The following is a 57671-nucleotide window of genomic DNA, read 5'->3' as shown; positions in this document are numbered from 1 at the left end:
AATTGGTGCCGGTTCTGTTTTTACGGAGGAAGTGAAGGCATTTCAAGCGGTGCGGATTATGACCGGTGCAGCGATTCCATCTGGTTGTGATGCGGTTGTCATGCTTGAGCTGACAGAAGGATTTCAAAAAGACGAAAAGACATATATGAAATTGAAGCGTCCGTTTCAGTCAGGCGATAATATTTCACGTAAGGGTGAAGATGTAAGGAAGCATCATGTGCTTGTTGAAAAAGGAACGATGATTAATCCGGGAGTGGCAGCGCTTCTTGCAACGTTTGGCTATAGTGAAGTAGCTGTCATAAAGCGTCCGGTTGTTGGAATTGTGACGACAGGAAGTGAATTGTTAGAAGTTCATGAGCCGCTTGAACCAGGAAAAATTCGCAACAGTAACTCATATATGATCGCTGCGCAAATTATGCGAGCAGGCGGAACGGTTCGGTATTATGGACAATTCGCAGATGACTTTGATACTTGTTATGAGATGGTAAAGAAGACGATGGAAGAAGTTGATCTTCTCATTACGACAGGCGGTGTGTCAGTTGGTGATTATGACTACTTGCCAGCTATTTATGAAAAACTTGGAGCGAACGTACTGTTCAATAAAGTAGCGATGCGCCCGGGAAGTGTAACGACAGTAGCGGAAGTAAATGGAAAATTATTGTTTGGATTATCAGGGAATCCATCTGCTTGCTATGTTGGCTTTGAATTGTTTGTACGTCCGGTTGTTCGAACATTTCTACATATGAAAGAGCCGCATATGTACCGCGGCGATGCCATTTTAATGAAGGGGTTCTCGAAAGCCAATCCATTTACACGCTTTGTTAGAGGGAAAGTAGAAATTACAAACGGAAGGCTGCAAGCAGTGCCAGTCGGACTTGATAAATCAAGTGCTATTTCTTCACTCGCTGATGCGAATGCGTTTATCGTCCTGCCAGGTGGTACGCGCGGTTTTGAAGAAGGGATGACTGTTACGGTCCTTTTATTAGAAGCAGAGCAAGGAAGTGAGTGGCCATGGCAAGAGCCGTTCCAGTCTTACAAATTGTAGGATATCAAAATAGCGGGAAGACGACATTGGCAGAGAAACTGATTGGAGCTTTGACGAATGAAGGTGTGCGAGTAGGAACGATTAAGCATCATGGACATGGAGGATATCCAGAGCTGCCGCTGCAAAAAGATAGCGAACGTCATCGCCAAGCTGGAGCGATCGTCAGTGCAGTAGAAGGAGACGGGGTATTGTCTTTATCTGCTATGCGCCACTGGTCTTTAGAAGAAATCATTCGTTTGTATACATGCTTTGAAGCGGAAGTCATAATCGTTGAAGGATATAAAAAAGAACGATACCCGAAAGTCGTTTTACTTCGGTCAGAGGAAGATGCTTCTTTATTAGAGAGTGTAGAAAATGTGATTGCCGTTATTACATGGAATGAGGCTCTAAAAACAGGGCAAGAGAACTATCAAGTTTTTCATATAACGGAAGAGGAAACGTATATAAATTGGTTCGTACAAAGAATGAGGGATGCAAAATGACAAAGACGTATTTTGAAGTAGTGGATACACCAATTTCCATTGAAGAAGTAGCACAGAAAGTCATTCGCCGTGAATGCGGCGCTGTGACGACATTCATTGGTACAGTGCGCGAGTTTACGAAAGGACGCCGTACGCTTTACTTAGAATATGCTGCGTATCGTTCGATGGCTGAAAAGATGCTTGCTAAAATTGGTGAAGAAACGAAAGAAAAGTGGCCAGGAACATATGTAGCAATTTCGCATCGCATCGGTACATTGCAAATTTCTGATATTGCGGTAGTTGTTGCTGTATCAACGCCGCACCGAAAAGCTGCATACGAGGCAAATGAGTACATTATGGAACGCATTAAACAAATTGTTCCCATTTGGAAGAAAGAATTTTGGGAAGACGGTGAGAAATGGATTGGCGATCAATTAGAGCAAACGTCGTATCCAAACGGAGAACCAGGAAAGGGGAATGCGGAATGATTACAGTATTATTATTTGCCCATTTACAAGAAGAAGCTGGGGCACACCAATTACAAATTGATGTACAAAATCTTGCGGTAGCAGAATTGAAGGAGCTTGTAACGAAAGACTACAATGTTTCCCTTTCACAGCACACAATGGTAGCAATTAATGAAGAATATGCAAATGAAGATGATATCATCCAAGATGGTGATGTTGTCGCATTGATTCCACCAGTAAGCGGCGGGTGATTCTTTCCTGCCTAATCACGATAAAGTGAAACTTCCATCAGTGGGAGCTTTATCCCCCACTGATGGTTAGTTGAACCAATCGGGCTTTTACGGGCAGTTATCCTTCACCTATCTTCTTCGCTTCTCTCAATCTTGAGGTGGAGGATTATTGCCCGCGAATAGCGGGATAAAGCGTGATTAGGCAGGAGGGAAGCAATAGAAAATGTGAAATATTGAACAAAATAGGGGGAGAGACTGATGAAAAATCCGAATTTTCAGTTAGGATTACAAACTTCAAATCTTATACTTGGCTTTATGGTATGGGTAATTTTATCTTCTTTAATGCCATTTATTAAAGCAGACATTGCGTTAACAGCAGGACAGATTTCTCTTGTCACGGCAGTACCAGTGATTTTAGGCTCTATTCTTCGCATTCCAATTGGTTACTGGACCAATCGTTACGGAGCAAGAAAATTATTCTTTATTAGTTTTATTATTCTATTATTCCCGGTCTTTTATATTAGTATGGCAACATCGATGCTAGATTTAATTATTGGCGGTTTATTTGCTGGGGTTGGCGGAGCTGTATTCTCTGTAGGGGTAACATCTCTTCTGAAATACTATCCGAAAGAAAAGCATGGCTTTGTAAACGGAATATACGGAATAGGAAATATAGGAACAGCGGTAACATCCTTTCTCGCACCAGTACTTGCAACTTCATTTGGCTGGAGAACAACGGTACAAATGTACTTAATCTTACTCGCTGCATTTGCCTTAGCAAACTTCCTGTTAGGAGATCGTAACGAGAAAAAGGTAAATACATCATTAACGGAACAAATTAAAGGTGTATATAAAAATGAAAAACTTTGGTTCTTATGTATTTTCTATTTCTTAACGTTTGGTTCGTTCGTCGCATTTACAGTTTATTTACCAAACTTCCTTGTATCTCACTTTGGCTTAGCGAAAGTAGATGCTGGATTACGTACAGCTGGTTTTATCGCTTTAGCAACAATCATGCGTCCAATTGGGGGTTGGCTCGGCGACAAATTTAATCCATTTAAAATTTTAATCTTTGTCTTTACCGGTTTAACATTAGCAGGAATTATTTTATCATTCATGCCAAAGATGAATGTATACACATTCGGTTGTTTATTAGTTGCTTTTTGCGCTGGTACTGGAAATGGAACAATCTTTAAACTTGTACCAATGTATTTCTCCAAGCAAGCTGGTATTGTAAATGGTCTTGTATCAGCACTTGGCGGACTTGGCGGTTTCTTCCCGCCATTAATCTTAACACTATTATTCCAACTAACAGGCCATTATGCAATTGGGTTTATGGCGTTATCAGAAGTAGCACTTGCTTGTTTAGTTATTACTGTTTGGATGTATAGTCAAGATAAGTTAGTTGCGATGTTACAGCGTAGATAGTAGAAGAGGGTGTCTCCAAGTTACGATTTTGGAGATGCCTTTTTTAATTTTTTAGGAGAGATTGTTCATGGAAGGCTCTCACCAATCGGGCTCTCCTTTCCAAAAAGCAGCAGGATACATGTGAGAGGAATTATCTCGATAGTATAAGCATACTAGTTTATAGAGTTTATCTTTATGCATAAGGGGAATGAAGAGAATGGATAGAATGAACAGGGTGGGAAAAAATGACTTTGTTTCTGGTTTTGTGCCACATCATAACCATGGGTCAGTGGATTATACATCTGTTGTGGGAGGTCATGTCCATCAGTGTCTAGATGTAACATCCCCGCCAATTAAGACACAAGAAGGAGGGCACATACATTATACAGAAGGATATGTTTTGTTCGAAGATGGACATACGCACTATTACAAGGCGTACTCAGGACCAGCAATTCCAGTTGGAAATGGGATGCATGTTCATTATTACGATTTTTATACGACGGAAAATAATGGGCATAAACACCAGGTTAAGGGAGTGGATCAGCCCGCCCCAGGTGATAAATAAAGTTAATACGAAAACCCCTCTTGCTGTTAAATGGTAGCTTTTTTATCTTGTTTTTGTTTTTAATAATTAAAACGCAAGCGCCTAATAGCAGCTTCAGGACAGAAGAAATCACTTTGGAGTCGTCTGTTTGGTAAATAAATTAGAATTATTATTTATGTTGTGATGAATAGAAAAAAATAAGAATATTTTTATAGCCAGACTGAACTTTTATTGCTGGTACTTTTATATATATCTATTCGTAAGAATAGAACTAGCATAGTATTTACTGGAGGGATTGAAAATGGATAGGAATCAAGCCTCATTACATCCTGATACGGGTGTTACATCTGGAGTGTTTGTTGAACGATCATTAAATGAAATTCGTTTTTGGTCTAGAATCATGAAAGAGCATTCTTTATTTCTTCGATTGGGGTTTAGATGTGAGGATACTCAACTAATCCAAGAGGCTAATCAATTTTACCGATTGTTTGAACATATCGAACAAATTGCACATTCCTATACAAATCAAGCAGATCCTGAGCAAATAAAAAGATTTAATTCAGAAGTACAACAGGCTGCAACTAATATTTTCGGATTTAAACGAAAAATTCTAGGATTAATTCTCACATGTAAATTGCCAGGGCAAAATAATTTTCCACTGTTAGTTGATCATACAAGTAGGGAAGCTAATTATTTTAGAAATCGTTTAATTGAATTAAATGAAGGTAAATTGAATGCTCTTCCTGATGCTATTATTAAAGAAAATGTTTTCTTTTTAAGGATTATGGCAGACCATGCTAAATTTATTGGTCATCTTCTTGATCCATCAGAAAGAAAGCTTGTAGATATGGCCCGGAATTTCAGTAATGATTTTGATGAATTGATGTATCAAGCAATTGACTTAGAATCTATGAAACCACAATCTCAAACAGTTCCTCTTTTAGATCAATTTCTGGATCAAAATCGTGTGTCAGTCACATCTCTTCGGGACTTTAAGAAAACGGCACGTGATTTAATTGAACAATGTAAAATAAAGAGTATCATTCACCCACTATTAGCAGACCATGTTTTCCGTGAAGCTGATAGATTCCTTGAAATAATTGATATGTTTGATGCTCATCTTACAAGCGCTAAATCACAATCTAGAATGTAATTAATCCTTTACTAGCGGATCATGTTTTAAGAAAAGCGAATCAGTTCCTCTTTATGATTAACGTTTTAGAACAGCGATTAAAACAAAAACAAATGGAACAATCTAGACAGTAACAACATAGCTGGAATCTCTAGTTTTAATATGGATATTGAATCATACTCTACAAACCTTTATTATGAATATATTGGATGTTATGTATTATTTTAGGTCTTTTTGTTTTTTGACATATCAATCGCATGATCTGCGCTGGCTTTTATCCCGCATTAACGGGCAGTAATACTCCCGCCTCAAAATTCAGCGAAAACAAAGAAGTTAGGCGGGAGATAAACTGCCCGTAAAAGCCCGATTGGTTTAACTAATAATCAGTGGGGGATGAAGAAAACCCCCACTAATTAAAGTTTCACTTTATGTCAATTGTATATACATAGTAAAGGTGGATTTACATGTTCTTTCAGAAATATAAAGGTTCAATTCTTGCGATAGTTGGTGCTGTTATTTACATGATCACAACACTTTATTTTAAAGATTTAGAGTATGTATATAGAGTGTGTATCAAAATATTAGCAGGAATCATGATAATTATTGGAGGCATTATGATTGAGGAGTCAAATCGCTTCTATAAAAAGCAGAGAGATAACAATGTATGACGCATGATAGTTTGGAATGATACATGCAAGGGAGAGTGCCTGCCGAGTATAAACTTGGGGGCGCTTTGTTTTTATAAGATAAAAAGAAATCAAATGTATCCTTATAAAAGGATTTAATCTGATTTCTTTTTTATTTCTATTATTATTCTTCTCGCTGTGCCTTTCTTCGTAAGAACCAAGCTCCAAGGAGTGCAAGAGCTCCAGCGATTCCAGTTGTTTCAACAGCAGAACCTGTTTCTGGAAGTGATTGGGATTTCGTTGAGTTGTTAACTTGACCTGTTCCATTTGTGTTACTGTTATTAGAATTGTTATTGCCACTGTTAGAATTTCCATTGTTATTGTTATTAGAATTGTTATTGCCACTGTTGGAATTTCCGCTATTATTGTTATTTCCATTTCCATTGTTTGTATTATCTGTTTGTGAGAATACTAGTTTTGTTGCTTCACTTTCTAACCATTTATCAGTCTTTTTGTATCGAATGAGGGCCTTTTTGCCTTCTTCAGCTGAAAGGTATCCATTAATCACGAAGTCATTCCATGTTTTCCCTTCATCAAGAGAGTATTCCATATGTTGAGATACACCTAAAATCTTCTTGCTTTTCATATCAGCAAGGACAACTGGTGCATCTGGACGATCACTGTGAGTTGAGAATTGATAATCAAAATGATAGCCAAAAGCCTTTTGCTCATTATTAGGCTTAAAATCTTGCTGTAACAATTCAAGATGCTTTTTCGCAAATGGTCCATTTTTTAAATTGAATTTATTTTCTTCAATATTCAAATAAATAAGATTGGATGTGTTTAAGTTAGGTAAATCAGTCAGTGCATTGTTATTTAATTGGACATTGTGAAGCATTACGTTTGGATTGAACTGTATAGAAGAAAGTGCATTGTGTTCTGCAAGGAGATTTTGCAATGCAACTTGATTTTCTAAGTTCAAATTTGTTAGGTTGTTGTTAGATACATCGAGTGTTTCTAGTTTCGATTCTTTTGGTAAACGTAATTCTTTTATACCATTATGTACAGCTGACAAAGCAATTAGTTTCGTTTGGTTAGATACATCTAATACAGCAATTTGATTGTTTTCTAAACCCAATGATTGTAAATCTTTATTTTCAGGTAATGAAAGGGCATTGATTCCTAAGTTGCCTATAGCTAAGTGCTTCAGTTTCTTATTGTTTGATAGATCAATAGAAAGAGACGATTTAGGTAATGCCGTGTTTACTTTATTATTTGCATACAAATTGAGATCTTCTAAATTTGGTAATAAGTGAAATCCTTGTAAGGAAGTGAATGTCCCCTCATTCGCAATGGAAAGCTCTGTTACTTGCTGTAATTCTTCTTCTGTTACTTTATCATCAGGTTTTTTTCCAAGCTCACTAGCAATTGCACTGGCAATTGTTGCGTCAGGGAATATTTCTGAAATTGTTTGTTTTACTGGTGCTTGTTGGTTTGCGTCCTCTTTTAATTTTTCTTCTTTTGTAGGTGCCGTTTGCTGAGGTGTTGGTTTATTCTCTTGAGAAGGTGGAGCGGCTGTTTTGCTTTGTTCTTGTACAGGTTTCGTTTGTTCGGTTGGCTTTTGTTCCTGTACAGGTTTTGGTTGTTCGGACTTGGATTCTTGCTTTTGCGCAGTTTCAGAAGCATTCGTTTGTTTTGATTCAAGTTCCTTCTGATTTACATTTTCTTTTTTTCTTCTGAAGTGACAGTCTTCGTTTCGTTCGTTTGAGCAAACGTACTCATAGGTTGCAGTAATAAGGTTGTAGCTGCGACTGCTGGTAAAGCGTATTTTTTCTTCACTAGAAACCACCTCTAAATTTTGAATTTTTTAAAAACGCCATAAGAAATTTATACCAAAAATTACAAAAATAATCAATATATTTAAATTTTTTGTAGATTTTTCTGTATATGTAGCGAAATTTTACTCTATACCAACCCTAATTGTGGTTCCTAGTTTTAGATGTATATTACTAAGTGTGGATATCACTTTGAAAAGACAGGGTACTTATAGATTAGAAAAAGCAATGTGAGTGTATTCCACATTGCTTTTTCTAATCATCATTTGAAGTAGTTATTCATAGCGGTGATATTATTTTCTCCCAAAACAAACAAGCGTTTCAAATATTTCATCTGTAATGCGGCTGTTTGAAAGAATACCGCGGTCTGGGGCATTGTTAAACTTCAAGTAAGTCCAATGTTCCGCGGCACGTCTCTCTTTTTTTACAGCATATCCCCTTAATTTTCATTCATAAAATAAAAAATCCTTAATACAATAAACCAATCCGTTCTTTTTCGAAAGGAGGGGTGGAAGATGAGCCGTACAATTAAAATTGATATTACAGACAAGGTAGTGGCGAAGTTTAAGACAGATTATTTGGAATTATACTCTAATAAATTTATGATTGGTAAATTTTATGTCTATACTGAAGAGAAGCAGTATGTATTAGAAGATGGCTATTTATATGAAGATGGTAAGTTTTATCGCATCATTGATACGCGCCGAGATAACAGTCCAGCAGTAGAAGGTTGTGACTTAGGATGGTGTTAATGTGATTCGCGTGAAGATATTTGATGAAAGTCATGAAAAGGACTTAGAAGAGGCTATCAATGTCTTTTTGAAGAAAATGGATGAAGAACAAATTGTAGATATTAAGTACCAAGTATCGGTTTCGAACAATGATGAAGAGAGTCAGATTTATTGTTTTTCTGCGATGATTATATATCGGTCTTAAATACAAAAAAGACGACGCGAAGTCGTCTTTTTTGTATTTTTCCCGCATTAACGGGTGGGGAAACACGTGGAAGTTTCACTTTATCGGCGGAAATCCCTCATATATCGGCGCTTTTTCAAATATATCGACCATTTTAGGCGATATAAAGATTCCTCGACATGATATAAAGATTCTTCGACGAAACTCGATACGATGGACAAAAGGTACATTTATAACGGTGTTACAGTTTCAAGTTCATGAGGAATTGGCACTTCATTTTTTGTAGCTGAGTGGCACATTCCTAAATGAAGGTGTCTGCCCCCAAATGGATCGATATAAAAGCCATTTTCGAAAACTTTGTCTGTTACACTTCTTTCATAATGAATTTCAGAACAACTGATGCAGTAGTACATTTCACCCATCTCCTTTATTTTTTGTAAGTTTGAATTAAGTTTCTTATGTGAGCAGTGTATGATGAAATGTTGAGAGAAGTGCTTGTCACATGAAAAAAGTGTTGAGAATTTCTCAACACTTTTTCTATAGTGAGGTACGTTTTTGCTGCGATGTAACTGTTTCCTGTTGTTTGGCTTGTAAGAATACCCATGAAATAACTAAACTGATAACAGCTAATATAAATGTGCCGCTAAAGATAATATGAACACTAGAGGCAAGTACTTCTTGCGAACGCGCTGCAGTACTTCCATGTTCTGAAGTTACTAAGTTTACATTTCCGTCTCCTGCGCTGTGGATTACTGTATTGAAAATCGTTCCAAATACTGCTGCTCCTAGCGTTTGACTAAATGTATTAATAAATGTATTTAACCCGACTGCTGTTCCTCGTTTATTTGCAGGGACAGAAGCTTGAATTGTGACCATAAAGATTGGTGTCATCAGTCCCATTCCCATGCCGAACATCCCCATTGCAATGTAAATAAGAGATGGGTGCGAATGAGTAGATAGCATAAATAATAAGAACGATGAAGCGGATAAAATGCTGCCGCCAAGTAAAATAATTTGTTTTGTTTGTAAACGGCCAACTAAGTTACCAGACAGCATCGCACCAACTGTCCAAAATACAGGAATTGGCATCAGAATCATACCAGCTTCCGTTGCATTTTTTCCTAATACCCCCTGGGTCCAAATCGGAAGGTACATTGTAATACTAATAATCGCCGCACCAGCAATTAACGTTAATACGTTCACAATAGATACAGTTCGGTTAGAGAACAGATCTAACGGAATTAATGGTTCTGGTGATTTTTTTTCTACAAGTAAGAAAAGAATAAATGCGAAAACGGCAAATACCAGTAGGCCGATAATTGTGATATCGCCCCAGTTTTGATGCTGACTTCCTGTTAGTAGCGCATAAAGTAAGGCAATCGTACTAAGTGAGAAGATAACAGCACCTGGATAATCGATATGATGTTTTGCTGGTTTGATGGATTCTTTATAGGAAATCGCAATCATCACACAAGCAAAGATTCCAAATGGAATGTTTAAGAAAAAGATATAACGCCAAGAGAGTGAATCGACTAAAAACCCGCCAACCAACGGCCCAACAACACCAGATACACCCCAAACAGCGCTCAGCCAACCTTGCGCTTTTGCTCTATCTTTTGCTTCGCTATATAAATCGCCGATAATTGTCATTGTAATTGGCATAACAGCACCAGCTCCTACTCCTTGTAGGGCGCGGAACAGAATTAATTGCTCCATTGATGTTGCAATTCCGCATAATGTAGAGCCGATTAAAAAGATAATAGCTCCAATTAATAGTACTTTTTTTCGTCCAAATAAGTCTGCTAGCTTCCCGTAAATCGGTGTTGTTACTGCGGTTGCTAACATATAAATTGCATACACCCAGCTTACAAGTCCTACCCCTGAGAGCTCGCTTGTAATACGAGGCACTGCTGTGCTAACAATCGTTCCTTCAACAGCGGAGAGAAACGTCATTAACATTAAAGATATCATTACTTTTTTTCTCATCTGTTTTCCCCTTTTGCTTTTTTACACTTACAAATGAAAAGGAGACTAGTAAGTAGGCTCCTTTTTTTACTACTATATGGTAGCATTTTGACCGGCAGTCATTCCAGCAATTCGGCCTGTAACGAGTGCTGATGTAATATTATACCCGCCTGTATAGCCATGAATATCAAGAATCTCTCCGCAGAAATATAAGCCGTTCATGAGCTTTGATGACATTTCTTTCGGATTAATTTCTTTCACCGACACACCGCCGCCTGTTACGAATGCCTTTTCAAGAGGCTGCGTTCCATTTACGGTAAAGGTAAATCCTTTGAAGTCTGCAGCAAGAGCGCGAATTTTTTCGTGAGAAATTTGTCCGCATTGCTGGCTGCCGTCAATTTCATTTTTCTCTAATAGGAATAAGAAATAACGCTCAGGTACATAGCCCTTTAGTACATTTTTGATTGCTTTTTTCGGCTCTTCTTTTATTTGCTTCATCATGCGCTGGAAGAGTTGTTCGCTATGTTCCTCTGGCAATGCATCAATGCTCATTGTTACTTTGTTTATTTTGAATTTTTTCATCGTTTTCAGGGCGAACTGACTACAGCGCAGAGCAGCTGGTCCAGACACACCGAAGTGGGTAAAGAGCATATCCATTTTATGAGAGATAACCGCTTTTCCTTTTGGATTTAATACGCTTAGTTCTACATCACGAAGTGCTATGCCTTGTAATGTACGATCACGAATAAATGGTTCATTAGAAAGGAGTGGTACTTCCGTTGGGAATAGTTCTGTAATCGTATGCCCTGCTTTTTCGGCCCAAGCATAGCCATCCCCAGTAGAGCCTGTATGCGGCACTGATTTCCCGCCAACCGCAATCACAACATGGTTCGTTTCAAATACTTCACCATTTTGCAGGACAACCGCTTTCGTTTGTCCATTTTCATACTCTACAGTTTTAACAGGAAGATTTGTACGAATCGTAACGCGCAGTTCTTTTAAACGTGTTAGCAGTGCGTCTACAACGGACTGCGATTTGTTTGATACAGGAAACATGCGGCCATGGTCTTCTTCTTTTAATTTTACGCCAAGCTTTTCGAAGAACTGAATAATATCTTCATTATTAAAAATAGAAAAGGCGCTATATAAGAAACGACCATTTCCAGGAATATGTTTCACAATTTCATCGAGCGGAAGACGGTTTGTTACGTTGCAGCGTCCGCCGCCAGAAATAGCAAGCTTTCTTCCTAGTTTGTCACCTTTATCAAGAAGCAAGACGCGTGCACCTTCTTCAGCAGCACCGATCGCTGCCATTAATCCAGAAGGACCTCCTCCGATGACAATTACATCATAATGCATATAAATCGACCTCATTTTCTTAGTTTGCTGCATTCAAGAATATCACGTTTTCATAGAAAAGAAAAATGAAGGGATATACTGTTAAGAAGAGAAAGTATGGTACAATACAAAGGTTGAAGTTCAGCGTTTGGAATAGTAGAGGAGGATTTTTTATGTCCGATTCAAAATTTTTACGCGGAACGCTTATTGTGACGCTTGGGACGTTTCTAGTAAAGTTCCTCGGCATGATTTATGTTTTTCCGTTTCATGCGTTAGTTGGCACAGAAGGCGGGACGTTATATAACTATGGATATAATCCATATACAATCTTTTTAAGTATTGCAACGGCAGGGGTACCGCTTGCAGTTGCGAAGTTTGTTTCGAAATATAATGCGCTTGGAGATTATAAGACGAGCCGAAGAATGTTTCGCTCCGGTATGGTTATGATGATCATAAGCGGAATACTTTCCTTTTTAGTTTTGTATATGACAGCGCCGTTATTTGCTGAGGCAATGCTAGGGAAGAAGAATTTATATGACAGCTTAGAAGATGTAACAATGATTATTCGTCTCGTTAGTTTTGCGCTTCTTGTTGTACCAGCGGCGAGTTTAATTCGTGGTTATTTTCAAGGGTTCCAATCAATGGGGCCAACGACCGTTTCACAAATTATTGAACAAATTATTCGTATTGTATTTTTACTTGTAGGTAGTTTTATCGTTATAAAAGTAATAAAAGGTTCGGTCGCAACAGCAGTTGGCGTGGCGACATTTGCAGCGTTTGTTTCCGCTGTTGGAGCATTGGCTGTACTCATTTGGTATTGGATGAAACGAAAGCATTATTTAAATCAATACATAATCAACCAAACCGTACCCGAATCAACAGTTCGAACATTTGACCTATATAAAGAACTGTTTGCTTATGCGATTCCTTATGTTGTGATTGGGTTAACGATTCCGCTTTATCAGCAAATTGACATGTTAACGTTTAATGCAATTATGCAAGCAATTGGACAAGGAGATATTGCAGAACGTGCCCTCGGTATTTTTACAGTGTGGACACATAAGCTAATTATGATCCCAGTATCGCTTGCAACAGCGTACAGTTTAACGCTCGTACCAGCGATTACAAAATCGTTTACAGAGGGACAGTCCTGTTATTTGAAACAGCAAATTACACAAACGTTTCAAGTGAATATGTTTTTAACATTACCAGCTGTCATTGGAATTTCCACTTTAGCGTATCCAATTTATACAGCATTTTATGAAGTTGATCCGCTTGGCGGAAAAGTATTAATGTGGTATGCTCCAGTCGCGTTATTATTTGCATTATTCACAGTAACAGCAGCTATTTTGCAAGGAATTAACCAGCAAAAGCATGCAATCGTTGCACTTGTCATGGGAGTTATTTTAAAATTCTTATGTAACGTGGTGTTCATTCGTTATTTTGGAACAATTGGTGCAGTCGTAGCAACAGGTGTAGGATTCGCTGTATCCATTTGGTATACAAATAAACAAATTCGAAAATATACAAACTTTTCATTTGCACTTGTGTATAAACGAACGTTTCAAATTGCAGTATTAACGGCAGCGATGGTCATTGTTGTTAAAATATTGTTATGGATTCTTTCCTTTATGCTTCCATATGAGACAAGTCGATTTGCAGCATTAGTTGCAGTTTTCATTTGTGCAATGGGAGGAGCAGCTGTGTATGGATATTTAGCATTCCGTACCGGCGTAATAGAGCGAGTATTTGGCGGTGAATTTTTAAAGAAGATTCAGCGTAAACTTGGTGGTAGATTGAAGATAAAAACGAAAGGGGCGTAAATGGTGCGCCTCTCTTTTTCTAATTATATAAAGCAGGTGAAACGATGAGATTAGATAAGTTATTAGCAAACATGGGTTATGGTAGTCGTAAAGAAGTGAAAAAATTATTAAAAGACGGCGTTGTAAAAATAGATGGCGTATCAGTGAAAGATGCGAAATATCATGTGAATGTTGAGGAACAAGAGGTTACGATTCACGGTGAAGTAGTGGAGTATAAAGAGTTTGTATACTTAATGATGCATAAACCTCAAGGTGTCATTTCTGCAACAGAAGATGACAATCATGAAACGATTATTGACTTATTAGAAATGGAAGATGCAATTTTTGATCCGTTCCCAGTTGGAAGACTCGATATTGATACAGAAGGTTTTCTTTTATTAACGAATGACGGAAAGTTAGCGCATCAACTTCTTTCTCCGAAAAAGCACGTGCCCAAAAAATATTTTGCGAGAGTAGCTGGGAAAGTGACAGAAGAAGATGTTGCTGCGTTCAAAAAAGGCGTTATTTTAGATGATGGATATGAAACAAAGCCAGGTGAGCTGACAATTCTACAAAGCGATGACGTATCTGAAATTGAACTTGTTATTACAGAAGGTAAGTTTCATCAAGTAAAGCGCATGTTTGAAGCGGTTGGAAAAAAGGTTGTGTACTTAAAGCGCACAGAGATGGGGCCTTTAGTATTAGATGAGGAACTAGAGCTTGGACAATATCGTGAATTAACAGACGAAGAAGTAGAGATGCTAAAGTCTTATCATACTCAAGCAGAGGGCTTAAATAATTAATTTCATCTATGATGCTGTGAGCGATTCCAGTAATGAAAAAGAACCCCCATTCTTCTATTAAGGATGGGGGTATGTATATAATAAATCAAGTTATACTCATCACGAGGTCATTCTCACTTTCTTTCCTGTTGTTGTCCACTTACCACGGCAAGGGCTATACACGAGTTCATTAAATTGCAACACATTCAGATCGCGCTGTATCGTTCGCGGTGTGATCCCGAACTCATCTACAAGGTCTTGCGTCGTTACGGTGCCTTTCTCATTAATGTACATATAGATTGATTTAATGCGTGTTAGCATACGAGTAGTTGTAGGTTTTATCAAAAAACCACTCCTCTACAAGTTTTTTGACCCATTCAGGAAAGAAGGTCTTTATTTCCATTGTACTCCAGATGAAAAAAAACATGCTCTAACTTGCTCAATTTTTACGAAATTTTAACATATTCCCGAAAGAAGTCTCCATATTCAAGCGCGTGAAGCGATAAGGAGGAATTTCGGTTGGGTATAGCATAAAGTAATTCTTGGCAAATACACGCATGTTTTGCCCATCCATATGAGGATGTAGTTTCCCTTCGCCAATGTTTGTAGGTGTTAGCAACTTCTTAAATAAGAAGGCATGTGGTTGACCGTTCCTTCCCAATCAGAACTGTTACAGAGCCATCATAGAGCCAAGAACTAGGGAATCATTCTTGGGTATGCAACCTACGAACGGGGTCCACGAAAGACCGAGGCTAGACAACCAGGGCTTTTTTCAAGCCCCCACTTCAAAACGTGTTAGCGTTTAAGTGGTGGGTAGTTGACTATGTGATAGAGTTTGTAGAAAGAAAGTTGTTGATATTTTGTTTCTCTTTATCAACTATCTTATAAATTTCTACGTAAAACGTCAAATTCCTGCAAAAAAAATTATAAAAATAAGAAAAAACTAACTTTAATTATCTGAAATATTAAAATTGTTCGTTATTAAATTTGAGCTTGCTAGCATAAAAAGAGATCGTTTGCTATGATGAAAAAGAGAATAGAGAAGAGGGTGAAAGTATGGAAAATATAAATTGGATGCAAGAAGTAGAGAAACGAAAAGATAATCTGATTCACGATGTACAGCAATTTTTGCAAATTAAAAGTGTATGGGAAGAAGAGACGGCAAAAGAAGGTGCACCGTTTGGAGAAGGTGTAGCAAAAGCATTATCTTTTATGTTAGATAAGGGAGAGGCTGACGGATTTCTTTCGAAAAATTTAGAGGGATATGCAGGGCATTTAGAAATGGGACAAGGAGAAGAAATTGTTGGTATTTTATGTCACGTCGATGTGGTACCAGAAGGAGACGGCTGGACAACACCGGCATATAGCGCTGATATTCGTGATGGTAAAATCTTTGCACGTGGTGCAATTGATGATAAAGGTCCAACAATGGCAGCTTACTACGCAATGAAAATTGTAAAAGAACTAGAATTGCCGCTTTCTAAACGCGTTCGTATGATTTTAGGAACGGATGAAGAAAGTAATTGGAAATGCGTAGACCATTACTTTAAACACGAAGAAATGCCGACGATGGGCTTTGCTCCAGATGCAGATTTTCCAATTATTAATGCGGAAAAAGGAATTTGCGATTTATATGTAGTCCAAAATAAAAAAGAACATGCAACAGGAGAACATATATTAGTATCCTTCTCATCCGGACGCCGATTAAATATGGTTCCTGATTTTGCAGAGGCTACCCTAACGAGCGAAAAAGCAGCGGAACTTGCAAGTCAGTATGAACAATATATACAAGAAGCAAAGAAAAACGGGAAAGCAATTGTGGAAGGAAATACAGTTACACTGCAAGTAGAAGGTATTTCGGCACACGGTTCTACACCGGAACAAGGAGAAAATGCAGGTTTAACGCTTGTGAACTTCTTAACAACAATCTCTTTAGATGAGCAAGGCGGTGCATTTGCTAGCTTAGCTGCGGAAACATTTACAAATGATACGCTTGGAGAAAAAGCTGGCATTGCGTATGCAGATGAGATTACAGGCCCGTTAACAGTAAACGTTGGTCTTCTTTCCTATACAACAGAAGAAGGCGGCAAACTTGGATTAAACATTCGTTATCCAGTCACAACAAACTTAGAAGGAACATTGCAAACATTAACAAATTATGTGAGTGCAAAAGACTTTGCTATCACAAATGTATCAGACTCTCGTCCGCATCACGTCGATAAAGATCATGTGTTAATTCGTACACTTCAGCGTGTATACGAAGAACAAACAGGAGAAAAAGCAGAGTTATTAGCAATTGGCGGCGGTACATATGCACGTTCATTGAAAGCTGGTGTTGCGTTCGGTCCGCTATTCCCAGGAAAAGAAGAATTAGCGCATCAAAAAGATGAGTATATTGAAATTGAAGATTTACTTAAAGCAACAGCGATTTATGCGCATGCGATTTATGAATTAGCGAAATAGAAAGCATAAACCCTTTCTTTTAAGGTGGTCAAGAGATACGGTCAGGGCCTATTTCTGCCACGTGCTGTGCGAAAACAAAGAGAGAAAACGAGTATAGGTCACCTTTTGTTTTCCGTACCAGTGATTTATATGTTGAACAATCGAAACCAATGAATGAACCGCTCTCGATAAGGATAGCGGCTTCTTTCATATGTATGGAGAATCAGCTTCACACGAATAATAGATGTATCCTGGGAAAAGGAGAGAGAAACGATGGCGAAACATTATTTTATTGCGGTGAAATTACCAAATGAAATAAAGAATATATTGGCAGAGTGGAAAGAAATGATAGAAGAAACGACGCCGTTTCGTTCTTGGGTACATAAAGAAGACTACCATATTACACTTTCGTTTTTAGGAAGTGCTGAGGAAAGGCAACTTGAAAAGTTGAAACTAGACTTGCCGCAGCTGGCTAAAATGTCTCGTTTTTCACTTACATTGCAAGGGTGTCATACCTTTGGTGTACAAGAACAGCCGCGTGTCTTTTGGGTAGGAGTGGAAGAAGAACGTGCTTTGTTTGACTTACAAAAAGAAGTGTATACGATATGTGAGCAAAATGGTTTTCAATTAGAAACGCGTCCGTATCATCCTCATATTACCGTAGCTCGTAAATGGAAAGGAGAGGAAGCGTTTGATAAAAATCAGCTTCCTAGCCTGCCGCCGCGTATATTTGAAGTGGAAACAGTAACGGTATACGAAACGCATGTAGAACGGGTGCCGAAGTACGAGGCGATTTATGAAATATCTTTACAGAATACACAGGCTTGAAAACGTTTTCTGATTTTTTGAATATACTATAGAAAATGGAGTGTCTCTTGGGAGGGTGTGGATACATATGTTAAGCATACAGCGTACATTTGAAGCATATTTAGATGAAATGGATAAAATTACAGTTTTACTTCCGCATGCATACGGGACGAGTAGCATATTCCATTTAACACAAGGTGCAAATGAATGGGAGCTTTCAATCAATTGTATCACCTCTCTTCCACATGCAACGAAATATGAATGTAAAGTTAGTGAACCAATCACATTGAGTAACTGTTATATTGTACGTGATGAACAGGGGGCAGAAACTGATTTACAGATGGGCGCTGTCATTCGGACAGAGAAATTTGATGAGTTATATATGTACGACGGACGAGATTTAGGTGCTTCTTATTCCAGCAATCAAACTGTATTTAAAGTGTGGGCGCCAACAGCTACAAAAGCGAAGGTTCGTATTTATGAAAGCGAGGAAGTATATAAAGATTATGAGATGAAAGGACAAGAAAAAGGTGTTTGGAGCTACGAGTTAACAGGAGACTGGGACGGTGCGAAGTATACCTTTCTTGTCTGCATCAATTTAATTTGGCGAGAAGCAGTTGATCCATATGCAAAATCAGTGTCTGTAAACGGTACGTACGGAATTGTCATAAACCTTGCGAAAACATATGTGCAAGATGAGGAACCATTACCTCTCATGGATTCTATGACGGATGCTGTTATTTATGAGGCGCATATTCGTGATATGACGGTTCATCCTCATAGCGGCGCAATGTATAAAGGGAAATATCCCGGTTTAACAGAAGAAGGAACGACAGGAGAACGAGGGACGGTAACGGGCCTGTCTTATATAAAGGAATTAGGCGTTACACATCTTGAACTATTACCGATTCATCATTATGCCGGAGTAGATGAGGAGCAGCCATTTGCAACGTATAATTGGGGATATAATCCGTTATTTTACAATGTTCCAAATGGAAGCTATGCAACAAATCCGATTGATCCGTACAACCGAATTGTTGAATGTAAACAAATGATTCAAGCACTTCATCGAAATGGTCTGCGCGTTATTATCGATGTCGTTTATAATCATGTGTATGAAAGAGAAACATCTTCTTTTGAAAAGCTTGTACCTGGATATTATTTTCGGCACGACGAAAATGGAATGCCATCAAATGGGACGGGGGTTGGAAATGATATTGCCTCAGAGCGCAGTATGGTACGCAAGTTTATTGTCGATTCCGTTTTATATTGGTTAACAGAGTACAAGGTGGATGGCTTTCGGTTTGATTTAATGGGAATTTTAGATGTTGAGACAATGAACGAAATTCGGCAGAAAGTAAATGAAGTAAAAGAGCATGTAATATTGCTAGGTGAAGGATGGGATTTACAAACACCGCTTGCTGCGGATCAGAAGGCAACATTACAAAATGCAGCGAAACTACCATGTATCGCCCAGTTTAATGATCAATTTCGTGATGGAATTAAGGGAAGTACATTTGACGTGCAAAAATGCGGGTATGCGCTCGGGGAGATAACAAATAAAGAGCATGTTCAATACTTGCTTACAGGAAGTATCCCTTATCTCAAACAGAAGAGTTTATTTATAGAACCTGTGCAAAGCATTAATTATGTAGAATGTCACGATAATATGACGATGTGGGATAAGATTATAGGCAGCAGTAAAGAAGAGGAATATTTGCAAAAACGTCGCCATTGCCTTGCAACAACGATGACATTATTAGCGCAAGGCATTCCGTTTTTACATGCTGGTCAAGAGTTTTATCGTACAAAGCAAGGAAATGAAAATAGTTATAATGCTCCGGACTGTATTAATCAAATGGACTGGGATCAAAAAGAACGAGAAGAAGAAACGATTTCTTATATAAAAGGAATCATTTGCATTCGCAAATCACACGGGGCCTTTCGCTTTGCGTCTTCTGAATTGATTAAGCGGCATATGTCCTTTTTCAATACAGCTCCTTCTGTAATTGCATATTATTTACAAGATGTACAGCAGTTCGGACAGTGGAAAGAGATTGTTGTGTTATTTCATAATGGAATAGAGGAGCAAACGGTTTCATTGCCAAGTAGCGGTGTATGGCACGTACTTGCAAATGATATAAGGGCAGCAGAGAGTCCCATTTCTTCATTTGATGGAGATACATTAGTTATTGCTCCGATTAGTACCTATATATTGGCGAAAATGTGACAAATCGCCCCTTGACGATGCGAATATAATAAATGTAGAATTGAAAAAGGTGGCTATTCAGTTAAGTTGCCAGCCTATTATTGTTTTTGTAAAATAAAGTAAAGCGAATGGACGGAAACCATCAACATATGTTTAAATATGTTGCGGTTTTTCTTTTCATAACTATAAAAGATAAGGAATTGTTAACGGGTAATGAACATGGAATGGTTGGAACAATTGTTAGGAGAAGAATGGAAAGTAATACCAGCCGGGGGGGCGACTGGAGATGCCTACATTGCGCACAACGAACAACATAAACTATTTTTAAAGCGCAATTCATCGCCCTTTCTTGCGGTATTGTCAGCAGAAGGGATTGTTCCGAAGTTACTTTGGACAAGGCGATTAACAAATGGTGATGTGATTTCGGCACAAAGGTGGCTACCAGGACAAAAATTAGAGCCAGAAGATATGAAATCTAAGCGAGTGGCAGCATTGCTGAAAAAAATTCATTCTTCTGAAGCGTTAGTGCATATGATTCAAAAGCTTGGGAAACAGCCTTTGCATGCGCAAGATATACTAGAAGAAGCGCTCCTCACTTTGCAAGAGGATGTAAAGCAAAATGAAGTCATTCAAAAAGGACTTCAGTATTTACAAAAGTCCCTTCAGAATGTAGAATTTGATCATCTTGCTGTTTGTCATTGCGATGTCAATCATAATAATTGGTTAGTAACAGATGATAACGAATTGTTTTTAATTGATTGGGACGGAGCGGTCATTGCAGACCCAGCTCTTGATATTGGAATGCTACTCCATTGGTACGTTCCAAGAGATGAATGGCACGAGTGGCTTGAGCATTACGGATTAGAACTCACTGATTCTTTGCTAAGCCGTATGAAATGGTACGTTACACTGCAATGTATGATTTTCGTGCAATGGTATACAGCAAAAAATAAGCAAGTAGAAGCAGAATATTGGCTTCAATATTTAATGCAACTACTCGCTTCAGAATAATTTAAGAAAAACTATCCATTCCTGTAATCCATTGTGACAGTTGTTCTTGATGACCAGAAATATGGCCGTCTAAATCAGAGGAATATTTACCCGATTGACTATAGTAATATACATCGTTTAACATCGTTTTTACATTATTGCTCACACTATCATTTGCGAGTAATGATTGAATAAGACGTTCTAATTGTTCACACTCAGAAACCGTTCCACAGCAATCACTTTGATGATTGACTAAGATGTCTTTTAAGATTGCCATTTGATGTTCATGATTAAGTGGCATTTTGACACATCCTTTTCAGTTGTTATCGTAACAATGAAACGAGCGTAACGAACCGCTGATGGAAATTGTATTTTATACACTTTGTAGTTTCCATCAAAATAGTAAATTTTATACTTGAAAGAAACGGACCGAGTGCTCGTACGTACTTGGTTTTTTATATGATACACACATCTTGGAGTGCAGAGAGGGAGAGAACTATGCGTTTAAGACATAAACCATATGCAATGGACCGAACGAAAGAGTATTCACAGTTTGTAATTGGAAATCCAGAAGAGCATAACGGAAAATGGAAAGAGCTATTTGGCAATGACAATCCGATTCATATTGAGGTTGGAACAGGCCGCGGCCGTTTCATGTACGAAATGGCAAAAGCAAATCCAAACGTAAACTATATTGGAATTGAAAAATTCACAAGCGTAATTGTAGATGCACTTGATAAATTAATTGAAGAGCCACTGCCGAACTTAAAACTAATTAATAAAGATGCAGAAGATTTAACTGTATTCTTTGCGAAGAATGAAATTGATCGCGTATATTTAAACTTCTCTGATCCATGGCCAAAGAATCGCCATGAAAAGCGTCGTTTAACGTATAAAACATTTTTACGCAACTATGAAACAGTACTTGTAAAAGGCGGAGAAATTCATTTCAAAACAGATAACCAAACCTTGTTCGAATACTCTCTTACAAGTATGGCGGAATATGGCATGTTGCTGCCTTTTATTAGTTTAGATCTTCACAAAAGTGACTTTGAAGGTAACATTATGACGGAATACGAAGAAAAATTCTCAAGCAAGGGAAATCGTATTTACCGCGTTGAAGCAAAATATCGTACAGAACCTGCGCAATAATGCGCGGGTTTTTTTATTTTTGAGTGACAGTAGCACAAAAATAAAGAAGCCACCACAAAGTACTAGCTTTGTGACAACTTCTTGCAAGGATAAAGAAAGAGCGGGAGCAGCACAAGAATGTCAATGAAAGTTAAAAACTTAATTTTCAGAAAACTAAAAAGCTTAAGGGTTTTTTCGCTACTCTTTCTTTATGGTTATAAGTTTAGCATTAAAAATAAAATTAATCAACGGAAAATAGACAATTTTCTTTGAAATTCGACATTTTAAAAAATTGATCCCGCATTAACGGGCAGTAATACTCCCACCTCAAAATTCGGCGAAAGCATTGTCCAGTTCCAGTGGCTAGAATGTTCGGTGGCTTCGCTTCTTCCTGCGAGGTAAAAAACACCTCTACGTCAGAAGCTCCATCCCCCTCACATTCTGGACGAGCCACTTCCACATTTCTTTGTTGTCCAGCTCTAGCGGCTAGAATCTCCGGTCGTTTCGCCCCCTCGGACGAGGCAAAAAGCGCCTCTCTGTCGGGTGTTCCAACGTCCTGCGATTCTGAGCGAGCCGCTTTCGCTTTTCTTAAGAAGTTAGGTGGGAGATAAACTGCCCGTAAAAGCCCGATTGGTGAGGGCTGATAATCAGTAGGGGATGAAGAAAACCCCCACTGATTAAAGTTTCACTTTATATAAAAAGCCCTCTATCAATTTAAAATATCTAGGAAATTAGGTTATATTAAATAAATATCACATACATGTTTATATAGGAGTGAAAAGGAATGTTCCGGTTAAACAAAGGAGATAAAATAGGCGTTTTTTCACCATCATTGCCTGGTACATATACATCACCTACTAGATTCGAACGTTCGAAACAGTTTTTGGAAAGTAAAGGGTTTATTATAGTTGATGGGAGTCTTACTGGAAAGTATGATGGTTATCGATCTGGGAATATAAAAGATCGTGTTCAAGAGTTGAACCAATTCATCCGGAATCCAGAAATTAAGTGTATTATGTCGTCTGTTGGAGGAAGTAATTCGAATTCTTTACTTCCTTATTTGGATTATGAAGAGATAAAGAAACATCCGAAAATTTTCGTTGGGTATTCTGATGTCACAGCCATTTTGTTAGGGATTTATGCTAAAACGGGTATGACAACATTTTATGGCCCATCCCTAATTTCATCATTGGGAGAATTTCCTCCATATGTAAATGATACATTTTCATCATTTGAAGATGTGCTCATAAAAAATGGAGCACTTCCGTATGAGTATCCTATATATCCTTTTTGGACAGATGAGCAAGTAAATTGGCAAACACAAAATCGTCCCAAAGCAAGTTATTCGAATGAATGGGTTTGTGTAAAGGAAGGCGTAGCAACAGGTCGGTTAATAGCTGGAAACTTAATGACAATGTTAAGTATATGGGGTAGTCCTTATATGCCTGTTATTCAAAAGGGAGATATTTTAATGATCGAAGACTGTAAAAAAACAGCAGCGATTGTTGAAAAGCATTTTAGTTTCTTAAAAATAAACGGTATATTTGAAAAAGTTGGCGGTGTAATTCTAGGAAAGCATGAGCAATTTGACGATCAAGGAACAGGATTAACACCATATGATATTTTGCTTGAAGTAATCGGAGACACGAATATGCCAATCTTAGCAGATTTTGATTGCTGTCATACACATCCTATTGTCACAATGCCAATTGGCGCAACTATTGAATTACATGCAACGCGGAAGACGGTTCGGATTTTGGAGTTTTAATTAAATAAGGAGCTTGTAATGACAGCACAAAAAGCTAGCAATTTGCTAGCTTTTAACGGGTTATAAAGAATCTATATAATTTTTAGCTTCAAGTAATGATAACTCTAAAACTTCTCTAGCTTTTTTGATTGCTGTAACTTTTTTACCTTCTTTAACTAACTGGCGAAGCTCTTCGTTAATTTCATGCTCAGGGAGTTCCATGTGTTTAGCGATTCGATCTAATTTATCTTCTGTTCGTTTTAATCTTGTATGGATGTTGTTTAACTGACCGGAAATATAAAACATACCCAAAGCGATTACTGCTGTAAGAAGCAAAGAATCCACATTTATCTCTCCTTTTTCGCTTTTTCAATACTTTCTATGATAAACGGTGCTTTTGCATTTGTGTATGCAACTCTATCAAAACGATGTTTAGTCGCTAATTCTTTTTTTATTGTTCATATTATTGATTTTATTTAACAAAGTTTTTAGACTGTCCTCTCGGAATGCTTAATATTTTCCACTCTGAACCTTTAATTTGCTTACCGATATATAGAATTTGTCCTAAGTGATTGCTGCAATGGGCAATTTCAATTTGAATGGCCTCTAAAACCGTTAAGGGATTTTTTCTAATGGTCACAATCTTTAGTAGATCATCTGTTTTGAGTTCTTGAATAGTTGAAAATAAGAGGAACCATCCTTTTTCCCAAATATGGAGTAATTCTTCTTTTGATTGGATCGTATCAACGAATTCATCGTCGCGATCTCTTTCTTCTTTTTCTCCATCTGTTGTTAAAAAGCCAGTCCATCTTGAATGCATATTTCCACTTAAATGCTTCATAATGATTGCGACACTATTAGATTCTTCATTAGGTTGCCAATGGAGTTCTTGTTCGGTTAATTGCTCAATTGCTTGTCCAGCACGTTCCTTTATATGTATAAATTGAGAAAGTACAGTAGATAAAAACTTGTCTTCAACTCGATTCATTCCCAAGTCTCCCTTCTATCTCCTTAATTTTACCACAAAAAATATGTGTGACGAGAAAAGGAATACCTTACAGAAATGTAATCTTGCTGTCACGTAAATCGATAACAAATCATATATAAAACTTTTATGATACAAACAGACATAGTAAATGAACAGAAGAGGTGTGATTCACTTGAAGAAATATGTAATAGGTATTACGTTATTTATGCTATTATTTTCCGTATCTTCAATGGTAGTGCTAGCTGTTGCTGAAAAAAATGATTCAATAGATATTAAAAAATGGGTAGCAAAAGAATATTACGTTCAAATCACAGAGAATGGAAAAGAAGAATCAGTGCAAGATAATCATGGAGAAAAGCAGCCCGTGTACTGGTATACAATGAAAGCATATGATAAAAAGGGAAATGAAGAAACAGTTAAATTTTTTGCAACGAAAAACTTAAAATTACAGGCATTTCTTCGTGTGTATGTAAATGGTGAATATCCTGATAAAACAAATGGAATTCAAAGATACGAAGAAATAACAACTAAGGAAATACCTGTGAAAGCAAAAGAAAAGTTAGGTGTGAAATAGAAAGCAGCTTGTGGAAACTATATCCATAAGCTGCTTTTTTTAATTACAAAACCACTTACAAAACTTACAAAATCTATTATTACTATTGAAAGCGTTTTAATATTGTAAATAACAACATAAGGGGGTGCCTCTATGGGGATTCAAAATCAAGTGGAAACGATGTCACCTGTAGGTGAAGTAGAAACAAAGCAGGAAACATTCGTTTCAAAAATTATGAATATCAAAATTGGTGTTATACCGTTACCTTTATATCTTGTACTAGCAGCGGTTATTTACGGAGCATCTGTATATAATAAGTTGCCTGCGGATATGATTGGCGGTTTTGCAGTTATTATGATTATGGGTATTTTCTTAGGTGATATTGGAATGAGAATTCCAATTTTAAAGAACATTGGTGGACCAGCAATTCTTTCATTATTTATTCCGTCATTTCTCGTGTTCTTTAATTGGATGAACCCAGCATCAATGAATGCTGTGAATATGTTAATGAAAAAATCGAACTTTTTATATTTATATATTTCTTGTTTAGTAATCGGAAGTGTTTTAGGAATGAGCCGTAAAGTGTTAGTGCAAGGCTTTATGCGCATGTTTATTCCATTAGTTGTAGGAACACTCGCTTCTATTGCAGTTGGATTATTAGTTGGATCATTATTTGGATTTGAAATGAAGAGAACGTTCTTCTTTATCATTGTACCAATTGTGAGCGGTGGTATCGGAGAAGGGATTTTACCACTTTCCTTAGCTTACAGTGACATTTTACATCAATCATCAGCAACATTTGTATCTCAGCTTATTCCAGCAGCGGTTATCGGAAATATGTTTGCGATTATAGGCGCTGGATACATGAAGCGATTAGGTGAGAAAAAACCAGAGCTTAGCGGTAATGGTATTTTAGTAAAAACAGGTAATCAAGATGAGTTATTAAAAGAACAAAATATAGAAAAACCAATTGACTTCTCATTAATGGGAGCAGGTTTATTAATTGCATGTACGTTCTTTATTTTCGGTGGATTTGCTTCTAAATTTATCGGTATTCCAGGGGCAATCATTATGATCTTTTCAGCTGCACTTGTGAAATACTTTAAATTAATGCCAGCAAAAATGGAGCAAGGTGCGTATCACTTATACAAATTTATTTCAACAAGCTTAACATGGCCATTAATGGTTGGTTTAGGATTACTATACATTCCGTTAAAAGATGTAGCAGCTGTTCTTTCAGTTGGATATGTTGCGGTGTGTGCATCAGTAGTAGTAACAATGATTGCGACTGGCTTCCTTGTTGGGAAAGTTATGAAAATGTACCCAGTTGAATCTGCGATTGTAACAGGATGCCATAGCGGACTCGGCGGAACGGGAGATGTTGCGATTTTATCAGCTTCAAACCGTATGGAATTAATGCCGTTTGCACAAATTTCAACGCGTTTAGGCGGAGCAGCAATGGTTGTAACTGCATCAATTTTATTAAAAATGTTTTCGTAATGTAACATCAGACAAGCTAGCTATGTAAAGACGTAGCTAGCTTGTAAAATTAGGAGGAGATTATTTTATGTTAGAGAGTCAAATTAAGGAACGTTCGTTATTGCTTCATAAAGAATTAGTAGGAAAAATTGAAATTACAAGTAAAGTAGAAGTGAATTCAGCTGATGATTTAAGTTTGACATATACACCGGGTGTAGCGGAATCTTGTAAGGCAATTGCGGCAGATGAAGAAACAGCTTATGACTATACAGCACGCGGTAATATGGTTGCGGTCATTTCGGATGGAACGGCAGTACTTGGATTAGGTGATATTGGACCGAAAGCAGCTATGCCTGTTATGGAAGGGAAAAGTATTTTATTTAAAAAGTTTGCGAATGTCGATGCATTTCCGCTTTGTCTTGGAACGACTGATGTAGATGAAATCGTAACCATTGTTAAAAATTTAGAACCTACATTTGCAGGTATTAATTTAGAGGATATTGCAGCGCCGCGCTGTTTTGAAATTGAAAAGCGTTTAAAAGAAGAAACAAATATTCCAGTGTTTCATGATGATCAGCACGGAACAGCGATTGTTGTTTTAGCGGCAGTTATTAACGCGTTAAAAGTAGTAAATAAAACGATGGGTGAAGTAAAGATCGTCATTAATGGTGCTGGTTCTGCAGGGATTGCAATTGGTAAATTGTTATTAAAAGCAGGTGCACAGCATATGACGTTAGTAAGTTTAGAAGGTGTCGTTTGTGAAGGAGAATCATGGATGAACCCTGCACAAGTTGAGATTGCGAAAGAAACAAATCGTGAATTTGTACGTGGAACATTAAAAGAAGCGATTGACGGTGCAGACATTTTTATCGGTGTATCTGCTCCTGACGTATTAACAAAAGAGCTTGTGAAGACAATGAATGAAAATCCAATTGTGTTTGCAATGGCGAATCCAGTACCAGAAATATTCCCAGAAGATGCACTAGAGGCCGGAGCAGCTGTTGTTGGAACAGGACGTTCTGATTTTCCAAACCAAGTGAACAATGTATTAGCATTCCCGGGTATATTCCGCGGTGCATTAGATGTGCGTGCGACAGATGTTACTGAGGAAATGAAATTAGCTGCCGCGTATGGAATCGCTAATATCATTACAGATGAAGAACGAAATGCAAATTATGTGATTCCAAATCCATTGGATAAAAGAGTCGTACCGAGTGTAGCAGCTGCGGTAGCAAAAGCAGCCATTCAATCAGGTGTAGCACAAATTACAACGATGCCAAACTATTCAATCGAACAATAAAGTGAAACTGTGATGCAAGAATCACTTGTTTTTGAAAATTCTCCCCATCTTTAAGAGGTGGGGAGAATTTTTATTTCTTCTTTGATATATCCACTTTCATTTTTCCACATCTTTGTCTAGCTCTGCATTCACTGGCTCTTTTTGTTTTAAACTTTGCATGTGGCAGAAAAAGGCCCTGACCGCTTCTATGCATGGCTAGATGCTCTCGCACGCCTAAAAAGCAAGAGGGTTTTTATGTCGATTTTTTAATTTGTATGTATATAGATTTTCTTTGTATCTCAATGAGTTAAATATTGTATATAATCTTACTTGCGAAAAAAGTTGTTTTCAATATAAAGAATGAGTAATATAGATTTCGCACGGATTATAGAAGACACGGGGTGAAAAGTGAGGGATGGAGAAAAAAAAGAAGTTTTTGAGTTTGCGGAAAACCATTGCATTTTTGGTATGTGCTGTTGTTATATTTGCTTTACTTGTAACGGATATTTTAATTAGTCATCATGTCGAGCGTACGACAGAAGAAAGTCAAATAGAAAAAGCGAAAGCAGTTGCACGTATTACAGCAAACTCATCGTTCGTAATCGATGCTTTATCAGGAAGAAAAGATGAATCTGACATTCAACCGAATGTGGATAGGTTTTTAAAAAATACAGATGTTCAATTCATTGTCGTTATGGATATGAATGGGATACGAAAATCTCATCCGGATCCTAAGAAAATTGGTCAACATTTCGTTGGGGGCGATGAAGAAACAGCCTTGAAAGGAAAAGAATATGTATCAACAGCAAAAGGAACATTAGGAAAGTCTATGCGAGTATTTGTACCAATCTTTTCTGAAACGAAAAAACAAATAGGGGTTGTAGCTGTTGGAATTTCAGCTAATAATGTAGAAGAGATGGTCGAAGAAAGTAGAAATATTATGTACGTCGGTGTCAGCGTTGGGATTTTAGTAGGAGTTATAGGGGCTATTTTATTGGCTAGACATATTAAGAAAATTTTATTTGGCCTCGAACCTAGTGAAATTTCAAAAATCTTAGAAGAACGAAATACGATGCTTCAATCTGTTAAAGAAGGAATTATTGCGATTGATAAGGATGCGCGGATTACTTTAATTAATAACGAGGCCAGGCGGTTAATTGAGAAAAGCGGGATCAAAGAAGAGTTTATTGGTAAAGACATTAAGAAGTATATGCCGAATTCAAGGATAAAGGAAGTATTACAAACGGGAGTAGCGCAGTTCGATGAGGAACAAAGTCTACATGGAATTACAATTGTTACGAATCGAGTTCCGTTATACGTAAAGGGAGAAATTGTTGGGGCAATTGCAACATTTCGTGATAAAACGGAAATAAGAAAATTAGCAGAGCAGTTAACAGGTATCAGGCTATATGCAGAGGCTTTACGTGCCCAATCTCATGAATTTATGAATAAAATGCATGTTGTATTAGGACTAACAAATATGAAGCATTATGAACAATTAGAGACGTATGTTAGTAGCATGGTATCAGAGCATCAATATGAAATTGGAGATGTAATGCGGAAGATAAAAAATCCCGTGTTTGCAGGTTTTTTACTTGGGAAACTTAGCTATGCAAGAGAAAAAGGAATAGAATTAACGATAAGTGAAGATTCTTATTTACCACAGCCGGATGATGAGGGGATTATTCACGAACTCATTACAATTGTAGGGAATTTAATTGATAATGCCTTGGATGCAGTAGCGGATTGTAAATATAAACAGATAAATGTTACGATTGAATATTTCGATAAATTAATAGTGAAGGTTGCAGATACAGGAAAGGGAATTAAACAAGAAGAAATAGATAAATTATTTGTCAAAGGGTATTCTACAAAAGGAGAAAACCGAGGATATGGCTTATATCTTGTGAAGGAAAGTATAGAACGTATAAAAGGGAATATACATATTGATTCAGTATTAGGAGAGCAAACAATAATCACAATTGAAACACCATATAAAAGTAGGGATGAGATGGAGAATGATTAAAGTTTTAATTGTAGAAGATGACCCAATGGTAGCGATGCTAAATAAGCATTACTTAGAACAAGTTGGTGGGTTTGAACTTGTTCATATAGCTAACTCTGTAGAGGAAGCATTACAAGTTCTAGAAGAAACTCATATAGATTTTATATTGCTTGATATTTTTATGCCTGGTGATACTGGATTTGAATTGTTATTGCATATTCGCAATAAAGAAAAAGAAATTGATGTGATGATGATTTCAGCGGTGCATGATATGGTAAGTATCAAAAAAGCATTGCAATATGGAGTTGTAGATTATTTAATTAAACCATTTACGTTTGAACGCTTTAAGGAAGCATTATCTGCTTATCGTGAAAAATTTAAATTTATGAAGGCGCAGCCAAATATTAATCAATCTGAACTAGATGCATTGATTTTACAAAAAGAAAAAAAAGAATCCTCTGTAAGCAAAGTGCTTCCAAAAGGATTAACAAAGCAAACCTTGCAGCTAGTTTGGAAACAGATAAAATCGCTTCATGGAAAAACATTTACAACAGAAGAAATGGCACAATTAGTTGGAATTTCTAGGGTTTCCATTCGAAAGTATGTCATGTTTTTAATTGAAATTGGAGCTTTAGAGAATGAAATGGTATATCAGCAAGTAGGAAGACCGGTAAGTAAACTGCGTTGTATTGATGAAGGCAAAATACATTTGTACATATGAAGCTGTCCCAAAAGGTCGTTGAATAACGGCTTTTTTTGGACAGCTTTTTTGACAAAATAAATGCTTTTTTGTTATCCCGCATTAACGGGCAGTAAGACCCCCACCTCAAGATTGAGAGAGAATCGTTGTCCAGCTTCAGTGGCTAGAATGTTCGGTGGCTTCGCTTCTTCCTACGAGGTAAAAAACACCTCTACGTCAGAAGCTCCATCCCCCTCACATTCTGAACGAGCCACTTCCGCTTTTCTAAAGAAGATAGGTGGGGGATAACTGCCCGTAAAAGCCCGATTGGTTCAACTAACCATCAGTGGGGGATGAAGAAAACCCCCACTGATGGAAGTTTCACTTTATTTAGAACCTGTCTTTTTTAAACAAATAATCCTTTCTGCATATAGTTATAGGAAGAATGGAGGAATAAAAATGACGAGAATTGCCTATACAGAAAGTGATGTAGATTTATTAGCTCGTCTCATGCGTGCTGAAGCAGAAGGAGAAGGGCAACAAGGTATGATGGCCGTAGGGACAGTTGGTGTGAATCGTGTTATGTGCGATTGTCTAGACTTTAAACAAATTACAAATATTTCGCAAATGGTGTATCAGCAACCAGGCGGATTTGAAGCAACGACGAAAGGATATTTCTATCAAAGAGCAAGAGAGAGCGACAAAGAAATGGCAAGAAAATGTTTGAATTATGCTCGTATATGGCCAGGTGTATATTCTTTGTGGTTTTTCCGTCCAGTTGGTAATTGTCCTCCTACTTGGTGGGATCAACCTCATGCAGGACAATACAAGAATCATTGTTTTTACGAACCGACTGGAGACGAATGTCCAAAAGTATATAGCGGAAAGTAGCGCAGGATAAATATATCGGCGCTTCGACATAATATAAAGTGAAACTTCCCCGTGCTTCCCCGGCCTTTACTGCCCGTTAATGCGGGATAAAGATTATTCGGCGATAATCGACATACAAAAAAGCCACCCTTTTCCAAAATGGGTGGCTTTCTTTGGTATATTTTAATACCCGAAGAATCATTATAACCAATATACAATGCGGTTATAAAAAGGGGAAAACAGATGAAAACCACTCGAATTGAAGGAACAACTGTGCAAGATTGGCTCAAAAAATATCCTTTCATTAATGAACTAATACTAACAAAGGAAGTATTTTGGTCCAACCCTAAATACGAATTGTTTCAAACTGGGATTGAAAAAACTCGATTTAATGAAAAAGATGTAAAAGATGCGGAAGAAAGATTAAAACGTTTTGCTCCTTATATTGCTAAAGCCTTTCCAGAAACAAAAAAGTTAAATGGAATTATTGAATCTCCTATCCTTAAAATTCCTTCTATGCAACAGCACTTAGAACAAATTTATGGTTTAAATTCTCCTGGTCAATTTTTATTAAAATGTGATAGTCATATTCCGATTGCAGGTTCAATTAAAGCGAGAGGTGGTATTTATGAGGTTCTTAAACATGTCGAAAATTTAGCTATTCAACATCAATTGTTAACACTGCAAGATGATTATTCAATAATGGATAGTGAAAAATTTAGAAACTTCTTCTCACAATACTCGATTGCAGTAGGTTCAACTGGCAACTTAGCACTTAGCGTTGGCATGATATGTTCTAAAATGGGCTTTAACGTAACGGTCCATATGTCAGCTGATGCAAAGAAATGGAAGAAGGATTTTCTGAAGAGTAAGGGAGCAACAGTTCTTGAATATAAGGGAGATTATAGTAAGGCTGTAGAAGAAGGTCGAAAGTATGCGAGTAACAAACCAAACTGTTACTTTATTGATGATGAAAATTCTTATGATTTATTTTTAGGATATGCAGTGGCTGCCTCTCGTTTACAACAACAATTAAAAGATATGAGTATACAGGTAGATGAAAATCATCCACTTTTTGTGTACCTTCCATGCGGGGTAGGAGGTGGACCGGGGGGAATTACGTTTGGTTTGAAATTAATATATCAAGACTATGTACATTGTTTTTTTGCAGAACCTACTCATTGTCCAAGTATGTTAATAGGCTTAATCACAGGTTTACATGATAAAGTTTCTGTAAAAGATTTTGGCATTGATAACATTACTGTGGCAGATGGCCTTGCGGTTGGAAAGCCATCAGGGTTTGTTGGTCAAAACATTGAATCTTTATTAAGTGGATGTTATACAGTGAGTGATCATCATTTGTATCAATCATTAAGTGCATTGATCGATTCAGAGAATATTAGTTTAGAGCCTTCTGCGGTAGCTGGTGTGTCAGGACCAATTAGGCTATTGAAGGAAAAAGAAGGACAGGAATATGTAAGAAAGCATTGCTTAACTGACAAACTAGAAAATGCCACACACATCATGTGGGGGACAGGTGGTAGTATGGTCCCTAAAGAAATTATGGAAGAGTATTATAAAAAAGGGTTAGAAATATAGGCTTTTTACATTCCTAAAATAAAAAAGTATTTCTTTCTGTATGACTAATAGAGAGAAATACTTTTTTATTTTATAGCAGTTATTCTGGCATTGCCTCTTGTTAGTTATTAGGATATTTTTCCTTAAGAAATGCATACTAAACAATAATATAGAACGCACGTAGAAAGTGAGGGAGTTCATGCTTAAGCTTCTGAAACGGTTAAAAGGTAGAGGCAATTCTAAGTCGTTTTCAAGACGCGACAATACTCATTTTCAGGAAAAAAATATAGAGGACTCCCTCTTAGATGCTGATTTATCTAAAAACATAGCTGAGCTTCAGGAGCTCTTTCGTCAGGCTCCTGATTTAGTGATTCGTCGGTTTCTAATGACAGTAGATGGATTAGAAGCAGCTTTAGTGTATTTGTCTGGATTAACAGATAAGCAATCGATTCAAAAACACGTTCTAGCGCCTTTGATGGATAATACTTTTGATCCGAATATGGATCTTCCCATTCCATTAGGGTATATGAAAATTATTAATACGTGGAGCCAAATTGAAAATGCTATTTTGGGCGGAGATAGTGTTTTATTGATCCATGGCCGAACGACAGCACATCAATTAGATACGAAAGGATGGCCACAAAGAAATATTGAAGATACTCGTAATGAAATATCTCTAAAAGGTGCGCATCAAGCGTTTGTAGAAACGGGAAGTCAAAATATTGCATTGATTCGGAGATATATTCCTCAGCGAGAATTAATGTTAAAAGAAACGACAATTGGTATGAGGGGCAAAACAAGGGTTTCCATTTTATATTTGAAAGATATAGCTTCCGAAGATGTGCTGAAGGAGTTGGAAACACGGATTCAAAATATTATGGTGGATGCTGTTATGAGTACGGGGGAACTTATCGAATTCATTGAAGATAATCCGTATTCACCGTTTCCGCAATTTATGTTAACTGAAAGACCCGATGTGGCTGTATCTCAAATTCTTCAGGGAAGGTTTGTAGTAGTTGTTGATCATTCCCCCAATGTATTAATTGCTCCGACAAATTTTATATCCTTTTTTCAAGGAGTCGATGATTACGGTACCCGTTGGCTAGTCGCTTCATTTATTCGGATACTTCGTTTTATTGCCTTTATGATTGCTCTATTTTTGCCCGCAAGTTATGTTGCGTTTATTTCCTTTAATTTTGAAGTCATTCCTGTAGAGCTTTTTTTATCTATTGCGGAATCAAGAACGCGCGTACCATTTTCTCCAGTTATGGAAGCACTGCTTATGGAAATGACATTGGAAATGATGAGGGAAGGGGCTTTGAGACTACCTACTCCTATTGGTCAAACAGTTGGAATTGTGGGCGGGATTATCATTGGACAAGCGGCTGTTCAAGCGGGAATTGTCAGCAACATTATGATTATTGTTGTTGCTATTACAGCCATCGCTTCTTTTATCATTCCTAATTATGATATGGGAGCGGCAGTCAGATTATTACGATTTCCTATGATGATATCAGCTGCCTTGTTTGGAATTGTCGGACTTGTTATTGGGTGGATGACATTAATTGCGCATCTTATCAGTCTTGAATCGCTAGGCACTCCTTATGGCACTCCGTTAGCACCGTTTCGCTTTGCAGATATGAAAGATGCTTTTATACGCTTTCCCCTATGGACAATGAGCAGTCGTCCTAAGGGTACGGGAGCTACTCAATCTATTCGACAAGGAAAAAATCACAATAAAAGGTGAAACTATGAAAAAGTATGCCTATAATGACATTACTCTTATGCAGTATATTTTTTTAATTAATGGAATGCAGGTGGGAACTGGAATTTTATCCCTCCCACGAGTGCTTGCAGAAAAAGCTGGAACAGATGGATGGATAGCTATACTTATCGGCTGGATACTCTCCACAATATCTGGGATTTTTATCGTTAAAACATCCGCAAGATATCCAGAGGATACGCTTTATGACATTCTTATAAGATTGTTTGGAAAAATAGTTGGGAAAGCACTAGTTGTTATTTACATGATATATTTTGCTTTTTATTCCGGTATCATTCTTGTGAATGCTATGCTTTATCTTAAGGGATGGCTTCTCCCGAAAACGCCTGACTATATCATTATATTTTTATTTTCAATTCCTACTTTACTAGTTGTGCGTAATGGCATTCGTATTATAGGGCGATACTGTGAACTCGTTTTTTATATGATGCTTTGGATTCCACTCTTTTTTTTGATACCGCTAAAAGATGGTGGTAGTTGGTTGCATTTCTTTCCACTGCTGAAAGATGGATGGAAACCGATATTAACAGCTGTGCCGACTACTGTTTTCACCTTTCTAGGGTTTGATATTGCGTTTTTTTTGTACCCCTTTTTACAAAAAAAACAGTACGCTGTCCACGGAATCGTTATTGCAAACACCTTGACAATGCTATTTTATTTGTTTGCTACCCTTGTTTGCTTTTCCTATTTTAGTCCTGATAGTATCACAGAATTTAATCAGCCGGTACTGAACTTGCTTAAAGTAATTGAATTTCGTTTTTTAGAACGTTTTGACATGATTTTATTAGCTATTTATCTCATTGTTGTTTCCACGGCCTGGATTCCGTGTATATACTGTGCTGTATTTTGTTCTAGTCAATTACTTGGAAAACAAGATCATAGCTCTCACGTCATTGTTCTATTATTGTCCATTATCGGCTTCATATTTTGGAACCATCCTAGTTGGAATCAAGCCGAGATTTGGCAACAGGCAGTATCAAATGCGGGATTAGGATTGACATATATATCACCGATCATTTTATGGATATATAGCTGGATATATGAGAAGTACCACCGGAGGGGAATACAGTGAAAAGGAAGGTACTATGTTGTGTGTTGTTATTGACATTCATGATGACAGGGTGCTTTGATCAAACAAATGTTGAAGATGTTTCACTTAGCCTTATAATTGGTATGGATTTAGATCGTAATGATAATTTATTGCTGTACATGTCAAGCCCTGTTTTTAATAAAGAAGCAAGGGTGAAAGAAGAAAATACTGGTGTGAAATCTTTCACGGTTCGAAATGCTAGAGAGAAATTCGATGCTACAGTTATGGCGTTAACATCGGGAAGTAAAACACAAGTCTTCTTAGTTGGAAAACGGCTGTTGAAACGAAAAGACTGGGAAGATTACCTCGATCCATTCTACCGGGATCCAAAAAATACGGTGACTCCACGGATTGTCGCTGTTGATGGACCTGTTTCGGACGTTATCTTTTATACCCCAAAAGATAAGCCTCGGCTCCCTTTGTATTTAGCAAAATTAATTGATACCGCCTATACAAGAAATATCACTGTAAAAACAACTCTTCAAACATTGCATGAACAAACGATAGACAAAGGGATGACAGCGAGTATTACTCAAATGAAAAAAAAGAATAAAGTATGGGTGACAGGAACAGCTCTGTTGGACGAAAATGGCAGATATAAATTAACACTTACACCGGATGAAAACAGATTATTACGCATTTTACAGCACGAAAATAAAGGTGAGTTTCCATTTACAATTGCAATCAAACCAAAATCGGATAAACAGGATAAAGATTGGATAAGCTTTAGTGCTCAAAATATGAAAGTAAAGACAAAAGTAAGATATGATCATCATTTTATATTTCATATAGATGTAAAGATGCAAATTAGTATTACAGAACGGCTTTTTCCGTTCAATACAAGAAAAGACGTAGCAAAATTGCAAAAGGCTATTGAAACTAAGCTGGAAGCTGATTTCAAGCAATTAATAAAGAAAATACAAGCTGCTGAAATTGATCCTATTGGCCTTGGGAGATATGCAAGAACTTACACGTACCCGGAATGGAAAAAAGTCCAAAATGAATGGAATAAGGCATTGGCAAAAGGGGATGTGAACGTTAACGTAAGTGTGAAAATCGCTGGGATGGGAACGATTAAGTAATAAAGTGAAACTTTAATCAGTGGGGGTTTTCTTCATCTCCCACTGATTATCAGCCCTCACCAATCGGGCTTTTACGGGCAGTTTATCTCCCACCTAACTTCTTAAGAAAAGCGGAAGCGGCTCGCTCAGAATCGCAGGACGCCCACGCACAGGGCGGAGAGGCGCTTTCTGCCTCGTCCGAGGGGGCGAAACGACCGGAGATTCTAGCCGCTAGAGCTGGACAATGCTTTCGCTGAATTTTGAGGTGGGAGTATTACTGCTCGTTAATGCGGGATAAACGATTAACTGAAATCTGTATTAAAATTGCAAGCCCCTCAATTTTATGAAGGGGCTTTTCTCATTAAATATGAATTAAAGTGGTAATACTTCTTCAAGATGTGTATTCAGCTCAAATACAAATCTATCAATATCCGGATTTTTTATTACATCATAGCAAGCGAAGCTCTTTAATGGTTTCATGCCGATGAATTCTTGTGTGCGGTGTAAATGACTAAGCGCTTCTTCTAAACTCTCTCCTCCAAAGAATTGTGCTGGATCGTTAAATGCTTGTTCCGGAGCATTCCATGTAGTTGAAAACATATAATGTTTGTCAGTTAATAAGCCGCCTCTTCCATATTGCTCAGATCCTTTGAAAAATAATCCATAAGCATACACTTCATCCATATATGTCTTCAGTAAACCGGGCACATTGAACCAATAAATAGGTGTTTGGAAGATGATAATATCAGCCCATAAAAACTTACTTTGTTCTTCCTGGATATTGTATCCGTTTTGAACGGCTGTTGTTTGGACATTGTTATTTGCACTTAATACATTCACTATGTTGTCTGTCAAAGTTTTATTTAGTGTTCCTTCTGCTGATCTGTAGGTTTGATGGCCGTTTATAATCAGTATATTTTTCATTGTAGTTTTCCCCTTTATTTTATAATGTGTTTCAATTAATTTTCCGGTACAACGCCGAGTTGTTGCATAAGTGTTAGATTATCTTCTAAGTGCCAATCTTCAATGATTTTTCCATCTTTCACTCGTAAAATATCGATCGCAAAGAAGTTAACAGCTTTGCCAGTTGGCTGTTTCTCTCCAAAATTCCCTTTATGTGTTCCAGTGAATGATAGACGAGCTGTTACTTTGTCCCCAGTTACTAGTAAATCCTCAATGTTACACTGTAAGTCGGGAACGGCTTTACGGAAATTGCTTGATGCAAATGTTAAGCCTTTTGGTCCTTGAGGACGCCCTTTTGGCAACGTGTTATCAAAAAAATTGTCTGTAATAGTTTGCGGGATTAGAGCGTCATTGCCAGTATTCCAAAATGCATAGAAGCGCTGCGCTGCATGAACCATCTCCGTAGCTTTTTGTTGATCCAATGAAGGATCGATTGTCATCGATTTAGGTTGAGGAAAATCCTTCAATAGTTGAATATCTTTCTTAGCTGGTGCAGCAGTCTTATATTCTGATGTTTGCGTATGACACGCTGTCATCATAATCATGACTCCGAAGATGCTTGCGATACTAGCTATGTTTTTCATAATCTTTTTTTGTAAGTTCATAATGGTCTCCTTTACTTTTTATATTTTTCTACTTTGTTGAGCGGTGAATGTACTCTCTTGTTTATCGAAAGACCAACTCAATAATGTAATGAAAAGCCCAGCGACGGTAACAAGAGCAGCAATCCATGGGACTGCATGAAGTCCCGGTCCATTGTCGATAATCCATCCGCCAAGGAAAGCACCGCCAGCATTCGCTAAGTTAAACGAACTAATATTCATAGCAGAAGCGATATTAGGTGATCCTTTCGCTTTTGTTAGTACACGGATTTGAAAAGCTGGAACGATTGCGAAGGATGCAAACCCCCAGACGAAAACCGTGATGACAGTAGCAACTTTAAACGAGCTCGTTACTGTGAATACCGCTAAAATGATAGCTAAAAATGCAAGCATACCAACGAGAGAAGGCATCAGCTTCCAATCGGACAATTTGCCGCCAATTGTATTCCCAAGTGTCATCCCAACGCCAAATACAAGCAGGATTGGAGTGACCGAGCTTGCACTGAATCCGGTAATACCCGTCAATATCGGAGTGATATACGTAAAAGCTGTAAATACACCGCCAAATCCAAGTACTGTCATAAGTAAAGCGAGTAATACTTGTTTATTACGGAGAACAAGAATTTCTTGGTAGAAATTTGAACTCTTCTCTTCACGGATATGTGGAACAAGTCCAATAATTCCAATAAGAGATACAATGCCAAGAAATGTTACAACCCAAAATGTTGCGCGCCATCCCCACATTTGTCCGATGAAAGTTCCAAGCGGCACGCCGAGAATATTGGCTAATGTAAGCCCAGCAAACATCATCGCAACGGCGCTCGCCTGTTTTTCACGAGGAACAAGGCGAGCCGCGACAATAGAGCCGACACCAAAAAATGTTCCATGTGCGAAAGAAGCAAGTATACGAGCAAACATTAAGACCGAATAGTTTGGAGAGATAGCTGCCAGTAAATTACCTCCGATAAAAATAAGCATCAATCCAAATAACAATTTTTTGCGAGGCAACTGTCCAGTGAACGCTGTAATAATTGGACCGCCAATGGCGACGCCTAGTGCATATCCAGTCACAAGTAATCCAGCTGCACTTAAGGAGACATGCAGGTCATTTGCGACATCGGGAAGAATACCCATGATGACAAATTCCGTTGTCCCAATAGCGAAGGCGCTTATTAAAAGGGCAAAAAGTGCTAGTGGAAATTTTCTTTGCTGATTTTTTGTACTCATTCATATCTCACCCCCTTATTTTGTAAATAGCGTTAGTCGCTAATGATATTGTATGTATAGTTGATTCCTTTTGGGAAGTAGTGATATTTATTTCATATAGTTACCGTAAAGATAGAATTGTGATAATATAAAGAAAATCAATTGAAAAAATTTTTAGGAGCGTGTTTCAATGAGTAACATGGAGCCAATCGAATTAACAAAGGGAACGCCGGGGCAAATTTGTCCCATTGCGAAAACACTTGATGTGATCGGGACAAAGTGGACGTTTTTAATTATTCGAGATCTTCTTATTGAAGGAACGATGCGATTTAGTGATTTGCAAAAATCAATGGATGGAATTAGCCCAAAAACGCTCTCGCTTCGTCTGAAGGAACTTGAAGTGCATGGAATTGTGGAAAGAACGGTATATCCAGAAGTTCCCCCGCGTGTTGAATACACATTAACAGAGAAGGGAAAACGTTTAGAACATATTTTCATTGAATTAAAGCGATTCGGATTAACGTTATAGAAGAAATAATTATTCCTGTTAGGAAAGGGAATATGTGTAAAGAAATATAATAATATGAAAAAGGGTGTTTTTTAATTAGCATCCTTTTTTTTATTGTCCATCATGTTATTTGGTGAAAGGAAGAATTTCTTAATAACAGGAGGAAAAAATGAAAAAAATTTTACTCGTGTTAGGAATTGTAATACTAGGATTGGTAGGATGGGTTTTCTATCAAAATTCTTATGATATGAAGCAAGAAGAAGTAACGATTCAAACGAAAGGAAATACATTACACGGTGTTGTCACTTTACCTAAAGAAAAAGAAAAGCCGGGATTAATTATTTTTGTTCATGGTGATGGACCTGTAAATGCAACATATGATGATGGTTATTTACCTTTATGGGAGGAATTAGCGAAAAAAGGATATGCTTCCCTAGCGTGGGATAAGCCTGGTATTGGAAAATCAACTGGAGATTGGCTAGATCAGTCGATGGAAGATCGCGCAAGTGAAGTAATCGAAGTGATTGAATGGGCAAAGAAACAACTTGATATAGATACTAAAAAAATAGGTTTATGGGGAGCGAGTCAAGGGGGATGGGTTGTCCCAAAAATAGCGAATGCTAGTGATGATGTTTCATTTAGTATTTTAGTGTCACCTGCGATTAATTGGATCGAACAAGGAAAGTATTATACAGAAAAAAGTATGACTCGTGCTGGTGCAACAAAAGAAGAAATCAATCAACGAATGAAAAACAATGAAAAAGTCCTAGAATTACTTTTGAAAAATAGTAATTATGAAGAATACCAAAATGTAACGAACGATAAAGGCGATATTTCTAAAGAAAGCTGGAATTTTATTAAAAAGAATGTAAATAGCGATGCAACAAAAGATCTCTCAGAAACAAAAAAGCCTGTTAAGTTAATTGTAGGTGGACGTGATGAAAATGTAGATGTCAAAAACACGATGGAAGTTTATAAAAAAGAAATACGGAAAGAGTTGTTAGCGGTATCTTATTTACCTGAAGCAAATCACTCTATGTTGAAACCGCAATATGTAAACTCGGAATTTGGCATGTTGGTGAAATACATTTTTGACCCAAGAGGGGTATTTGACGATAAATATGTGAAGTCGGTTAGTGAGTTTGTCGATAAAGTAAATAGATGATGTGAATACAAGTGGAAAAACGATTTCTCAAATTATATTTATCTAAAAATGCAAAATTGCATATTAATTATGCAAACCTAGCAAACTCAACACTTTAAAGGCTTATAGAAATAAAATTAGTGGTAATAATATGAATTATTTTACAATTTTAACAATTATCCACCTTTACACTATGTATATCTAAAAATATAATTATCTGTAAATTCAAATATTCTGTCTAATAAGAATAGAAACAAAGGAGAATGGAATATGAAAACAAAGAAACAAAGTTTAGCAGTTTTATTGTCAGCTGGTATTGTTGCCACATCAATTAGTTTACCGACATCTAGCTATGCAGCTACATCAAATAATGTGCTGTCTACAGAGAAGTATAATGAGGCTATCAAGTCTACAGAGTTTATTTCTGGACAGCTGACTACACCATCTTCAACAAAAACTGAGGATGTAGTATTTCGATATGTAGATGAAAATAAGGACAAATATAAACTAGGTATCAAAAGTGCTAAAGAATCATTTATTGTAAAGAAACAAGAAGATGATACGTTAGGAGCAAAAGTTGTTCGATTGCAACAAACATATAATGGTGTTCCAGTATGGGGATCTACACAAGTTGCACATGTTGATAATAAGGGAGTATTAACTGTTTTTTCAGGAACTGTTATTCCTGATTTAGACCAAAAATTACAACAACCAAATCAAAAAGTTTCTGCTAATGAAGCAGTGTCTCTTGCTGAAAAGGAACTAGGATTTAAACCAAACTATACTGTAGAACCAACATCTGAACTTGTAGTATATGCAAAAGATGACACAGTATCCTATGCATATCATGTTCATTTAGGATTTTTATCTCCACAACCAGGTAGTCATGATTATTTTATTGAAGCAGAGACTGGAAAAATCCTAGATCATATTGAAGTTTTACATGCAGCAAAAAATCCAAGAAATATTACTGGAACAGTAGCAACTGGGACGGGAAAAGATTCATTTGGAAATACCAAAAGCTTGAACCTCTTAAAATCTAATAATACTTATTATTTAGTAGATAAAACACGTGGACAGGGAATTTATACGTATGATGCACAAAATAAAGGAAGCGAAAATGACACTTCGGTCCTTCCAGGCGTCCTTTTTAATAATAGCACTAACAGTTTTATAAGCAAAAATGCACAAGCGGCTGTAGATGCTCATACTTATGCAGGAAAAGTATATGATTATTATAAAACGGTTCATGGAAGGAATTCTTATGATGGAAACGGTTCTAAAATTGTTTCAACTGTTCATTTTGGACAACAGTATGAAAATGCGTTTTGGGACCCAGAGCTAAAACAAATGGTATATGGAGATGGAGATGGCTCAACACGTTCATTTACAGCCGCAATTGATGCTGTTGGTCATGAACTAACACATGCGGTTACAGACTCATCATCCAATTTAATATATCAAAACGAATCTGGCGCACTTAATGAAGCAATGTCAGATATTTTCGGCACGTTAGTTGAATATTATAATAACTCAAATCCTGATTATTTAATTGGGGAAGATTTATTCTTCCAATCGGGACAAGCTCTTCGTTCTATGAGTGATCCAACACAATACGGTGATCCAGACCATTATTCTAAACGTTATACAGGAACGAATCAAAGCCAATTAGTACACACAAATAGTGGGATTATCAATAAAGCAGCGTATCTCATTGCAGAGGGTGGTACTCATTATGGAGTAACTGTAAATGGTATTGGCAAAGATAAAATGGGCAAAGTCTTTTATCGTGCAAATACTCAATATCTAACAGAATCGGCAACATTTTCTCAAGCAAGACAAGCCCTTGTACAGTCAGCCGCAGATTTATATGGAACGCAATCAGCTGAGGTTACCTCTGTAAACAAAGCGTTTGATGCTGTTGGTGTTAAATAATTTTTATTTAACATAAAAAGATCCCTGAAATAATAAAAAAGTTTCTATAGTGCTAAAAAACGATAATTTTGACCATCTATTCTCGTCTTACACCATTCATCTCTGAATTATTGTGTTTCCATCTTCAATGATTCTCCATAAAGAAGTTCATAACTTAAGGTTTTTGGTACTTGGGGGGATTAAAATTCCTTAGATTAATAGGCATGTATAGTGATAGAAGTAGATTCTTTATAAAAAACTTTCCAAAATGTAACTATGTGAATTAAATATCACTACTTCAAAAAAGGAAGTTTTGGGATTACAATAACCTCAGTAAAATAAAATAAAAAAACTGGGGGAAATGAACATGTTAAATAATAAAAAAATTGTCATTATCGGTGGTAGTTCTGGAATTGGTTTAGAAACAGCGAGACTAGCAATCATGCATGGTAGCGAGGTCATTATTGCTAGTCGTTCTGAGGAAAAACTGCAAAGAGCAAAGGATCAGTTAGGAGGAAACGTAACAATCCATGTGCTTGATACGACACAAGAACAACAAGTACAATCCTTTTTTAAACAAGTAGGTACAATTGATCATTTAGTTGTTACAGCAGCAGAAACATCTGGAGGCTCTTTTATCGATACAGATACAGCCGCAGCGCGTCAGCTATTCGAAAATAAATTTTGGGGACAATTTTATGCAGCGAAATATGGTGCACCGAACATTGCTGGTAATGGCTCCATCACTTTATTTTCCGGAGTTGTCGCTTATAAATCTATGATTGGATCGGCGACACTTGGTGCAGTCAATGCGGCTGTTTCTAACCTTGGTCAAACGTTAGCGCTAGAACTAGCCCCAATTCGCGTAAATGTTGTCTCACCAGGAATTATTGATACACCATCACGAAGCAAAATGGCAGAAGCAGCGCGTAACAAATTTTATACTGACTTAGGAAACAAACTTCCAGCAGGGCGAGTAGGAAAAGCTGAAGATGTGGCCCAAGCTGTACTATATGCCATGCAGAATGGGTTTGTTACAGGAACAGTTCTGCATGTTGAAGGTGGGCATACGTTAATCTAGTTTGTACTTAATAGAATGGAAGACGCTATTCTTTTTGAGAGAATAGCGTCTTCCGTTTTCCTAAATAAAATTTATATGTCTTTATAAAAGGTTTATTTTTATGGTTAGAATAAAATAACAGATAACATAGCTGTGCTCATGTTTGGTTTGTTATATCAAATCAAGATAGTGAAATGAACTTAACATTAGAGGAAGTTATGTTTATTTTTAAATATTCATCAGTTTAAGAAATAACTTCTGTTTATGTTATAGTCATAATAGTTTCCTTATTTCTTCTGCACTTAAACCTGTAAACTTCGCTATATCTTCTAATGGCATTCCATTCTTATGCATACCACGAATTAATTGTATTTTTCCTTGTTCGATGCCTTTTTCTAATCCTTCTTCCAATCCCTCTTCACGTGCGTGAGCCAATTTTGCTTGTTCATCTAAAAGTAATTTTTCGCGCGCTTCATATGCAAGGCGAAATGAAGAGTCATGACTCATGTTTTCCCATTTATTCATTGCTTTTTGTAAAATTGGATCTTGATTCATTGCAATCTCCTCCAATGTTTGAGTTAAGTATTCATCTTCATGTGCTGGTAATAATAACATCCAACGAACAAATGCACTTTTCCACGGATTAACTTTTTCTTCACGCCATTGTTTTACAAGTTTTGGAATCTCAACAAAATGAATTTCAATGTCATCACTTAATATTTTTTGTTCCTTTATACTCCATAGTTGTCCAACCTTATGAAAAGCTTCGTCATTAGAAAATAACATGAAGTCTAATAAATTAATTGTAATGGTCTTACGGAGTGAGCGATAAGGCATTCCTTCTTGCATTTGAGACGTATATAATTTGGACCAATAATATAAAGAGCGTTTAATCATATCATGTGTGTTACGAAGCTGAATTTCTATATTCACCTGTGTACCATTATCAAGCGTTGCCAATAAATCTAAAATGGATAACTTATCATCTTCATAAGCTTTATGAAGGTGAGGGTCTTCTAATTGTAGGGAGGTAATAGGAGAGTCTAAAGAATCTTCTAAAATGGCATTTAGAAATCCGATTAAAATTTCCTCATTCCCTTTCGTACCAAATAACTGCTTAAATGCAAAGTCGATTCGTAAATTTACTAATTTAGTGGACATAGGTTTCCTCCCCCTGTCATTTTTTCTTATTACTATTATTGTACAAGATAGGGTGTTTTTCATGCAATTTGGAAATTGAGTATATGTATTTAATAAGCGTAATAGTCTATTTTTGTTTTATCCGAGTATTGAATGATAAAAAACCTTCACCTTACTCCATTTCTCCTCCCACTTCTTTTTCTGTACACGTTCCACATATATATTTGCATATTCCTTCGCTTCCTCATAATAAGGAGTCGGTCTTAGTTCTAAGTTAATCACATCTTGCACGCCCCAAGGAGCAGCTAGTACAATTTCATCTTGTTCATTTAATTTTAAACCTAATGCTGTTGCTGTTTCTGGAAATTTTGATATAGCGTCTACTGAAGAAGAAAAGGGTGGCATGTTGCTAATGATGTGCATTCTTGCTTCGTTTTTTACAGACCAAGGTACATTTGGAAACATATTCAGTAGTTGTTGTTCGTATTTCTTTTCTGTGGATTCATCAATATTTTTAGCATCAAAATAAACAACATCAACATCTGGAAGGGGCGTTCTTTTTTCAACCCCGTGCAGAGTGTCCCATATTTTTGAACGGACAAACCCAGCGCATACCCACCAATCGGGTAATTGTAATTGTTTAGCAGTTTGTAATATATCCATCATCCATGGATCTTCTTTTACTAATCGGATGATGTCTTGTTCGTTTGTTAGTTTCATGGGTGTGCTCCCTTCTTTTTTTTATTATACTCTTCCATTCGCTTAAGTACATTTTATCCGTTCGGTCCAATTCAAAAGGAAGACGCGCGATTAGTTCTAAGCTATTGCCATCAGGGTCATTGAAATATATAGAGGCATGTGCTTGATTTGGAAATACGATAGGTTCAATAGGTTCCATTCCAAAATCTTTCCGCGCTTCCATTCCTTTTTTTTTTAGCCAGTCGATCGCATGTTCTAAGTCGTGTAAATCTACTTGAAAGGCGATATGTCTAAGAGAAGGATGATACTTTGTTTTGTATTCGTTTCCTTCCCAAAGCCCTAGCCAGCTTTGTCCTTCGATAATCCAAAAGAAAGCTACTGTTTCATCTTTTTTATATAGCTTTAAACCTAATGATTCATAGAATGAGATAGATGTTTCTAAGTTACTGACAGGAAGATGTGCTTCGTATAGTCCTTTAATCATGAAAATGGCTCCTTTTGTGTTTTATAGACTATTTTTTCTGAATTATATGATAACATAAAAGGAAAGGGGGATACAGAAAATGGAACATTTAAAAATTGGCGATATACAAGTAACATGGCTGCAGGGAGGAAATACACATTTAGACGGTGGGGCAATGTTTGGCGTTGTACCAAAAGTACTTTGGTCACGCAAATATAGTCATAACGATAAAAACCAAATTTATTTACGAACAGATCCATTATTACTGCAAACGAAAGATGGAAATATGCTTATCGATTCAGGGATGGGCAACAACAAAATGAATGAGAAGATGAAGAGAAATCAAGGAGTGACAGAAGAGTCATCAGTTGAACAATCGCTCGCTCAGCTTGGCTTAAAAGCGGAAGATATTCAGTATGTATGTATGACGCATCTTCATTTTGATCATGCTTCTGGTTTAACGAAATGGGAAGGTGAAAAGCTTGTTCCGGCGTTTCCAAATGCAAAAATATATGTATCACAAACAGAATGGGATGAAATGAGAAATCCGAATATCCGCTCACGTAATACATATTGGAAAGAAAATTGGGAACCAATTGTACATCAAGTACAAACATTTATGGAAGAAGTACGTATTACGGATGAAGTGCGAATGGTTCATACAGGCGGACATAGTGATGGACATGCGGTTGTCGTTGCACAAAGTAAAGATGAAACATTCCTTCACTTAGCAGATTTACTACCAACACATGCGCATCAAAATGTACTGTGGGTTATGGCGTATGATGATTATCCGATGACGTCTATTGAAAATAAACAAAAGTGGATGAAATATGGGATAGAAAAGAAAGCATGGTTTACATTCTATCATGATGCTTATTACCGTGCAGTGAAGTGGGATGAAGAGGGACATATGGTTGGAAAAATAGAACGACAAGAAGTGATGAATGAAGTGTAATCACACTTGAAAGTTGTTTTGTACTGCAAACCATAACGAAAGGAGATTCGTGATGAAGGGGTTTTTTATCGAGAAATGTATAGAATTTTGTATTTGCATCCTTGTTATTATAGTTATTAGTTATGTACCGTTTGTTTTTTTGTGGAACACTTCCCTTAGTTTTACTACCTTTTTACAAAGGCTGTTTACAGCAGAGACTGCTATTAATAACCCTATAGTTATACGCCAGGCCCCTTTTTGGGACGTAATTTGGGGGCCATATATGTATTCTGGTACTATTTTACTAGTATCTACTTTTTTAACAGTTTTCATTGCTACGTGTCTATCCTTTGGCTATGTACTGTCGTCTTTGAAAGTGAAAAAAGCAATTGAGCGATGTTTAGTGCTGATCGAATCAATTCCAGATTTGTTATTAATTTTTATGCTACAAATATTTTTTGTTTGGTTATATAAACAAACAGGAGTCAATTTCGTAAATATTTACGCATTCGGTAGTAAACAAGCTTATTTCTTACCGATTGTGACGATGAGCCTTGTACCTGCTCTTCACTTTTTCCGTATTATGGTTTTATTTTTATTAGATGAACAGAATAAGCCGTATGTAGAGTTTGCACGTGCAAAGGGGTTAAGTAGAAAATATATTTTATTTGTTCATTTGTTTCGAAATGTAATCTATCATCTATTTAATCATTTGCAATCTACTTTTCTAGTTATGGTTTCAAGTTTGCTGCTTGTAGAGGCTGCTTTCAATATTAATGGATATATGTCTTTTATTTTAAAGCCATTTGTATTACAACCTGTCACGTTAGCGTGGTGGATCTTTTTATTGTTCCTTCCATTTTATGCTGTATTTACTCTTGCTCAATTCCAAATAAAGCGTACGACAGGGGGACTTGTAAATGAAAAATAGTATGTTCCGTTCGAAACGTTTTTGGATCGGTTTTTCTTTTTTTGGAGGGCTTGTGTTAGCTAGTTTTTTATTCACATGGTACGGAAAGGATTTGTATTCCCAGACGCAAGTGTTACTAAAAGATGCTGACGGTAATGTTTCACAAAGTGCACCGTTCAATCCTTTGGTGATGCCCCCATTCGGATCGGATAGGAGTGGATATAACTTATTCTTTAAACTTATTACTGGCGCAAAGTTTACGATCTTATTTGTGTTTGGAATTTGTTTCATTCAATTGCTAGTTGGAACTTTATTAGGGGGGTTATTAGCATATACACCATCTCCGGTACAAAAGTTCATTGAAAAAGTATGTAAGGTGTATTTCTATGTTCCGACAGTTGTTTTAGTTATTTTGTTCATGATGCCGCTAATGGTCAAAAGCGAACAGACAGGTTTTCAGGAATCTATTGTTATTAAGCAATTTCTCATTCTTTGTATTCTTACATTGCCAAATCTCATTCTTTACATTAGCCAAGAGATTAACCTTTTTATGAAAAAAGACTATATAACAAGTTCCATTGTGCTCGGTGCTCAAAAATTTCATGTGTTTCAAAAACATATTTGGCTCTCTTTGAAAGAAATTCTCGTCATTCTTTTTCTCCAACAAGCTGTTCAGCTATTTACGCTGCTTATACATATGGGCTTTTTTCAAGTATTGATTGGTGGAAGAAAAATGGTGAAGGATCATCTCGGAGAGCCCCCTACTGCGCTTTCCCTTACAAACGAGTGGTCGGGATTAATCGGATTGACCAAAAATGAATTATTAACAGCACCGTGGATTATATTGGCGCCATTAGTAGCTTTTACAATATCAATTTTTATTTTAAATTTTATGGTTCAAGGAATAAAGGAACGGCTCAATACGAGGTCTATGCCTATTCCGCAGAAAAACCAAGATTCAGCAGTTGAGGAAAAGAAAGCAGTGATGCATGCGGATAAATTTCGGTTTGCGAATATGACGCCGCTGTACAAAGGGGAAGAGCGTTCGTATGAATAAAAGTATCGGTCTCTGTTGACTGATACTTTTTCATGTTTTGATAATAAATCTGAAAATATAGACATTTAAATACGGATGTTTTATAGTAGTTAATATAATAACTACTATTAGGAGGACTTATGGAAGAGAAAGCAATTATCGAATTGCAAAAACATGGATTTTCAAAATACGAATGTAAGGCTTACATCGGTTTATTGAAATCACCCGCAATCACTGGTTATGAATTAAGTAAGCGTTCCGGTGTTCCGCGCTCCATGATTTATGAGGTATTAGGAAAATTACTTGATAAAGGAGCAATTCAAACCGTTCCTTCTGATCCGATTGTTTACAAACCTGTTGAACCAAAGCTATTGCTTGCTCGCCTGAAAGAAGAGATGGATGCGTCATTAGAAGTGCTAGGATCGTCTCTTACGACGTTAGAAAGTGATCAAAAGATAGATGTTGTCACGAGAATTGTTCAATATGAACATATTGTTCAAGAAATGCTTTCAATGATTCGAGGTGCAAACAAAGAACTTTGGTTATCGATTTGGTCTCCTATTGTGAAAGACATTGAAAAAGCTGTTCGAGAGAAAGAAGGATCGATTCCCATTTTTACAGTTTTATTTGGAGCTGAAGATAAGACGCTGGGACACACATATCATCATAACTACATGGCTCCAGATATTGTGAGCAAGCGCATGGGTGGGTATTTGACGATTCTTGTTCGAGATGAGGAAGAAGCTCTGATTGCTAAGTTTAGCGACAGAGGTTCAGAGTGGGCTGTAAAGTCAACTGATCCTGCGCTCGTTCTAATTGCTACCGAATACATCCGGCACGACATTATGGTAGAAGAAATTACAACTGCGTTCGGTCCTGAAAAGCTAGATGAGCTATGGAAGAAAAGAGAAGATTTAATTCATGTCATGACAGGGAAAAACAGCTTAGCGTAAAGTGAAACTTCCATCAGTGGGGGCTTCATCCCCCACCTATCTTCTTCGTTTCTCTCTCAATCTTGAGGTGGGGGTCTTACTGCCCGTTAATGCGGGATAAAGCTGTTTTTTTCGCACAAAACAATAGTCGTTATAACTATGACTACTTTAGGGGGGGTTACATGTACGCGAAATTAAAATTTGTCGCCTCTATGGCTATCTTTGGTTCAATCGGTCTATTTTCGATCAAAACAGGCCTCCCATCGATTGAATTGGTCTTTGTACGATGTCTTTGTGCAAGTATTCTGTTAGGGGGAATATGGCTTTTTCGTACATTTACAACGAAACAGGAAAATTTTATTCCGCGCCAGGAGTATGTGCTTGCCTTACTATGTGGTTTGTTCCTTATTATAAACTGGGTCTTTTTCTTTCGGTCCATTGAAGTCATGCCCATTACTGTAGCGATATCGATTTATCATTTAGCACCTGTTATTGTGCTTCTTTTAGGTTCTGTTATCTTTAAAGAAAAAATAACAGGAACAGGTTTGGTCTTTTTCTTTATTTGTTTTGTAGGTACATTGTTAGTTGGAGGGATTCATCAACATACAAGTGTTGCTGAATTTTTATCCACAGGTGTACTGTGGGCATTTGCGGCAGCACTTTTCTATGCGCTTACTTCCATTACAGGAAAGGGAATTCAAACACTGAGCCCGTTATTAACAACGGTTATTCAAACGAGTCTTGGTGTTGTCTTATTGATTCCATTTGTAGATTGGTCAAAATTTATGCATCTTACCGTTGAAAATTGGCTTTATATCCTTGTGACAGGATTTATTCATACCGGATTTGTGTTTTATTTGTTCTTTAGTAGTTTACGAGAATTAAAGGCTCAAACAATTGCGATTTTAGTCTTCGTTGATCCGATTGTCGCAATCTTACTGGATGTTACGATTTTGCATTACCGTCCTGATATGTATCAGCTTCTCGGCATTTTTCTCGTGTTTGCGGGGATGAGTTATTCTCCGAAAAAAGAACGACAATTAGCAAAAGCTTAAATTGTATAAAAAACAAATTGCTCCTCAATTTGAATACAATCAATTTACTCGTGACTTTTTCGCAGATCCAAACAATAAAGGGAAAACTCGTAAAGAAGCGATTGAGGCTTGGAATAACATTAAGAAACTCCCTGGAAGTAACAAATATACGTCTAATCATTCCTAAGCGAAGCATTTGCTGAACAAGTCAAATGCTTCGCTTCGTTTTTTTACTATCAAAGCGAATCGTCGTTGTCTCTATTTGTCGAAAGATTCACCTGTAAAGTATTTGGAAAATTGTTATAATAATCCCCAAGCTATCTTGTTTTTAATAGGAAGATAGCAAAAAAATGAAAGCGTTTTAATGAGTAGGAGGGGAAAGATGTCGTGTATATGACCATCGGGAAACTACTGGAAGTAACAACTGGGAATTATTCAAATAAGGAAGCGATTATTGAGTCTGAAAAACAGATTCGCTGGACGTATGCAGAGTGGAATGAACAGGTAAATAAACTCGCTCATGCGTTCCAACAAAGCGGGATTCGAAAAGGTGACTGCGTTTCGGCGTTTCTTTTTAATGGTAGCCTACTAGCGACGACGTGTTTTGCTTGTGCCAAAATAGGAGTTATATTTAACCCCATCAACTTTCGATTAAAACCACAAGAACTTACCTATATATTAGAAGATGCTTCTCCTAAAATCGTACTTTTTGAACAGCAACTATCCTCTCAAGTACAAAGCATTCATACACAATTTCCTCACATTCAGTTTTGGTACATTGATCAAAATAAGCCATCATTTTCTGTTTCATATGAAGAAAAAGTAGCAAATGCTACGCCGCATTTTGAAAAAGTAGAAGTCAATGAAGATGACATTTGTTCCATTATGTATACGAGTGGTACGACAGGTCAGCCAAAGGGTGTGCTTCATCGTCATAGGGAGATTATTGATCAAAGTTTAATGGGCGTTGCTTATTTGCATTACACGGAAAATAGCCGCGGCCTTGTAACAGCGCCGATGTTTCATTGTGCGGAGCTTCATTGTTGTTTTATTCCGAGAGTACATAGCGGTGCGACAAATATCATTCTTCATCATTTTGATGCAAAGCTTGTCTTGGAGACGATTCAAAATGAAAAGGTGACGGTGATGTTTGCTGCACCGACAATGTGGAATATGCTGCTGCAGGAAGATTTATCACAGTATGATTTATCATCACTTCAATACGGCTTATACGGAGCGGCTTCGATGGCACCTGCGCTCGTAAAAGCTTGTGATGAAAAGTTGAATGTTTCGTTAGTACAAGCTTACGGAATGACAGAGATGGGACCGGCCGTTACATTTTTACGCGAGCATGAGCAGCTTGCGAAAGTTGGTTCGGCAGGAAAGGCTGCCTATAATCATGAAATTCGCATTGTCCGCCCGAACGATGATGGATCGTCTGAGCCGGATGATGTGTTACCTCCATATGAAATTGGAGAAATTATTATGAGAGGCTCATGTGTGATGGCGGGGTATCACAACAAGCAAGAAGAGACGGAAAAGGCCTTATATAAAGGATGGTATCATTCAGGAGATTTAGGTTATGTAGATAGGGATGGATATTTATATGTAGCCGATCGTGTTGATGATATGGTCGTGAGCGGCGGAGAGAATATTTATCCGCGCGAGATAGAGGACTTTTTGTATACGCATGAAGGTGTGTTAGATGTTGCAGTGTTGGGGGAGAAGGATGACCTGTGGGGACAGCGCGTTGTTGCGTACGTTGTTTCAAAGGACGCATCGCTTACAGAAGAAATGTTAGATGAATATTGTAAACAAAGCGATAAACTTGCTGATTATAAACGCCCACGTAGGTATGTATTTACGGAGCAGCTGCCGAGAAATGCGAGCGGGAAAATTCAAAAGTTTATTTTACGTAATCAAGGGACAGAGGTGAAAAAAATACGATGAAGCATGCCTATTTAGAGGAGGAGCATCACATTTTCCGTGATGCTTTCCGTAAATTTTTAGAAAAGGAAGCGTATCCGCATTATAGCCAATGGGAGAAAGACGGTATCATTCCGCGGTCCTTCTGGAGAAAGATGGGGGGGAATGGGTTTCTTTGTCCAATGGTAGAAGAGAAGTACAGCGGAGCTGAAGCTGATTTCGGATACTCAGTTGTCATAAATGAAGAACTAGAAAAGGTTGGTTCAAGTTTAGTAGGAATCGGTTTACATAATGATATTGTCGTTCCATATTTGACGGCATATGGAACAGAAGAGCAAAAGAAACGATGGCTTCCAAAATGTGCGAGCGGTGAATATATTGCCGCCATTGCGATGACAGAGCCAGGAGCAGGTTCTGATTTAGCTAATACTCGTACAATGGCACGCAAAGAAGGCGATCATTATGTTGTGAACGGCGAAAAAACATTTATTACAAATGGTATTCATGCGGATTTAGTCATTGTTGTTTGTAAGACAGATCCCACTGTAAAGCCAGCGCATAAAGGGATTAGTTTACTCGTTTTAGAAAGAGGAATGGAGGGGTTCAAGAGAGGGAAAAAACTCGAAAAAGTTGGATTACATAGCCAAGATACAGCGGAACTCATTTTTGAAGATGTGAAAGTTCCTGCCTCTAATTTGTTAGGGAAAGAAGGAAAAGGTTTCTACTATTTAATGGAGAAATTACAGCAAGAACGCCTCATTGTTGCAATTGCGGCGATAACAGCGGCGGAAGTGATGCTGCGTTTAACAAAGGACTATGTAAAAGAACGAAAAGCATTTGGGAAGAGCATTAGTGATTTTCAAACTGTCCAATTTAGGCTTGCCGAAATGTATACAGAAATTGAGATTGGCCGCACGTTTGTGAATGAATGTATTGCAGCGCATATGCAAGGCGAAAATATTGTGAAGAAAGTATCGATGGCAAAGTGGTGGATAACAGATATTGCGAAGAAAGTAGCGGCAGAGTGTATGCAATTGCACGGCGGGTATGGATATATGGAAGAATACGAAATTGCAAGAAGATATCGAGATATTCCAGTAAGCGCGATTTATGCGGGGACAAATGAAATTATGAAAAATATTATTGCGAAAAGTATGGGGTTGTAATGAAAGGGGAGGAAAATGATGATTCAAAATATTGCGGTGATCGGTGCGGGGATTATGGGAAGCGGTATTGTTCAGGCATTAGCGATGGGCGGAAAGTGTGTGAAAATGTATGATGTGTCAGAAGAAAGTATACAAAAAGCATGCAAGGGGATTACAGCAAGCCTAGAACGTTTTGTGAAAGCTGGGCGGACGAGCGAAGAAGAGAAAGAGCAAGTGCTTGCGAATATCGTGTCTACTATAACGCTAGAGGAAGCATGTAAAGATGTAGAGCTTATCATTGAAGCTGCTCCTGAAAATTTACAGTTAAAAAAAGAGATTTTTAAACAGCTAGATCGCTATGCTTCCGAGTCGACTATTCTTGCGACAAATACATCTGAATTAAGTGTAACGGCGATTGCAAGTGCGACAAATCGCTCAGAGAAAGTGTTAGGGATGCATTGGTTTAATCCAGCACCTGTTATGAAATTGATTGAAATTGTGAGAGGAGTTGATACAGCGGAACATACAATACAAATAGTAAAGGATTTAGCAGAAGATATTGGAAAAGAAACGGTTGTTGTGAAAGACATGCAAGGGTTTGTAACTTCAAGAGCGATTGCGGTGCATTTGTTAGAGTGCATGCGTATGTATGAAGAAGGGATAGGAAGCAAAGAGGAAATTGATAAAGCGATTAAATTAGGCCTGAACTATCCGATGGGGCCGTTTGAGTTAGCGGATTATGTTGGATTAGATACGATGTTATTTGCAAGCCAGGGTTTAAGTGAAGCGTTTGGTGATAGATTCCGCGCTCCGCAGACACTTGTGAAACTTGTAGAGGCAGGACATCTTGGGAGGAAAACGGGAAAAGGGTTTTATAATTATGAAAAAGGGAAAGTGGGCGAAAGAAGATGAACAGAGAAGTTGTAATTGTTGAAGCTGTACGTACGCCAGTTGGAAAAAGAAACGGTGCGTTTCGTGAACTCCATCCAGTGCAACTTGCAGCAGTTGCATTGGATGAAGTGACGAAGCGTGCCAATATAGAAAAAGGAATGGTAGAAGATATTGTCATGGGTTGTGTGACACAAATTGCTGAACAAGGTTTTAATATTGGTAGACTTGCTGCTTTAGAAGCAAATTTTCCGATTACTGTTCCTGCTGTAACGATTAACCGTCTTTGCGGTTCAGGGCAACAAGCAATCCATTTTGCAGCGCAAGAAATTAAATCTGGTGATATGGACATTACCATTGCTGCTGGTGTTGAGCATATGACGAAAGTGCCAATTTTAAGCGATGGCAATGCAAATACAATTCCGAGTAGTCTTCATGCAAAATATGAATTTGTACATCAAGGTGTATCAGCAGAAATGATTGCTGAAAAATATGGAATTACAAGAGAGCAGCTAGATAGCTACGCTTATGAAAGTCATCAGCGCGCACTACAGGCAATAGAAGCAGGATACTTTAAGCGTGAAATTACCCCAGTAAATGGGATAGATAAAGAAGGCAATGCAATACTCGTTACAAATGATGAAGGACCAAGAGCAGACACTTCTCTTGAAGCATTGGCAAATTTAAGGACTGTATTTAAAGAGAATGGATTGATTACAGCAGGGAATGCGAGTCAAATTAGTGATGGAGCAGCGGCCATTTTGTTAATGGATAGCGAAAAAGCGAAAGAGTTAGGGCTTAAAGCACGAGCGCGGATTGTGAATCAAGTTGTTGTTGGTTCAGATCCTACAACGATGCTGGACGGCGTCATTCCAGCGACGAAAAAAGTATTGCAAAAAGCAAACTTAACAATTCATGATATGGACGTAGTCGAAATTAACGAAGCGTTTGCTTCCGTTGTTCTTGCATGGCAAAAAGAACTGGAAGCAGATTTACATAAAGTAAATGTGAACGGCGGTGCCATCGCATTAGGACATCCGCTCGGAGCAACAGGCGTGAAGTTGATGACATCCCTGCTTCATGAACTAGAAAGAAGAAACGGAAAATACGGCTTACTTACAATTTGTATCGGGCACGGGATGTCAACAGCGACAATTATTGAAAGAATATAACAAAGGGTATAGAAATGATGTAAATCGTATCCGAATTAGTAGACCAAATCACGATTCGATTTGGTCTTTTAAAATGATTGCGTAACGATTTAAACATACGAAATCGACAAGAAGACTATGGAAATATTCTTGTGAAGGAGCATTATATTGAAACATATATCATTAAAAACGATCGATAAGAGTAATTGGGAAGATGCGATTCAATTATCAGTGAATCAAGAACAACAACCATTTATCGCTTCCAATTTGTATTCAATTGCAGAAGTGCAGTTTCTAGACAATTTCTATGCAAAAGGAATATATCTTGATAACGAAATCGTAGGCTTTACTATGTTTGGAATAGACTGCGACGATAATAATTATTGGATTTACAGACTGATGGTTGATAAAAGATTCCAGGGAAGAGGAATAGGAGTACATGCTATAAAATTGGTTATTGAAGAAATAAGAAGAATGAATGATATAAATATTCCACTTATTATGATTGGATATCATCCTGAAAATCTTGCAGCAAAATTTGCTTATCAAAAGGCAGGTTTTATGGAGACGGAATTATCATCTTGGGGTGAACAATTAGCGAAGTTCTGTTTATCCCGCATTAACGGGCAGTAATACTCCCACCTCAAAATTTGGCGAAAGCGTTGTCCAGTTCCAGTGGCTAGAATGTTCGGTGGCTTCGCTTCTTCCTACGAGGTAAAAAACACCTCTACGTCAGAAGCTCCATCCCCCTCACATTCTGGGCGAGCCACTTC

Annotated in this window: 55 protein-coding genes and 3 pseudogenes (1 of these 58 running past the window's edge); 44 read left to right on the top strand and 14 right to left on the bottom strand. The window is 37.4% G+C overall.

The window, feature by feature from the left end; genetic code table 11:
* The 9 genes and pseudogenes from MR076_RS03630 to MR076_RS03595 form a co-directional block, all read left to right on the top strand.
* Positions 1-1045: the 3' portion of a molybdopterin molybdotransferase MoeA gene (locus MR076_RS03630; RefSeq protein WP_242217710.1), read on the top strand. 248 nt of this gene lie to the left of the window's left edge; 1045 of the gene's 1293 nt are visible here — the last part of the coding sequence; its start codon lies off the left edge, out of view; its stop codon occupies positions 1043-1045.
* Positions 1012-1527, top strand: coding sequence for a molybdopterin-guanine dinucleotide biosynthesis protein B (gene mobB / locus MR076_RS03625; protein WP_242217703.1), 516 nt, complete (start codon positions 1012-1014; stop codon positions 1525-1527). The genes MR076_RS03630 and mobB overlap by 34 nt, the downstream gene beginning before the upstream one ends.
* Positions 1524-1994 (top strand): molybdenum cofactor biosynthesis protein MoaE, encoded by a 471-nt coding sequence (locus MR076_RS03620; RefSeq protein ID WP_242217700.1) that lies wholly within the window; start codon positions 1524-1526, stop codon positions 1992-1994. Before mobB ends, MR076_RS03620 begins: the two co-directional genes overlap by 4 nt.
* Positions 1991-2224, top strand: coding sequence for a molybdopterin converting factor subunit 1 (gene moaD / locus MR076_RS03615; RefSeq protein ID WP_230573612.1), 234 nt, complete (start codon positions 1991-1993; stop codon positions 2222-2224). The genes MR076_RS03620 and moaD overlap by 4 nt, the downstream gene beginning before the upstream one ends.
* Positions 2225-2461: 237 nt before the next feature.
* On the top strand, positions 2462-3631 hold the full coding sequence (locus tag MR076_RS03610; RefSeq protein WP_242217698.1) for a nitrate/nitrite transporter: 1170 nt from the start codon (positions 2462-2464) through the stop codon (positions 3629-3631).
* Positions 3632-3836: 205 nt separating this feature from the next.
* Positions 3837-4175, top strand: a complete 339-nt coding sequence (locus tag MR076_RS03605) for a YmaF family protein (protein WP_242218118.1) — start codon at positions 3837-3839, stop codon at positions 4173-4175.
* Between the two features lie 280 nt (positions 4176-4455).
* Entirely contained in the window at positions 4456-5307 is an 852-nt protein-coding gene (locus MR076_RS03600; RefSeq protein ID WP_242217696.1) for a DUF2935 domain-containing protein, read from the top strand.
* Positions 5301-5420: pseudogene (locus tag MR076_RS26965) on the top strand (DUF2935 domain-containing protein); the annotation flags it as partial. The gene MR076_RS03600 and the pseudogene MR076_RS26965, both read left to right, overlap by 7 nt.
* A gap of 330 nt (positions 5421-5750) precedes the next feature.
* On the top strand, positions 5751-5954 hold the full coding sequence (locus MR076_RS03595; RefSeq protein ID WP_242217693.1) for a hypothetical protein: 204 nt from the start codon (positions 5751-5753) through the stop codon (positions 5952-5954).
* A gap of 142 nt (positions 5955-6096) precedes the next feature.
* Here MR076_RS03595 and MR076_RS03590 read toward each other — a convergent pair whose 3' ends face one another.
* Positions 6097-7761 (bottom strand): LPXTG cell wall anchor domain-containing protein, encoded by a 1665-nt coding sequence (locus tag MR076_RS03590; RefSeq protein WP_242217691.1) that lies wholly within the window; start codon positions 7759-7761, stop codon positions 6097-6099.
* 501 nt (positions 7762-8262) lie between these two features.
* Between MR076_RS03590 and MR076_RS03585 the strand changes: the two genes are divergently transcribed.
* Positions 8263-8499 carry a DUF2553 family protein gene (locus MR076_RS03585; protein WP_090918724.1) on the top strand — a complete coding sequence of 79 codons (237 nt, stop codon included), beginning with the start codon at positions 8263-8265 and terminating at the stop codon, positions 8497-8499.
* Between the two features lies 1 nt (position 8500).
* The gene (locus MR076_RS03580) at positions 8501-8683 is read left to right on the top strand and encodes a sporulation protein Cse60 (RefSeq protein WP_242217690.1); all 183 of its coding nucleotides are present in this window, start codon (positions 8501-8503) and stop codon (positions 8681-8683) included.
* Positions 8684-8892: 209 nt separating this feature from the next.
* Here MR076_RS03580 and MR076_RS03575 read toward each other — a convergent pair whose 3' ends face one another.
* The 3 genes from MR076_RS03575 to MR076_RS03565 form a co-directional block, all read right to left on the bottom strand.
* On the bottom strand, positions 8893-9075 hold the full coding sequence (locus MR076_RS03575; RefSeq protein ID WP_396021645.1) for a DUF3973 domain-containing protein: 183 nt from the start codon (positions 9073-9075) through the stop codon (positions 8893-8895).
* Positions 9076-9199: 124 nt separating this feature from the next.
* The gene (locus tag MR076_RS03570) at positions 9200-10648 is read right to left on the bottom strand and encodes an MDR family MFS transporter (protein ID WP_242217683.1); all 1449 of its coding nucleotides are present in this window, start codon (positions 10646-10648) and stop codon (positions 9200-9202) included.
* Positions 10649-10720: 72 nt separating this feature from the next.
* Positions 10721-11986, bottom strand: a complete 1266-nt coding sequence (locus MR076_RS03565; RefSeq protein WP_242217677.1) for a BaiN/RdsA family NAD(P)/FAD-dependent oxidoreductase — start codon at positions 11984-11986, stop codon at positions 10721-10723.
* Positions 11987-12138: 152 nt separating this feature from the next.
* Here MR076_RS03565 and MR076_RS03560 point away from each other — a divergent pair, with 152 nt between their 5' ends.
* Positions 12139-13788, top strand: coding sequence for a putative polysaccharide biosynthesis protein (locus tag MR076_RS03560; protein ID WP_242217676.1), 1650 nt, complete (start codon positions 12139-12141; stop codon positions 13786-13788).
* A 44-nt stretch (positions 13789-13832) separates the two neighbouring features.
* Positions 13833-14570, top strand: a complete 738-nt coding sequence (locus MR076_RS03555) for a pseudouridine synthase (protein ID WP_242217673.1) — start codon at positions 13833-13835, stop codon at positions 14568-14570.
* A 99-nt stretch (positions 14571-14669) separates the two neighbouring features.
* On the opposite strand, the gene MR076_RS03550 is transcribed toward MR076_RS03555, so the two are convergent.
* The gene (locus MR076_RS03550; protein WP_035436379.1) at positions 14670-14891 is read right to left on the bottom strand and encodes a DeoR family transcriptional regulator; all 222 of its coding nucleotides are present in this window, start codon (positions 14889-14891) and stop codon (positions 14670-14672) included.
* Positions 14892-15605: 714 nt separating this feature from the next.
* Between MR076_RS03550 and pepV the strand changes: the two genes are divergently transcribed.
* The 4 genes from pepV (at position 15606) to MR076_RS03530 (ending at position 21018) form a co-directional block, all read left to right on the top strand.
* Positions 15606-17012: a dipeptidase PepV gene (gene pepV, locus MR076_RS03545; RefSeq protein WP_242217671.1), complete on the top strand. Its 1407-nt coding sequence runs from the start codon at positions 15606-15608 to the stop codon at positions 17010-17012.
* A 252-nt stretch (positions 17013-17264) separates the two neighbouring features.
* Positions 17265-17819 carry an RNA 2',3'-cyclic phosphodiesterase gene (thpR, locus tag MR076_RS03540; protein ID WP_242217666.1) on the top strand — a complete coding sequence of 185 codons (555 nt, stop codon included), beginning with the start codon at positions 17265-17267 and terminating at the stop codon, positions 17817-17819.
* A gap of 67 nt (positions 17820-17886) precedes the next feature.
* Positions 17887-20028 (top strand): type I pullulanase, encoded by a 2142-nt coding sequence (gene pulA / locus MR076_RS03535; RefSeq protein ID WP_242217664.1) that lies wholly within the window; start codon positions 17887-17889, stop codon positions 20026-20028.
* A 192-nt stretch (positions 20029-20220) separates the two neighbouring features.
* Positions 20221-21018, top strand: coding sequence for a phosphotransferase family protein (locus tag MR076_RS03530; protein WP_242217663.1), 798 nt, complete (start codon positions 20221-20223; stop codon positions 21016-21018).
* Position 21019: 1 nt separating this feature from the next.
* On the opposite strand, the gene MR076_RS03525 is transcribed toward MR076_RS03530, so the two are convergent.
* Positions 21020-21298, bottom strand: coding sequence for a YtzH-like family protein (locus tag MR076_RS03525; RefSeq protein ID WP_242217660.1), 279 nt, complete (start codon positions 21296-21298; stop codon positions 21020-21022).
* Positions 21299-21495: 197 nt separating this feature from the next.
* Between MR076_RS03525 and trmB the strand changes: the two genes are divergently transcribed.
* Both trmB and MR076_RS03515 read left to right on the top strand, forming a co-directional pair.
* Positions 21496-22149 carry a tRNA (guanosine(46)-N7)-methyltransferase TrmB gene (gene trmB / locus MR076_RS03520; RefSeq protein WP_242217654.1) on the top strand — a complete coding sequence of 218 codons (654 nt, stop codon included), beginning with the start codon at positions 21496-21498 and terminating at the stop codon, positions 22147-22149.
* Between the two features lie 763 nt (positions 22150-22912).
* Entirely contained in the window at positions 22913-23896 is a 984-nt protein-coding gene (locus tag MR076_RS03515) for a S66 family peptidase (protein ID WP_242217652.1), read from the top strand.
* A gap of 60 nt (positions 23897-23956) precedes the next feature.
* Here MR076_RS03515 and MR076_RS03510 read toward each other — a convergent pair whose 3' ends face one another.
* Positions 23957-24220 carry a hypothetical protein gene (locus tag MR076_RS03510; RefSeq protein WP_242217646.1) on the bottom strand — a complete coding sequence of 88 codons (264 nt, stop codon included), beginning with the start codon at positions 24218-24220 and terminating at the stop codon, positions 23957-23959.
* 127 nt (positions 24221-24347) lie between these two features.
* Positions 24348-24863, bottom strand: coding sequence for a DUF1572 family protein (locus MR076_RS03505; protein ID WP_242217644.1), 516 nt, complete (start codon positions 24861-24863; stop codon positions 24348-24350).
* A 172-nt stretch (positions 24864-25035) separates the two neighbouring features.
* Between MR076_RS03505 and MR076_RS03500 the strand changes: the two genes are divergently transcribed.
* The 10 genes from MR076_RS03500 to MR076_RS03455 all read left to right on the top strand — a co-directional run bounded on the left by MR076_RS03500 (position 25036) and on the right by MR076_RS03455 (position 37261).
* A complete protein-coding gene (locus MR076_RS03500; protein ID WP_242217642.1) occupies positions 25036-25437 on the top strand; it encodes a YxeA family protein in 402 nt (133 codons plus the stop codon).
* A gap of 132 nt (positions 25438-25569) precedes the next feature.
* A complete protein-coding gene (locus MR076_RS03495) occupies positions 25570-26916 on the top strand; it encodes a 2-hydroxycarboxylate transporter family protein (RefSeq protein WP_242217640.1) in 1347 nt (448 codons plus the stop codon).
* A 67-nt stretch (positions 26917-26983) separates the two neighbouring features.
* Positions 26984-28195 carry an NAD(P)-dependent malic enzyme gene (locus MR076_RS03490; protein ID WP_242217638.1) on the top strand — a complete coding sequence of 404 codons (1212 nt, stop codon included), beginning with the start codon at positions 26984-26986 and terminating at the stop codon, positions 28193-28195.
* Between the two features lie 394 nt (positions 28196-28589).
* Positions 28590-30200 carry a sensor histidine kinase gene (locus MR076_RS03485; protein ID WP_242217636.1) on the top strand — a complete coding sequence of 537 codons (1611 nt, stop codon included), beginning with the start codon at positions 28590-28592 and terminating at the stop codon, positions 30198-30200.
* Positions 30193-30900, top strand: a complete 708-nt coding sequence (locus tag MR076_RS03480; RefSeq protein ID WP_242217635.1) for a response regulator — start codon at positions 30193-30195, stop codon at positions 30898-30900. The genes MR076_RS03485 and MR076_RS03480 overlap by 8 nt, the downstream gene beginning before the upstream one ends.
* Positions 30901-31317: 417 nt before the next feature.
* A complete protein-coding gene (locus MR076_RS03475; RefSeq protein WP_242217633.1) occupies positions 31318-31749 on the top strand; it encodes a cell wall hydrolase in 432 nt (143 codons plus the stop codon).
* Between the two features lie 222 nt (positions 31750-31971).
* Positions 31972-33327, top strand: a complete 1356-nt coding sequence (locus MR076_RS03470) for a D-serine ammonia-lyase (RefSeq protein WP_242217631.1) — start codon at positions 31972-31974, stop codon at positions 33325-33327.
* Between the two features lie 178 nt (positions 33328-33505).
* A complete protein-coding gene (locus MR076_RS03465) occupies positions 33506-35053 on the top strand; it encodes a spore germination protein (RefSeq protein WP_242217630.1) in 1548 nt (515 codons plus the stop codon).
* A gap of 4 nt (positions 35054-35057) precedes the next feature.
* Entirely contained in the window at positions 35058-36161 is a 1104-nt protein-coding gene (locus tag MR076_RS03460; RefSeq protein ID WP_242217627.1) for a GerAB/ArcD/ProY family transporter, read from the top strand.
* Positions 36158-37261 (top strand): Ger(x)C family spore germination protein, encoded by a 1104-nt coding sequence (locus tag MR076_RS03455; protein ID WP_242217623.1) that lies wholly within the window; start codon positions 36158-36160, stop codon positions 37259-37261. The genes MR076_RS03460 and MR076_RS03455 overlap by 4 nt, the downstream gene beginning before the upstream one ends.
* Positions 37262-37612: 351 nt before the next feature.
* On the opposite strand, the gene MR076_RS03450 is transcribed toward MR076_RS03455, so the two are convergent.
* From MR076_RS03450 to MR076_RS03440, 3 genes are read right to left on the bottom strand one after another with little or no spacing between them, the layout of a single operon-like run.
* A complete protein-coding gene (locus tag MR076_RS03450; protein ID WP_242217620.1) occupies positions 37613-38164 on the bottom strand; it encodes an NAD(P)H-dependent oxidoreductase in 552 nt (183 codons plus the stop codon).
* A gap of 35 nt (positions 38165-38199) precedes the next feature.
* Entirely contained in the window at positions 38200-38787 is a 588-nt protein-coding gene (locus MR076_RS03445; protein WP_396021651.1) for an ester cyclase, read from the bottom strand.
* 39 nt (positions 38788-38826) lie between these two features.
* The gene (locus MR076_RS03440; RefSeq protein ID WP_242217618.1) at positions 38827-40032 is read right to left on the bottom strand and encodes an MFS transporter; all 1206 of its coding nucleotides are present in this window, start codon (positions 40030-40032) and stop codon (positions 38827-38829) included.
* A 169-nt stretch (positions 40033-40201) separates the two neighbouring features.
* On the opposite strand from MR076_RS03440, the gene MR076_RS03435 reads away from it, so the two are divergent.
* From MR076_RS03435 to MR076_RS03420, 4 genes are all read left to right on the top strand, one after another.
* Positions 40202-40540 (top strand): winged helix-turn-helix transcriptional regulator, encoded by a 339-nt coding sequence (locus MR076_RS03435; RefSeq protein ID WP_090918864.1) that lies wholly within the window; start codon positions 40202-40204, stop codon positions 40538-40540.
* Positions 40541-40688: 148 nt separating this feature from the next.
* Positions 40689-41684: an alpha/beta hydrolase family protein gene (locus tag MR076_RS03430; protein ID WP_242217616.1), complete on the top strand. Its 996-nt coding sequence runs from the start codon at positions 40689-40691 to the stop codon at positions 41682-41684.
* A 249-nt stretch (positions 41685-41933) separates the two neighbouring features.
* Positions 41934-43598 carry a M4 family metallopeptidase gene (locus MR076_RS03425; protein WP_242217614.1) on the top strand — a complete coding sequence of 555 codons (1665 nt, stop codon included), beginning with the start codon at positions 41934-41936 and terminating at the stop codon, positions 43596-43598.
* Positions 43599-43944: 346 nt separating this feature from the next.
* Complete coding sequence (locus tag MR076_RS03420; RefSeq protein WP_242217612.1) at positions 43945-44658, top strand: SDR family oxidoreductase; 714 nt, start codon at positions 43945-43947, stop codon at positions 44656-44658.
* Between the two features lie 252 nt (positions 44659-44910).
* On the opposite strand, the gene MR076_RS03415 is transcribed toward MR076_RS03420, so the two are convergent.
* The 3 genes and pseudogenes from MR076_RS03415 to MR076_RS03405 form a co-directional block, all read right to left on the bottom strand.
* Positions 44911-45798, bottom strand: coding sequence for an Rpn family recombination-promoting nuclease/putative transposase (locus MR076_RS03415; RefSeq protein ID WP_242217610.1), 888 nt, complete (start codon positions 45796-45798; stop codon positions 44911-44913).
* 117 nt (positions 45799-45915) lie between these two features.
* Entirely contained in the window at positions 45916-46497 is a 582-nt protein-coding gene (locus MR076_RS03410) for a nucleotidyltransferase family protein (protein WP_242217607.1), read from the bottom strand.
* Positions 46498-46501: 4 nt separating this feature from the next.
* Positions 46502-46960: pseudogene (locus tag MR076_RS03405) on the bottom strand (VOC family protein); the annotation flags it as partial.
* Between the two features lie 79 nt (positions 46961-47039).
* Here MR076_RS03405 and MR076_RS03400 point away from each other — a divergent pair.
* The 11 genes and pseudogenes from MR076_RS03400 to MR076_RS03350 all read left to right on the top strand — a co-directional run bounded on the left by MR076_RS03400 (position 47040) and on the right by MR076_RS03350 (position 57531).
* Positions 47040-47897 (top strand): YtnP family quorum-quenching lactonase, encoded by an 858-nt coding sequence (locus MR076_RS03400; RefSeq protein WP_242217605.1) that lies wholly within the window; start codon positions 47040-47042, stop codon positions 47895-47897.
* 262 nt (positions 47898-48159) lie between these two features.
* Positions 48160-48807, top strand: a complete 648-nt coding sequence (locus MR076_RS03395; protein ID WP_242217604.1) for an ABC transporter permease subunit — start codon at positions 48160-48162, stop codon at positions 48805-48807.
* A complete protein-coding gene (locus tag MR076_RS03390; RefSeq protein WP_242217602.1) occupies positions 48797-49843 on the top strand; it encodes an ABC transporter permease subunit in 1047 nt (348 codons plus the stop codon). The genes MR076_RS03395 and MR076_RS03390 overlap by 11 nt, the downstream gene beginning before the upstream one ends.
* Before the next feature lie 119 nt (positions 49844-49962).
* Positions 49963-50775: a TrmB family transcriptional regulator gene (locus tag MR076_RS03385; protein ID WP_242217599.1), complete on the top strand. Its 813-nt coding sequence runs from the start codon at positions 49963-49965 to the stop codon at positions 50773-50775.
* A 161-nt stretch (positions 50776-50936) separates the two neighbouring features.
* A complete protein-coding gene (locus MR076_RS03380) occupies positions 50937-51809 on the top strand; it encodes a DMT family transporter (protein ID WP_242217596.1) in 873 nt (290 codons plus the stop codon).
* A gap of 4 nt (positions 51810-51813) precedes the next feature.
* Positions 51814-51975: pseudogene (locus tag MR076_RS03375) on the top strand (DUF6434 domain-containing protein); the annotation flags it as partial.
* A 200-nt stretch (positions 51976-52175) separates the two neighbouring features.
* A complete protein-coding gene (locus MR076_RS03370) occupies positions 52176-53738 on the top strand; it encodes a fatty acid--CoA ligase (protein WP_242217594.1) in 1563 nt (520 codons plus the stop codon).
* Positions 53735-54880, top strand: a complete 1146-nt coding sequence (locus tag MR076_RS03365; protein WP_242217592.1) for an acyl-CoA dehydrogenase family protein — start codon at positions 53735-53737, stop codon at positions 54878-54880. The genes MR076_RS03370 and MR076_RS03365 overlap by 4 nt, the downstream gene beginning before the upstream one ends.
* 18 nt (positions 54881-54898) lie before the next feature.
* Complete coding sequence (locus MR076_RS03360; protein WP_242217590.1) at positions 54899-55771, top strand: 3-hydroxyacyl-CoA dehydrogenase family protein; 873 nt, start codon at positions 54899-54901, stop codon at positions 55769-55771.
* Positions 55768-56919 carry a thiolase family protein gene (locus MR076_RS03355; RefSeq protein WP_242217588.1) on the top strand — a complete coding sequence of 384 codons (1152 nt, stop codon included), beginning with the start codon at positions 55768-55770 and terminating at the stop codon, positions 56917-56919. Before MR076_RS03360 ends, MR076_RS03355 begins: the two co-directional genes overlap by 4 nt.
* Before the next feature lie 147 nt (positions 56920-57066).
* Positions 57067-57531 (top strand): GNAT family N-acetyltransferase, encoded by a 465-nt coding sequence (locus MR076_RS03350; RefSeq protein ID WP_242217586.1) that lies wholly within the window; start codon positions 57067-57069, stop codon positions 57529-57531.
* Positions 57532-57671: the final 140 nt, after the last annotated feature.

This window comes from Bacillus cereus group sp. BfR-BA-01380 (assembly GCF_022663535.1).
Taxonomy (GTDB): domain Bacteria; phylum Bacillota; class Bacilli; order Bacillales; family Bacillaceae_G; genus Bacillus_A; species Bacillus_A cereus_BB.
Note: the sequence above shows the minus strand (reverse complement) of the source record. Positions and strands in the feature narration are given on the sequence as shown.

What these genes read in the sequence shown, in the direction of transcription:
- MR076_RS03525 (WP_242217660.1), bottom strand. Translation starts at nt 21,298, where the DNA reads ATGCCACTTAATCATGAACATCAAATGGCAATCTTAAAAGACATCTTA.
- MR076_RS03470 (WP_242217631.1), top strand. Translation starts at nt 31,972, where the DNA reads ATGAAAACCACTCGAATTGAAGGAACAACTGTGCAAGATTGGCTCAAA.
- MR076_RS03475 (WP_242217633.1), top strand. Translation starts at nt 31,318, where the DNA reads ATGACGAGAATTGCCTATACAGAAAGTGATGTAGATTTATTAGCTCGT.
- MR076_RS03380 (WP_242217596.1), top strand. Translation starts at nt 50,937, where the DNA reads ATGTACGCGAAATTAAAATTTGTCGCCTCTATGGCTATCTTTGGTTCA.
- MR076_RS03570 (WP_242217683.1), bottom strand. Translation starts at nt 10,648, where the DNA reads ATGAGAAAAAAAGTAATGATATCTTTAATGTTAATGACGTTTCTCTCC.
- MR076_RS03575 (WP_396021645.1), bottom strand. Translation starts at nt 9,075, where the DNA reads ATGTACTACTGCATCAGTTGTTCTGAAATTCATTATGAAAGAAGTGTA.
- MR076_RS03565 (WP_242217677.1), bottom strand. Translation starts at nt 11,986, where the DNA reads ATGCATTATGATGTAATTGTCATCGGAGGAGGTCCTTCTGGATTAATG.
- MR076_RS03505 (WP_242217644.1), bottom strand. Translation starts at nt 24,863, where the DNA reads ATGAATCGAGTTGAAGACAAGTTTTTATCTACTGTACTTTCTCAATTT.
- MR076_RS03450 (WP_242217620.1), bottom strand. Translation starts at nt 38,164, where the DNA reads ATGAAAAATATACTGATTATAAACGGCCATCAAACCTACAGATCAGCA.
- MR076_RS03490 (WP_242217638.1), top strand. Translation starts at nt 26,984, where the DNA reads ATGTTAGAGAGTCAAATTAAGGAACGTTCGTTATTGCTTCATAAAGAA.
- MR076_RS03460 (WP_242217627.1), top strand. Translation starts at nt 35,058, where the DNA reads ATGAAAAAGTATGCCTATAATGACATTACTCTTATGCAGTATATTTTT.
- MR076_RS03360 (WP_242217590.1), top strand. Translation starts at nt 54,899, where the DNA reads ATGATTCAAAATATTGCGGTGATCGGTGCGGGGATTATGGGAAGCGGT.
- MR076_RS03555 (WP_242217673.1), top strand. Translation starts at nt 13,833, where the DNA reads ATGAGATTAGATAAGTTATTAGCAAACATGGGTTATGGTAGTCGTAAA.
- MR076_RS03390 (WP_242217602.1), top strand. Translation starts at nt 48,797, where the DNA reads ATGAAAAATAGTATGTTCCGTTCGAAACGTTTTTGGATCGGTTTTTCT.
- moaD (WP_230573612.1), top strand. Translation starts at nt 1,991, where the DNA reads ATGATTACAGTATTATTATTTGCCCATTTACAAGAAGAAGCTGGGGCA.
- MR076_RS03355 (WP_242217588.1), top strand. Translation starts at nt 55,768, where the DNA reads ATGAACAGAGAAGTTGTAATTGTTGAAGCTGTACGTACGCCAGTTGGA.
- MR076_RS03610 (WP_242217698.1), top strand. Translation starts at nt 2,462, where the DNA reads ATGAAAAATCCGAATTTTCAGTTAGGATTACAAACTTCAAATCTTATA.
- MR076_RS03495 (WP_242217640.1), top strand. Translation starts at nt 25,570, where the DNA reads ATGGGGATTCAAAATCAAGTGGAAACGATGTCACCTGTAGGTGAAGTA.
- thpR (WP_242217666.1), top strand. Translation starts at nt 17,265, where the DNA reads ATGGCGAAACATTATTTTATTGCGGTGAAATTACCAAATGAAATAAAG.
- pepV (WP_242217671.1), top strand. Translation starts at nt 15,606, where the DNA reads ATGGAAAATATAAATTGGATGCAAGAAGTAGAGAAACGAAAAGATAAT.
- MR076_RS03435 (WP_090918864.1), top strand. Translation starts at nt 40,202, where the DNA reads ATGAGTAACATGGAGCCAATCGAATTAACAAAGGGAACGCCGGGGCAA.
- MR076_RS03605 (WP_242218118.1), top strand. Translation starts at nt 3,837, where the DNA reads ATGAACAGGGTGGGAAAAAATGACTTTGTTTCTGGTTTTGTGCCACAT.
- MR076_RS03425 (WP_242217614.1), top strand. Translation starts at nt 41,934, where the DNA reads ATGAAAACAAAGAAACAAAGTTTAGCAGTTTTATTGTCAGCTGGTATT.
- MR076_RS03560 (WP_242217676.1), top strand. Translation starts at nt 12,139, where the DNA reads ATGTCCGATTCAAAATTTTTACGCGGAACGCTTATTGTGACGCTTGGG.
- mobB (WP_242217703.1), top strand. Translation starts at nt 1,012, where the DNA reads ATGGCAAGAGCCGTTCCAGTCTTACAAATTGTAGGATATCAAAATAGC.
- MR076_RS03365 (WP_242217592.1), top strand. Translation starts at nt 53,735, where the DNA reads ATGAAGCATGCCTATTTAGAGGAGGAGCATCACATTTTCCGTGATGCT.
- MR076_RS03620 (WP_242217700.1), top strand. Translation starts at nt 1,524, where the DNA reads ATGACAAAGACGTATTTTGAAGTAGTGGATACACCAATTTCCATTGAA.
- MR076_RS03400 (WP_242217605.1), top strand. Translation starts at nt 47,040, where the DNA reads ATGGAACATTTAAAAATTGGCGATATACAAGTAACATGGCTGCAGGGA.
- MR076_RS03585 (WP_090918724.1), top strand. Translation starts at nt 8,263, where the DNA reads ATGAGCCGTACAATTAAAATTGATATTACAGACAAGGTAGTGGCGAAG.
- MR076_RS03515 (WP_242217652.1), top strand. Translation starts at nt 22,913, where the DNA reads ATGTTCCGGTTAAACAAAGGAGATAAAATAGGCGTTTTTTCACCATCA.
- MR076_RS03420 (WP_242217612.1), top strand. Translation starts at nt 43,945, where the DNA reads ATGTTAAATAATAAAAAAATTGTCATTATCGGTGGTAGTTCTGGAATT.
- MR076_RS03415 (WP_242217610.1), bottom strand. Translation starts at nt 45,798, where the DNA reads ATGTCCACTAAATTAGTAAATTTACGAATCGACTTTGCATTTAAGCAG.
- pulA (WP_242217664.1), top strand. Translation starts at nt 17,887, where the DNA reads ATGTTAAGCATACAGCGTACATTTGAAGCATATTTAGATGAAATGGAT.
- MR076_RS03595 (WP_242217693.1), top strand. Translation starts at nt 5,751, where the DNA reads ATGTTCTTTCAGAAATATAAAGGTTCAATTCTTGCGATAGTTGGTGCT.
- MR076_RS03600 (WP_242217696.1), top strand. Translation starts at nt 4,456, where the DNA reads ATGGATAGGAATCAAGCCTCATTACATCCTGATACGGGTGTTACATCT.
- MR076_RS03385 (WP_242217599.1), top strand. Translation starts at nt 49,963, where the DNA reads ATGGAAGAGAAAGCAATTATCGAATTGCAAAAACATGGATTTTCAAAA.
- MR076_RS03445 (WP_396021651.1), bottom strand. Translation starts at nt 38,787, where the DNA reads ATGAAAAACATAGCTAGTATCGCAAGCATCTTCGGAGTCATGATTATG.
- MR076_RS03440 (WP_242217618.1), bottom strand. Translation starts at nt 40,032, where the DNA reads ATGAGTACAAAAAATCAGCAAAGAAAATTTCCACTAGCACTTTTTGCC.
- MR076_RS03395 (WP_242217604.1), top strand. Translation starts at nt 48,160, where the DNA reads ATGTATTCTGGTACTATTTTACTAGTATCTACTTTTTTAACAGTTTTC.
- MR076_RS03530 (WP_242217663.1), top strand. Translation starts at nt 20,221, where the DNA reads ATGAACATGGAATGGTTGGAACAATTGTTAGGAGAAGAATGGAAAGTA.
- MR076_RS03485 (WP_242217636.1), top strand. Translation starts at nt 28,590, where the DNA reads ATGGAGAAAAAAAAGAAGTTTTTGAGTTTGCGGAAAACCATTGCATTT.
- trmB (WP_242217654.1), top strand. Translation starts at nt 21,496, where the DNA reads ATGCGTTTAAGACATAAACCATATGCAATGGACCGAACGAAAGAGTAT.
- MR076_RS03430 (WP_242217616.1), top strand. Translation starts at nt 40,689, where the DNA reads ATGAAAAAAATTTTACTCGTGTTAGGAATTGTAATACTAGGATTGGTA.
- MR076_RS03480 (WP_242217635.1), top strand. Translation starts at nt 30,193, where the DNA reads ATGATTAAAGTTTTAATTGTAGAAGATGACCCAATGGTAGCGATGCTA.
- MR076_RS03465 (WP_242217630.1), top strand. Translation starts at nt 33,506, where the DNA reads ATGCTTAAGCTTCTGAAACGGTTAAAAGGTAGAGGCAATTCTAAGTCG.
- MR076_RS03410 (WP_242217607.1), bottom strand. Translation starts at nt 46,497, where the DNA reads ATGAAACTAACAAACGAACAAGACATCATCCGATTAGTAAAAGAAGAT.